The following is a 57671-nucleotide window of genomic DNA, read 5'->3' on the forward strand; positions in this document are numbered from 1 at the left end:
CCAGGGCTGGGACGACGGCGAAGTGACCTCCTTCCTGGACGAGTTGGAGCCCCGCTACAAGGCACCCTTCCCGCCCATCGACGAGGACACTCTCGCCGGTGGCCTGGCGAACACGATCGCCGGGCGGGTCTGCAACCATTTCGACTTCAAGGGTGGCGGCTACACCGTCGACGGTGCCTGCTCGTCGTCGCTGCTGTCGGTGGCCACCGCGGCCAACGCGCTGGCCAACGGAGAACTGGACGCGGCGATCGCCGGCGGTGTGGACCTGAGCATCGATCCGTTCGAGATCATCGGGTTCGCCAAGACCGGTGCGCTGGCCACCGCCGAGATGCGGGTGTACGACCGCAACTCGAACGGGTTCTGGCCCGGTGAGGGCTGCGGCATGCTGGTGCTGATGCGCGAGGAGGACGCCATCGCGCGCGGACTGCGCCGGCACGCCGTCATCGCCGGCTGGGGCTATTCGTCGGACGGCAAGGGTGGCATCACCCGACCCGAGGCGAGCGGTCACCGACTGGCCATCCGCCGGGCGTACGAGCGGGCCGGTTTCGGTATCGACACCGTCGCCTACCTGGAGGGCCACGGCACCGGTACCGCCGTCGGTGACGCCACCGAGCTGCGGGCCTTCACCGAGGCCCGCCAGGAGGCCGACCCGCAGGCCGCCCCGGCGGCGATCAGCACGGTGAAGGGCAACTTCGGTCACACCAAGGCCGCCGCCGGGATCGCCGGTCTGCTCAAGGCGATTCTCGCGGTACGCCAGCAGGTGATCCCGCCGGCTACCGGACACGTCGAGACCCACCCGGAGCTGGACGTGGAACGGCCCGCGCTGCGGGTGCCGACCACCGCCGAACTGTGGCCGTCGGACAAGCCGATCCGGGCCGCCGTCTCGTCGATGGGCTTCGGCGGGATCAACGCCCACATCGTGGTGGAAAGCGCGGAAAGCGCCCGGCGTACCCGGATCGGCGCGGCGACCGCCGCGCTGGTCCGCTCACGACAGGACGCCGAACTGCTGCTGTTCGACGGCCGCAGCGTCGAGGAACTGGGCGATCGGCTGACCGAGTTGGCACCCTGGGTGGCCCGGCTGTCCTATGCCGAGATCGGTGATCTGTCCGCGGCACTGGCCGGGCAGCTGGGCGACCGGCCGGTACGGGCGGCGGTCGTCGCCAGCTCGCCCGAGCAGGCGACCCGCGGCATGCAGCGGCTGATCGAGCTGATCGACGATGATGAGCGCACCGTCGTCGACGCCGGCAACGGCGTGTTCCTCGGGGCGAAGGCCGAGCCCGGTGACCGACCACGGATCGGCTTCCTGTTCCCCGGTCAAGGTGCCGGCCGGCGGGCCGACGGCGGCGCACTGCGTCGCCGGTTCGAGGAAGTCGAGGCGCTTTACCAGGCATATCAGCCGCCGGCCGGGGCAGACCTGGTCGCCACGTCGGTCGCCCAGCCGCGGATCGTCACGGCCTCGGTCGCCGGCCTGCGGGTACTGTCCATGCTGGGCATCGAGGCGAGCGCCGCGGCCGGACACAGTCTCGGCGAGTTGACCGCCCTGCACTGGGCGGGCGCGATGGACGAGCGCACACTGCTGGAGACGGCGGCGGCCCGTGGCCGGATCATGGCCGAGGCCAGTGCCGGAGACGGCACCATGGCGAGTATCTCCGCCGCGCCCGAGGTGGTGCAGCCACTGCTCGTGGACACACCGGTGGTCATCGCCGGCTACAACAGCCCGCAGCAGACCGTGGTGTCCGGTCCGATCGCCGCCGTCGAGCAGGTCGGTCAGCGGGCCGACCGGCAGGGGCTGTTCTGGACCCGGATCGCGGTGTCGCACGCCTTCCACTCGGAGGCCGTCGCCCCGGCGGCGGTGGCGTTCGGTGAGCACCTGGCGGGTCAGGCGTTCACGCCGATGACCCGTACCATCGTGTCCACCGTGACCGGGACGCCGGTAGCCACCGATACCGACGTGGCCGACCTGCTGCGTCGGCAGGTGCTGGAACCGGTACGGTTCACCCAGGCGGTGAGCCGGCTCGCCGAGACCAGCGACCTGCTGCTGGAGGTCGGGCCGGGCCGGATCCTGCGGGGCCTGGCCAGCGAGATCGCTTCGGCGGTGCCGACCATCTCGTTGGAGACCGACAGCCTGTCGCTGGCCGGGCTGCTGAACGCGGCCGGCGCCGCCTACGCGCTCGGGGTTCCGATCGACCACGGAGCTCTGTTTCAGGACCGGTTCACCCGGCCGCTGGAGCCCGGCCGGCCGCTGCGCTTTTTCGCCAGCCCGGCCGAGTCGGCCCCGACCGGCGATCACGCCGTCGCCCGGTCGGCCGGCACCCAGCCGACCGACGACGCCCCGGCAGCCGAACACGGCACCGCGCACAGTGCCATCGGCAGCGGGGGCGCCCACGGCGCCGGAAGCCTGGAGGTGTTGCGCCGGCTCGCCGCCGAGCGGGCGGAGCTACCACTGGAAGCGGTACGCCCGGACAGCCGGCCGCTGGACGAGTTGCATCTGAGCTCGATCACGGTCGGTCAGATCGTCAACCAGGCGGCACGGGAACTGGACGTGCCGGCACCGACCCTGACCTCCAGCTACGCCACCGCGACCGTTGCCGAGATCGCGCAGATCCTCGACGACGCCGCGGGCAGCGCCGACCAGACCGCCGACGAGGCGAACCAGGTCGTGCCCGGGGTGGCACCGTGGGTGCGGGCATTCGCGGTGGATCTGGTGCCGACCGAGGTCGGTCCGGCCGCCGCGAATGCCCGCACCGACGGCGACTGGCAGGTGTTCGGCGCCGGGCCCGCCCCGATCGCCGAGCCGCTCGCCGCAGCGCTACGCCAGGCGAGGATCGGTGACGGCGTGCTGCTCGCGTTGCCCCGCGAAGGCCAGGCGGAGCACATCCCGGTGATGTTGCGCGCGACCCGGGCAGCGCTGTCGGCGCGGTCGACGGTCCGGTTCGTCGCGGTCGGTGACCGGCGCTCCGCAGCCGGTCTGGCGAAGACCCTGCACCAGGAGCATCCGGACATCGCCACCACGGTCGTCGTCGTGCCGATGCCGGACGAACCGCAGGCAGCGGCGTTGCATGACGCGGTCACCCGGATCGTGGCGGACGTCGCCGCCACGACCGGCTTCGCCGAGGTGCACTACGACTCGGCGGGGACGCGGTACGAGCCGGTGTTGCGGCCGGTCTCACTGCCGCCGGGCGACGACGCCGGCCTCGGTCCAGCGGACGTCCTGCTGGTCACCGGCGGCGGCAAGGGCATCACGGCCGAGTGCGCGCTGGCGCTCGGCCGGGACACCGGCACCGCGGTCGGTCTGCTCGGCCGCTCCGATCCGGCTGCGGACGCCGAACTGTCGGCGAACCTGGACCGCCTTCGCGCGGCCGGGGTCCGGTTCCACTACGCCCGTGCCGACATCACCGCACAGGACCAGGTCAAAGCCGCCGTGAACGACATTGAGCGGGCGTTGGGGCAGGTCACCGCGGTGCTGCACGGAGCCGGGCGCAACGAACCGGCGCCACTGGCCGCGCTCGACGAGGCGACCTTCCGCCGTACCCTGGCACCCAAGATCGACGGCCTGGAGGCGGTGCTCGCCGCGACCGATCCGCACGCGTTGCGTCTGCTGGTCACCTTCGGCAGCATCATCGGCCGGGCCGGCCTGCGCGGCGAGGCGCACTACGCCACCGCCAACGACTGGATGACCGATCTGACTCGCCGGATCGGCGAGGACTACCCGCACATCCGCTGTCTGGCGCTGGAATGGTCGGTGTGGTCCGGCGCCGGCATGGGCGAGCGGCTGGGGGTGCTGGAGACACTGACCCGCGACGGCATCTCGCCGATCCCGGTCGAGGACGGCATCGCGATGCTCACGCAGGTGCTGGCCAGCCCGACCGCCCCGCAGGCGATGGTCGTGATGGGCCGTTCCGACGGCCTGCCGACGATCACCATGGAGCGACGGGAGCTACCGCTGTTGCGGTTCCTCGACCGGCAGCAGGTGCACTACCCCGGAGTCGAGCTGGTCGTCGACGCGGACCTGACCGCCGCCGACGACCTCTACCTACCGGACCACCTGCTCGACGGTGATCTGCTGCTGCCGGCCGTGCTGGGCATGGAGGCGATGGCACAGGCCGCGCGGGCGCTGACCGGACGTACCGAGACACCGATCCTGGAGAACGTCGAGCTGCTGCGCCCGATCGTGGTGCCTCCGCAGGGCAGCAACACCATCCGGATCGCCGTGCTCGCCGCCGCGGACGGGTCCGTCGACGCGGTGATCCGCAGCGACGACACCTCGTTCCAGGCCGACCACTTCCGGGCGCGGATACGCTACGAACTGCCGGCCCGCGCGCAGACGCGACCAGCCGCCGACCCCGCGCGGCTGCTGCCCATCGATCCGGCCCGCGACCTGTACGGTCCGGTGCTGTTCCAGGGGCTGCGGTTCCAACGGCTGCGGGGCTACCTGGATCTGGCCGCCACCAGTTGTGTGGCACAGGTGTCGAACCAGCCGCTCGCCCCCTGGTTCGCCCGGTACCGCCCGGGTGAACTGGTGCTCGGCGACCCGGGCACCAGGGACGCGGTGATGCACGCACTGCAGTGCTGCGTACCCGATGCCACCCTGCTTCCGGGGGCGATCGAACGATTGCAGTTGGCCGACGCGAAGGTCGCCGGCACCTTGAACACGGTCACCATTCACGCGGTGGAGCGTGCCAGAGAGGGCGACACCTACCACTACGACGTGGACGTCTGCGACGCCGACGGCAACCTCGTCGAGCGGTGGATCGGACTCCGGCTGCACGCGGTACGTAAGCTGGACGGCACCGGACCATGGCTGCCGGCACTCGTCGGGCCTTATGTGGAACGGCGGATCGGCGCGTTCCTGTCACCTGACCTGCGGGTCGTGGTACGGCCGGACGACCCGGGAGCGACCGGGGCGGACGCCCGGCGGGAGCAGACCGGCAAGGCGGTCGCCTGGGCACTGGGTGCCGAGACGCAGGTTCGCTACCGCCCGGACGGCAAACCGGAAGTGCCCGGCACGCACATTTCGGCGTCGCACGGTGCCGGGGTGACCCTGGCCGTCGTCGGCGCAACGCCGGTCGGCTGCGACGTCGAGGTGGCCGCCGCGCGTACCGACCAGGAGTGGACGGACCTGCTTGGCGCGGACGGCATGGCCCTGGCCACGCTCGTCGCGCGTGAGCAGGGCGAGGACCTGTCGGTTTCGGCGACGCGTGTCTGGGGTGCCATCGAGTGTCTGCGCAAGAACGGCCACGCCCGGGTGGACCTGGCCGCCGAACCCAATGCGTCGGCAGGTTGGGTCGCCCTGCGCTGCGGCCCGACCCGGATCGCCACCTTCGCCACGTCGCTGCTCGGAGTCGGTGACCCGGTGGTGTTCGCGATGTCTGCGGACGGGAGCAGGTGAGTCATGGAGTCCTACTACGAGTACCGACACCTGGTGGGCTTCGAGGAAACCAACCTGGTGGGCAACGTCTACTACGTCAACTATCTGCGGTGGCAGGGCCGGTGCCGGGAGATGTTCCTCCGCGACCGTGCTCCGGACGTGCTGGCCGACATCCGTGACGACCTCAAACTCTTCACGCTCAAGTGCGAGTGCGAGTTCTTCGCCGAGATCAGCGCGTTCGACGAGTTGTCGATCCGGATGCGGTTGGAGGACCTTACGCAGACCCAGATCGGATTCGCGTTCGACTACGTGCGCCTGCGGGACGGATTCGAGGAACTCGTCGCCCGTGGCCGGCAGCGGATCGCCTGCATGCGGGGACCGAACACGGACACCCGGCCGACGCGGGTGCCGGACGGACTGCGGATCGCGTTGTCGCAGTACGCCGTCACCGGCAACGGCCAGCAGCGACAGGTGCTCGAAGGCGTGAGGGAGGGCTGAGCGGTGACGACGGAACAGCAGACGGAAATCGCCGTCGACAAGAACCAGCACGCCGAGTTGCGGGCCGTGATGGGCATGTTCGCCACCGGCGTCACGCTGATCACCTCTGGGACGAGCCTGCCGCACGGGATGACCGCGAACGCCTTCACCTCGGTCTCGCTGGAGCCGGCGATGGCGCTGGTCTGTGTCAAGCGCACCGCGGTGATGCACGCGACCATCCTGGCTCAGGGGACCTTCGCGGTGTCGATCCTGGCGGCCGCGCAGGAAGGGTTGGCCCGCTACTTCGCGAGTTCCGCACGTCCCCGTGACGAGCGGGAGTTCGAGACGGTGGACTACTGGCCGGGGCGGCACACCGGCGCACCGATCGTTTCCGGCAGCCTGGCCTGGGTGGAATGCAAGCTGGCCGCGGTCTACGACGGCGGCGACCACTCGATCTTCCTCGGCTCGGTGTTGGGCGTCGGCCGCGGTGACAGCGGCGAAGCGCTGCTGTTCCACGGTGGTCGCTTCATGGAGGTGGCCGACCGACGCTGAGGTAGCCGACCGACGCTGAACGCGACCGCGTCCTTTCCGGGTGGTCCCGCCGTGGCGGGGCCACCCGGCCGCATGTCGTGGCCGGTCCGTGGCCGGTCAGTGGCCGGTCAGTGGCCGGCCCGTCGCCGGCCCGTCGCCAGGCGCCCGGACGACGGCGCGGCCGGTGCCCGGAGGGCACCGGCCGCGCCTATATGTGGGGCAGGAAGCCGATCAGCCGCGTCAGACGGCGTGGACGTGCATCGGCAGACCACCACGGATCCGCAACGTCAGCATCGGCTCCGGCACCACCCGGTGACCCGGCCGTACGGACAGCCGCAGTCGGCGGGCGACGGCCGCGATGACGAACACGGCTTCCATCAGGCCGAGGTTGTTGCCGACGCAGAAGCGTGGTCCGGCCCCGAACGGGATGTAGGCGTACCGTGGCCGGTCCGCTGCATTGCCCGGCTCGAAACGCGTCGGGTCGAACCGGTCCGGGTCGGGCCAGAACTCCGGATGCCGATGCAGCGTGTACGGGCACAGCACGAGGTCGGCCCCGGCCGGCACGTGGTAGCCACCGACGTCGTCGTCGCCCTGCGCTATCCGGGGCAGTAGCCATACCGGCGGATAGAGCCGCATCACCTCGTCGACGACCATCGCGGTGTACCGCAGCTGGTGCAGATCCTCGTAGACCGGTGTCCGGTCGCCAAGCACCTCGACAGCTTCGGCGTGGACCCGGTCCCACACCTCACGATGCTGATCGAGCAGATAGAACGCCCAGGTCAGCGTGCTCGCCGTGGTCTCGTGACCGGCCAGCAGCAGGGTCACCAGCTCATCGCGCATGCGTTGCCGGCCGACCCGCGGGTCCGACTCCTGGCTGGTCGACGTGATCAACCGGGACACGACGTCGTCGCGGCCCTCGAAGCCGCCCGGCTCCGCCCGACGCCGGGCGACCAGCCGGTCGACGACGTCCTGCAGCTCGTTGCGGGCACGGCGGAAGCGCAACTGGCGGGGCAGCGGCATCCAGGTCGGCACCGCGCCAAGCGACATCATCTCGAAGATGGCCTGGTCCTGGACCGCTTCGAAGGCGTCGCCGATCCCGCCGAACTCGCTCAGGTCGGTGTCCAGCAGCGTCCGGCCGAGTACACCGAGGGTCAACTCGGTCATTTCGTGCCGGATGTCGACGGGCTCGTCGCGACCGGCGATCGCCTGCAGACGGTCGGCCATACCGACCGCTTCCTCGGCGATCGCGCCGGCCTGACGGGCGATGCGCCGTGCCTGGAACACCGGCTGGATCGTCTTGCGCTGCTTCTGCCAGAGCTCACCCTCGCTGGTCAGCAGACCGTCGCCGAGGGTGCGGCGAGCGTGGACCAGGCCGATACCCTTGTGGTAGTTGCCAGGATTCTCGGTGAGCACGTGCTTGGCATGGTCCGGATGATTGAAGAAGTAGAGCGTCTTGGGGCCCAACGGCAGCCGCACGGCGTCGCCGTAGCGGGCAGACACCGACCGCATCACGTCCAGTCGGTTGCGGGCCATCCGGGACAACAACCCCGGCGCCGACCAGGACGAGGGTCCGGGCGGGTGAAGACGACTCGGCGGTTCGGCTAGCGAGGTCATCGGAGTCCTTCCGTGGGTATTCCGGTGGTCGAGCCGGGAAGGGACAAACCCCTGCGGGGTAGGGCGGGCGATGCCGATCCGCCGCCGAGCGGACGGGCGATCGCGGGAAGCGCACCGGGGCGAACCGGTCAGGGCTGCGCCGTCACGTCGGCACGGAACCGATCGGCGATCGCGCACCGCCATACCTCGTAATCGGGTAGCGCGGATCGCGACGGGGCGCTCGGAATCTCCTCGTCGGTGATTCGGGCGGCCTCGATGGCACCAGTGCGACAGAACACCCTGGTGGCGAGGTCGGTATGCGGGACCAGGAGCCCGGCCCGTACTCTGGCCTGCGCCGCGAAGGCGCTGGCCTGAGCGACGAAGGGTGCGTGCTGGCCGCAGCGGTGCCGGAAGATGTGCAGTTCCTCCTCGGTGACACCGCCGGCGTACGTAGCGGCCAGGCCGGCGCCGCTGTACAGATCCTGGTGGCGGTGGGCCGGGAAGGCGTCGATCAGGTCTGCGGCGAGTGTCGGGTCGGTGCCGGCGACGAACCAGATGGCCCGGCCGATGCCCTGGTCGACGACTCGGGCCGCGTAGGACGCCGGACCCTGTGGCGGCCACGGAAAGCTCGGCACCGCGCGCCGACCGTGTACGTACTCGGCGGTGCGGAAGTACGCCTGGTGGAACCCGTACCCGTCGAGGACCAGCCAGCGAAGCAGCGGATCGGTCGCCGCGGCACTGGCCCGCCGCCAGAGGAACCGGGGCAGTCGGGCAAGGGCCCACCCGATACCGACGTAGGCCATGTACACGTGATCGCTGCCGCTGCCGGCCAGAAACTCGGCACTCCGTCGGGGAGTTCCCGGGGTGATCGCGTCGACGAGCGCGAATCCCATGCCCGCGCCCTCATACGCGAAGCCCTGAAAGCGGGTCGGGATATCCGTGAGATCGGTATCGACGTCGGTCGTCCGGCGGGCACCGGCGGCCGATGACAATCCGGCCAGGAAGGACACGCCGATGGATTCCAGGATTTCCTGGGACTCTGGTCCCTTGTCGTGAAAGCCGCGTACCGCGACCTGGGTCTGCGAGACATCGGGGGTCAAGACTCGACGCCGGAGCGCGCGAATGGTACCGGCCACCTGATACTCCAATTTCTCCAAATAAGACAAACCTGCTACTTAATCGTCCCGTCTGTCGAGCTGGTCGACCACTCCTCAATTGCCCTGCGGATGTGGCAAAGCTGTGTCGACATAGGCACGAGCAAAGAAGCGAAGCTTTGTCCGGCAAGGCACGATCGGACCGGTCGAACTGGTTGAAGGGAGTCCGGGGATGTTGGTATTGATCACCGGGGGCACCGGATTGGTCGGCGCGCATACCGCCGCCGCGGTGGTCGCCGCCGGGCATCGGGTTCGGATAATGGCCCGTGACGCCACGGGCGTGGACCGGGCGCTGTCGCCGCTGGGTGTGCCCCCCGACCTGATCGAGGTGATGGCGGGCGACGTCACCGACGAGAAGGACGTCACGGCTGCGGTCCGGGGGAGCGACGCGGTGCTGCACGCGGCCTCCGTCTACTCGTTCGATGCTCGCCGACATGGAGAAACCCGGCGTATCAACGTGCGTGGCACCGAACTGGTGCTGGCAGCCGCCCGGTCGGCCGGCGTGGCCCGCACCATCTACGTGTCGACTTTCGGGGCCATGCTGCCGGCGCCAGGTGGCCTGGTCGTACCCTGGTCGCCGGTCGGCAACGCGAAGGAGACCTACCTCGCCAGCAAGGCAGCGGCGGAACGGATCGCACGGCGGCACCAGGAGGAGGGCGCCCCAGTCGTGATCAGTTATCCGCCGGCGTTGCTCGGTCCACACGATCCCAAGCTCGGCGACCAGACCAGCCGACTACGGTACATGTTGCGTGGCATGATGCCGATCTGGCCGACCGGTGGTTTTCCGGTCGGCGACGTGCGCGACACCGCAGCCCTGCACGCGGCGCTGCTCACCGTACCGAGCGACGGCCTGGACCGGTACATCGGCCCTGGACGCTACGTGAGCACCCGCGAATACGTCGACACGGTCCGGGCGGTGACCGGTCGGAGTCTGCCGACGCTGTTCCTGCCCGCCCGCACGATGCTGCCGTTCGCCCGGCTGGTCGATGTGGCGCAGCGGGTCTGGCCCTGGCACATCCCGGCCGAGTACGGCGCCTGCTACGTCTGCGCGTGCGACGCGCGGTCCGGAGACACCGCGCCCGCGCGAGGTCTGGTGCCACGTCCGTTCAGCCGGACACTCGCCGATACTGTGCGCTGGCTGCACGACACCGGCCGGCTGACCGCCGCGCAGGCCGGTGCCGCTGCCGCTGCCGAGCTATCTGACTCTGCCGAGACTCCGGCAGCCGCATAGCCGCCGGACCGGGCGGCTGTCCTGTGAGGCGACGCCGTCACGACAAGAGAGAAGCTCATCATGACCAGCATCCCCGCCGACCGCCTCAGCCGAGATTCGGCCGACGCCGCGCCGCTGGCCACCGCCTACCGGATGATCCGCCGAAACGTGGCCGATCTGCTCGGCGGCCGGCGGCTGGCGATGACGGCCGTGGTGCCCAGCTGCCCTGACTGGACAGTCAGAGATCTCGTCACTCACCTGGTCGATGTCGCCGCCCGGGTCAACGCACGGGTAACCTCGGTCGACGACTCCGCTGTGGCCGGGGCTGCAGCGAACAAGCCGGTCCTGGTGATCACACCCGTTGAGCGGACTGCGACCTCCGTGACCGCCGACGTACCGACATCCGACGCGGCGGTCCGCGGCTTGCTCGACAGGTGGGAGCGGTACGCCGAACCAATTGACCAATTTTTATCAATGCCGTTCAGTATCGACCGCGGCATTCTCATCATGGACACCTTTACCCACGAGCTGGATCTTCGCTGGGCGCTGGGCGTTCCGCCACCGATCGACCATCCCGCGCGTCCGATCGCGATGGGGATACTGGTCAAGGGCTTTTCAGCCGCAGTGCGGACACACCGGCTGCCGGCGGTGCGGATCGAGACCGAACACGGGCAGTGGCAGGCGGGCGAGGGCGTACCGGCCGCGGTGATGTCCGGGCCCTGGTACGACGTCTACCTGGCCTTGTCCGGACGCCGCAGCGCGGAGCAAATCCATGCACTGCAATGGAGCGCCGATCCCGCCGGCTGGCTTTCGGCCTTCACGTGGGGCCCGTTCACCGTGCCCGACGCTCCCGACGGCGCTCGTTGACAGTCAGGCACCGGAGCCGTTTCAAAATTGTGCCTTGTAGTGTCTAGCGCGGCATGCGGGGTCACGATTCTACTGGGGGCTGCGGTGATGTGCCGACAGCAGGTCGCCGCGCAGTGCGGCGAAAATCCGGCCCGCTGTCGTGCCCCGCTGCTCGGCGACAGCGGCGGGGACGACCGGCTACCCGCCCGCCTCGGCCGATCCGCCGTCTCCCACGTCGACCAGCCTGGCTGATCGGACGCCGCGTCACCGACGACGCTTCTTGCGACTCTCGCACCAACCATATGGACTCCGACAACCGCGGGGCCGGGCACTGAGTGCAGCCGTCGATCAGACCGGCGCTCGTGCCCGGCGTCCTTATCGCACTTACGTCTTGTTCAGAACGCGCGTCTCTACGGGAGAGCGTCGTCCATCACGGCCACGACTGCGGCCGCGGCGACCACGTCCTGCGGCCACCCGGCCGTCCAACTCCGGCAACGCGATGAGGATTGGCAAGTCAAAGACCCCGGTCGCATGCAGTTCGATGTCTACTGTGATGTCGGCGCCGGCAGTTACCCGCAGCGGCTCGTACGCGCCGACCGCCACCGGCCGACGAGTCGAGGGAAGAGCGGAAAGCTCCTCGATCGTCATCGCCATCGCTGCTGCCCGCGGATACCACTCGCCCTCTGGCAAATCGCGGAGCAGGTACTCGCCTGGTCCATCGAGAATGTCACAGGTTGCGGGTATCCCTTGCACGATTGGGCTTTCGAAGGCGCCGACGTAGATCTTTACTGGGACGTCGATCGTAGGCAGAGTGACCCGGCCCCTGATGGTCCCGGACCGGCGGGTGCCGTTGGCCTGGGGGCGGGACAGTTGCGGAATCCCGTGTTCGGCGAGCCAGCGGTAGCGGGCTGGTGAGATGCCGACACTGCGGGTGAACCGGCTGATGAAGGTGCCAAGGCTGTTGTAGCCGACCGCGTAGGCTATGTCGGTGACGCTCATGTCCGTCTCCAACAGCAGATGCTTGGCCTTGTATAGCCGAATTGCTGTCAGAAATCTACCTGGAGACGTGCCGGTTTTCGACCGGAACAATCGAGAGAAGTAGAATCGGCTAAGGAAGGCGGAGTCAGCCATCATCTCAAGTGAGAGGGGCTCGTGGTAGCGGTCCCACATGATCGAAATTGCCCGCTCTACAGCATTATGCATTGCGAATCAGCTCCATTCAATCCCGACACGATACGACGCCCTCGAACGGTTCACTCGCGCGCTAGGCTTCCCATGTTGTTCGGAGTACCGCCGCTCGACGAACGTTGCCTTGCCCAGGCGGGTACCACGGCGCCGTGGCACTGCCCGAGATGGGCAATTCGATCTACCAGAATGCTTGCGGAGGCAGACAGCCTGATCGGCGTCCTACCCTGGGAGCTGTGGTCCGACGGATCAGACCACTCGTTGCTGCCTACGTCCTGACCGGCCCGGATGACTCATGACGCTAGCATAAATCGAGTGGAATTAGTATGTCCATAGGTAGACTTTATTGCTCTCAGCCACGATGTAGATGACACTTCTAGGTGTGGATACCCGCGATGCCCTTTCTGTCCGACCGTCTGGCAGCTCACCTGGTCAGATGGGCCGACAGTAACTCTCCGAGACGGCGGGCGGCGGCCATTGCCGCCCAAGAGGACAATTCGATCAATGTGCGGTCGTCCGTCCCGACTTGGCGGCACCGCTCGATGACGGATGGATCAACCTGATACGACGCAAAGGCGACCAGCAAAGCGAGCCGGGCGACTGGCTGCTGTTCCGTCGCGACCCGCGTGATCAGGTCTTCGACCCATGATCTGCTGATTCCGCGCGGACCTCCACGCCACTGGACGAGCTGCTCCCCGACCAGCGCACGGACCTCCGCCGGGACAGAACGAACGCCGGCGGCGTCGATCGCGGCGGTTGCCCGGGCGTACGCCTGGGCGACGGTCTCGTTGCCAGCCGCCCACGCCAGGTCGGCTGGCAGTTCGGCTGATGGCAGCATGGCCAGTGCCGCTCCCGGCGGATGCGCCCGACGCGCGGGCGCTGCCGTGACCCGACCGAGCAGGCGCAGCACGGCCGGCAACGCGAACTCGGGCACCCGGGGTGGTAGCGGTACCTCTCGCAGAAACACGTTGACCATCCGGTTGAGATAGTGCAGCAACAGCGCTACCCCGGCCAGCTCCGGCAGCTGTGACTCCGGGAACGGCAGGCTTGCCCCGTCGTCGAGCCGCTCCACCGACAACACCCACTCGACGACGTCGTCCAACGCCGGATCGCTGGAACCGGGCTCCTCCGGTCGGCGTGAGCCGAGCAAGGTCAGGGTGCTGTTGTGGATCATCGCGCAGTAGGGGCAGGCGTTGACCGCTGATACCGCCGTCGCGACCGCCTCCTTGGCCAGTCGCGAGGCCGGTCCGGGCACGATCAGGGTCTCACGCAGGAGCGACCAGGACGCGGCGAGCATCTCCGGCGCCACCGCGTGCAACGCGATCGGCGGCGCCACCACCCCGAAATCGTCCTCCATCTGCTGGTACACCCGGGCAACGAGATCACCCGACTGCCCTGGCCGTACAGCGGAGACGTAGCGAATCTGCGACAGCCCCAACCTGCTCAGCGCCTGGCGCAGAGGATTTGCTCGCATCATATACCTCGTTCGTTCCATTGTTGGGTAACAGACTATCGGTAAATACTGCCACTAGCCAGAGGTTCCGGATGCCCTAGCGTCTTCTATTGCCGACGTCAAAATGCATCGCAAAGAGCAACCTGAGAGAGCACAAACTCCAGCACGATGTGCCATCATGGGGCGACGAAATCATCGTCCGGCCGCCGCCCGGACACGCCGTTCTGCGCGACAGCTACTCAACGCAGCCGTGCCAACACTCGACGGATTTGGTGCGTGCATGCGAGAGACGAAGCTGATGTACGAGCAGACTTGGCACCCGCTCACGGAGGAGAACGTTCGATGGAAACGACGACCAAGCAGCCGGGGATCCGAGTTCCGCTGATTGACGAGGAGCATGCCGAGGGCCGAACCGCTGAGCTCTACCAGCAGATCAAGGAAGCTACCGGACTGCCGTTCGTGCCCGACATGTTCCGGCTCACCTCGACCAACCCGCGGCTTCTCGAGGCTGTCGTCGCCGGCTACCGCGGGGTCTTCTACGGCGACACGCTACCTCGGCACCTCAAGGAGTTGATCTCCGCCTGGACGTCCAAGCTCAACGGATGCCCTTACTGCGTCGGCACACACAGTTGGTTCCTGGCGCAGTTCGGGGGCAGCGACGAACTACTCGAAGCGGTCTCGGACGCCTCGACCGCCGAGGAACTTCCAGTCGACGAGCGGACGATGCCGCTGATGAAGCTGGTCGAAAAGGTCAGCACCGGCGCATACAAGATCACTGACGCGGACTGGGCGCGCGCCATGGAAGCTGGCTGGAGTGATGCCGAGATCCTGGAGGCGATCTTCTGCGCGAGCCTCTTTGCCTTCATCAACCGGCTGGTCGACGCCACGGGACTGGGCAGTTCGACCGACCGCAGCCGCGTCGCCCGCCAGGGCGATGAGTGACCTTAGGCGGAAAGGACCTCGATCATGACACTCTCCCGTGCCATCCTGTTGACTGGGGCCTCCTCGGGCACCGGCATGTCCTCCGGCTCGGGCCGGGCCGCCGCGCTGCGACTGCACCGGGCGGGCTGGCCGGTCTATGCCACCGGACGCAACGTCGAGGCGCTGGCTGATCTCGCCGCGGAAGGTATCACCGTGATGTATCTCGATGTCACCGACGAAGAGTCGATGGCCGAGGTCGTCAAGCGAATCACCGATGAGCACGGCGCGGTCGGCACGCTTATCAACAACGCCGCGTACAGTCTCAACGGCACCATCGGCGAGACGCCGATGGACGAGGTCCGAGCACAGTTCGAAACGAACGTCTTCGGGCTGTGCCGGCTTACCCAGTTGGTCTTGCCCGGCATGCGGGAGCAGGGCGGTGGCCGGGTGGTGCTGATGTCGTCGATCTTCGGATTGTTCGCAACTCCGGGACGAGGCTACTACCAGGCCACCAAGCACGCGCTGGAGGCGATCGGCGACTCGCTCCGTTACGAAACAGCCCGCTTCAACATCAAGGTGGTACTGATCGAGCCGTCGCCGATTCTCGGCGGGTTCGTCCCAGACAGCGTCTCCGACCTGGGTATGCAGGCGCACGGCAACCCGGCCTTGTACAAGGACTTCTGGGACTACTTCGTCCAGTGGCACCAGGCGTACCGCCTCAGCGACAACCCACCGCTGCGCGGCAAGATGGCGGTACGGGCAGAAAACGTGGCCAAGGTGATCGAGAAAGCAGTGACTCACCCCAATCCACGGGTCCGTTACCGACTCGGGGTCCCCGCGCGGCTGCTGACCAGGATGCGGGCGGCGATCGGCGATCGGAACTGGGACCGTTTCGTGCGCGCGTTCTTCCCCATTCCTTGACGGGGGCGGGCATCGGCATCGGTGTGATCCGCCGATGCCGATGCCGGGCGCGTGGTTCAGCGGACGCCTTCGTCCGGTGCCCGGCAATCGTCCGCCCGGTGGGCTGTCAGTTGGCTATCCAGGTCGTGTGGAACCCGCTGGGTACGCGTACCGGCAGGTGCACGACGGCCACCGGCGGGCCGGTGAAATCGGCGGCGTCGAGCACGACCAGCCGGCTGCGGTCGTCCCGGGCGTCGTACACGTAGGTCAGCAGCCAACCGTCATCCTCGGCACCGAACGGACCGGACGGCACGAAGACGGCCTCGCCCGCCACACACGCCGGGCCGAAGTCGTGCACGGCGACGTCACGCCGGTCAAGGTCATGCCGGAGCAGGGCCGATCCGCCCAGCACGCCGGAGTCACCGCCCTGCATCGCCACCGTGTACGCGAACCGGTACGGCATCGTCTTACGCCGCTCGTCCATCCGGGGAAACTCCTGCGGGATGTCGTCGATCTGCTCGGCCGACACCGAACCGCCGATGAGGTCCGCCGTCCACCGCCACAGGGTGGGTGCCGACTCGCCGGGTGCCTGTCGGTCGCGGTCGAACACCCGCTCGTGCCGGATCACGTCGATGACGCAGTGATCGCCGGCCTCGTAGGCGTTGACGGGATGAAACACGTAGCAGGGGTCGACCTCGAACCAGCGGACGTCGGCGTCGCTGGCCGACCTCGGCAGCAGGCCGAGCCGGGCCGGTCGGCCGTCCGTCCAGGCGTACGGAAAGCGCGACCCGGCGCCAGCCAGGTGCGGGTCGAAGGCGACGGGCAGATCGAACAGGACGGTGTGCCGATCGGTCAGGGCGACCGAGTGCATCAGCGGCGTGCCGGCCACCTCGATCCGGGTGCTGCGCCGCACCCGTCCGTCGACGCCCACGACAAGGTGCTCGACATAGGGCAGCTCGTGGTAGTAGGCGACCGCGAACAGCTCCCCGGTGACCGGATCCGCCTCGGCGTGCGCGGTGAATCCGTGCGGCAGGGTCGCGTCGAAGTCGAGCCGGGCCACCGATTCCAGCTCGGCGTCGAGCTCGATGGGCAGCACACCCGCTTCACCGAGCGCCAGCGTTCGCCCGGCGTGCTGGATCACGTTGGCGTTCGCGTTGTCCGACAGCCCGTGCCGGGGACCCGGCAGCGGCAGCTCACCACGGTCCCGGGCAACCCGGTCGGTGCGGATCCACCGGTTGCGGTACCACAGCGCGGTGCCGTGCCCCAGGCGTACCCCGTGCACCGCACCGTCGCCGACGAGCGAGTGTTCCCGAGGGGAGGGCCGGATCGGGTCCGGGCCGATCCGCACCAGGCAGCCGTCGAGTTCGGCTGGCAGCTGACCAGTGACGACGAGTTCGGTCTCGGTCACCTCATCAGGAACCGGATGCCGGGTGTGTCGACGGGTGACGGTCGGCGCGGAGTGGGCAATGACGCTCATCAGGGCCTCCACTGGTCCTGCGACCGGTACGAACGCCGTTACATTTCGTAGTTACGTAACGGTGTTACGTTGTTGACCATACGCCCGGCATGAGAGCATGTCAACGTGAGTCCACGCCGCGTCGATCCGCAGCTGGCTGCCGCTCTCCTGGAAGCCGCCGCGCGGCTGCTGGCCGAGGGCGGCACCGCCGCACTGACCACCCGGCGCCTCGCCGCCGAGGTCGGTGCGTCGACCACGGTCGTCTACACGTACTACGGCGGAATGGACAACCTGGTCCGGGCCATGGTGCACGAGGGCTTCGCCCGCCTGCACCGGCGGATGGCCACGGTGCGTGCCACCAATGACGCCGTCGCCGACATCATGTCGCTCGGCTGGGCCTACCGGGCCAACGCACTCGACCATCCGCAGCTGTACCTGGTCATGTTCGGCAGTTCGGCGCTTGGCGGGTTCGCGCTCGGCGACGGTGACCGCCAGCACGGCCGCTACACCTTGGAGCCGCTGGTGGACGCCGTGACCCGGGCAACCGAGCAGCGTCGCTTCCGGCCGTCCGACCCGCTACTGGTCGGGCAGACCATGTGGATCGCGCTGCACGGGTTGGTCACGCTTGAACTCGGCGGCTATCTGGTCGACCCGTACGACGCCGAGCTGTGCTTCGAGTCACAACTTCGCTCGCTGACGGTGGGCGCCGGTGACGATCACGACACCACGTTGATCTCCCTCGCCCGAGCCCGACGTCGCCGTCCGCGGCGAACGACCACCTCGTGACCCGGAATTCGGCCAGCTACCCACAAAGCGGCGCTCTGAGCAACAGGGGAGAAGAAAGACGAATTGGCAACTGTAATGCTCATCGGGGGACCCGAAACCCGCTATAGAAGCGGCATCCACCCCGATCGGGCACTCCAGAATTGCCAACCCTCTAGACCGCCGAAGGACGCCGTGATGAACGATTTTGACTATCTCGTGGTCGGAGCCGGGTCGGCCGGCGCAGCCCTGGCCGCACGATTGAGTGAGGATCCCGAACGGAAAGTGCTGCTGCTGGAAGCCGGCCCCGACTACGCGACCGCGGAGGACACGCCACAGGAGATTCTCGACGGCAGCGCCATGTCGATGTCCGCGTTCGACTGGCACTACAAGGCGGAGATCACCGACCGCCGTCGCATCATCTTCCCGCGTGGAAAGCTCTCCGGTGGATCCTCGGCCGTCGGCGCCACCATCGCTCTACGCGGCACGCCGAACAACTTCGATGAATGGGCGTCGTTGGGCAATCCCGCGTGGGCGTGGGACCAGGTGCTGCCATTCTACAAGCGGCTGGAGGACGACCTGGACTTCGACAACGAGTTCCACGGTCGGGGCGGTCCGATTCCGATCCGTCGCTGGAAGCCCGACGAGTTGGCCCCGGTACAGCAGGTCTTCCACGAGGCAGCTCTCAAGGCAGGGTTCCCCGACGTCGAGGACCACAACCACCCGGAGGCGAGCGGAGTCGGGCCGATTCCCTCGAACCGCAACGACCTCCGTACCCGCTTCTCCACCGCCATGGGCTACCTCGGCGCGGCGCGGGGGCGGGCGAATCTCACCGTCTACTCGGGCGCGCAGGTCAATCGGGTGCTGTTCAACGGCGCCCAGGCACGCGGCGTCGAGGTGACCACTCCGACCGGTGGCGTCGAGGAGATCCACGCCCGTACCGTCGTGCTGGCGGCCGGCGCGGTCGGCAGCCCCGCGATCCTCATGCGATCCGGCATCGGCCCCGGCGCCGACCTCCGCCGGCTCGGCATCGACGTGCTGCTGGACCGGCCCGGAGTGGGCGGGACCTTGATCGACCATCCCCGGACCGGCGTTTTCATGGTGCCCAAGCCGGGGACGTTCAACCTTGAGGACGCATTCCTGCAGACGATCGTGCGGACCACCGCACCGGGCTCGACCGAGTTCAACGACCTGCAGTACTACATGATCAACCACTTCGACCTGACGCTCTTCCCCGAGCTGCAGATGCTGGCCGCGGCGAAGACGATCTTCGGGGTGATGGTCGTCCACCAGCGACCGCAGTCCCGGGGGCGTCTGGTGCTGGCCTCTGCGGATCCGGGGGCCGCGCCGGACATCGACCTGAACTTCCTCGCCACCGATCAGGACGTACAGATCTTGGTGGACGCGGTTCGTACCTGCTGGCAGTTGATGCAGACGCCGGGCATCATCGACCGTGGTGAACGCTTCGTCGTCCTGGGCGAGGACATGGCCGCCGATGACGAGATGCTCAGTCACTACGTTCGCCTCAGCCTGGACAGTGGCTACCATCCGGTGGGCACGGCCCGGATGGGCAGTGCCGACGACACCGACGCGGTGGTGGACGAACGGCTGCTGGTGCACGGGACGGAGAATCTGTACGTCGGCGACGCCTCGGTCATGCCGTCGATCGTCAACTGCAACACCAACCTCACCTCGATCATGATCGGTGAGCGGCTCGCCGACTGGCTCAGAGCCTCCTGAGGCTGACAGCGACCGATCAGGCCCCGCGGATGGATTCATCCGCGGGGCCTGTCTTTGCGAGATCCCGGATCGCGCGGTCTACGCGGCGGTTCAGGACAGCTTCTGCAGCCCGGCGCCGCTGAGCAGGTAGCCCGGCGCGACGGTGCTGGCATCCGTCCGGACGAGGTCCACCAGCGCCGTCCCAGCGAGTTCCGGGGTCAGCAGTGGGCCGATCTGGCTGACGAAGTCGTCCACGGACTTGCCGGCCCTGGCCGCGTACGCCCGTACCGCCGGCTCGCCCACGCCCGTCATCGGCGCGAACCTGGGCAGCACCGTGGTGAAGGTGATCCCCAGACCCGCCCGGTTCGCCTCGTCCTGGGCGTAGCCGGTGATGTAGCGCTGGGTCGCCTTGGCTCCGGCGTAACCGCCGCTCAGCGGCGATCCGCCCAGCACGGCACCACTGCTGAAGACGATTACCCGGCTGCCCGGGCGCAGTGGCTTGAGCAGCACCTCACGCAGCCAGTGGAAGGTGATCCGTACATCGGTTTCCCAGGTGGCCGAGAACGTCTCCCAGGTCTGCTCCTGCAGGGGCCGCATGTGTGGGCTGGCCCCGGCGGCCAGGATGATCGTCTCCGGCGTGTACCGGTCGATGATGGCCGCCGGAGCCGTTGCCTCGCCCGCGTCGACGACCTCAGGTTGGATGGTGCCGGCGCCGTTGGCCGGCTCCGGGAAGTCCGTCCTGGTACGTGCTACGGCGACCACCGGGGCACCGGCCTCGGCAAAGGCCACGGCGATGCCGCGGCCCAAGCCACGGCTCGCCCCGACGACGACCGTGGTCCTGCCAGACATGTCACTCATGGTTTCCTCCAACTGGGTTGGGCTGGCTAAGTCGTGGTGTGCTGCGGGCGGTCAGTACAGGCTACGGCTCCGGCTCCTGGCGCGGAGGCAGGCGCGTCAGGAGCCGGAGCCGTCTGTCCAGCGTGTTCGCTGGTTTGGGGGCCTGGTGCCGGCTACTTCTGGTACCTGGTGCCGTTCCACCAGTTGTTGCCCGGCACGGAGGCGTTCTCCACGTCGTACCGGTCCTTGTGGCGCCACCAGTCCCACGGGTGCTCGAGTTCGTCCTCGCGCCGCCCGAGGTGAGTGATGTCGAGGTAGTTGTAGAAGTTCTTGAAGATGTCGCCACCACGGTCGAAGATCGAGTAGGTGAAGTAGACGTCGTCGCCCTCGCGGTAGAAGGCGCTCACCCCCGGCGACTCACCCTGGTCCGTGCTCACCTCGTAGTCGTAGTTGAAATCGCTGCCGAACGACGAGTACCAGGGGATGTCCCATCCCATGCGGGCCTTGAACGCCTGGAAGTCGGCCAGGGGGGCACGGGAAACCAGGACGAACGTGGTGTCTCGTGCCCACATGTGCGCCAGCTCGCCGACGCTGTCCGTCTGCATCGAGCAGCCGATGCAGCCCTCCTTGTCGCCCGGGGAGTACATGAAATGGCGTACGATGAGCTGGCGACGCCCCTCGAAGAGGTCGAGCAGCGTCATGGTGCCGTTCGGTCCCTCGAAGAGATATTCTTTCTCCACCTTGACCATCGGCAGGTTGCGGCGCTCCTCCGCGATCATGTCGCGCGCCTTGGTGACTTCCTTTTCCTTCTCCAGGAGGGCCAGCCGAGCCGCCCGCCACTCATTCTTGGAGACAACTTTCGGAGGGTTCATCAAATCTCCTCAGGACTTCAGCCGGAACCATCCATTACCAGGGTGGCAGAAGCGCGTCGTATGCCACTTCTTCGATATTGTCCTTTTTGCGATTCCGGCGGAACTAGCTGCAGTTCTTGAGTTCCTTCAGACGGCGACGTTCGATCTTGCCGACTGGCGTGCGCGGGATCTGCTCGATGAATTCGATCTGTCGGACCTTCTTGTAGGGCGCCACACGCTCGGCGACGAAGGCCATGATTTCCTGTGGCGTGACCGGTTCCCGGGCGACCACGAAGCCCTTCGGGATTTCGCTCGCCTCCTCATCCGGTACGCCGATCACCGCGGCATCGGCGACCTTCGGATGTGTCATCAAGACCGCTTCGAGCTCGACAGGAGATACCTGCTGTCCCTTGTACTTGATGAGTTCCTTGATCCGATCGACGATGAACAACTCACCGTCCTCGTCGAGGTATCCCAGGTCACCGGTGTGAAGGAAGCCGTCCGGTCCGAGCACCTTTCCGGTCGCCTCTGCGGCGTTGAGATACCCCTTCATCACGTGCGGTCCCCGGATCAGGATCTCGCCGTTGCGGTTGGCACCCAGCTCGGCACCGGTCGTCACGTCGACGATCCGACACTCGATGTTGGGTGCCGCCCGACCCACCGACGCGGGAACCACGGGCTTCTCCAACTGCATGAACGACGTCATCGCCTCGGTCAGCCCGTACCCCTGTGCGATGTCGCAGCCGAGGCGCTCCCGGCACAGTCGGGCGATCTCCGGGTCGAGCGTGGCGCCGCCGGAGACGATCGACCGGATGGAGGAGAGGTCGTACCGGTCGACCAGCGGGCTTCTCGCGAGCAGCACAGCCAGCGTCGGCACGATGTAGAGGCGGGTGATCCGGTGAGCCTGGATCGCCTTCAGGTACTCCTCGGGGTCGAACCGGGGCATCGTGACAAGAGTCGCGCCCTGCAGCAGACTTGCGTGCATCACCATGATCATGCCGAACGCGTGGTGGAACGGCGGCACCGCGAGCACCCGCTCATCCGCACCAAGCGGCGCGACCAGGTTCGTCTGTAGCACGGTGGCGACGATGTTGCGGTGGGTCAGCATCACCCCCTTGGGAAAGCCCGTGCTGCCGCTGGAGTGCAGCAGGGCCGCGACGTCGCGAGCCGGATCGATGCCGGGATCGGGTGGGACGTCGTCGGTGAGCAACGCCGACAACGGAGTCGCACCGTCGGCCGTGCCGATGCTGATGACCTCCTCCACCTTGGTGCGGGCGGTCAGCGCCGTCGCCTTGGACACGTCCGCCGGCGCGGTCACCAACAGCTTCGCGCCCGCTTCAATGAGATGGGTGGCGAGGTCGTCCAGGGTGTCGATCGGGTTGAGCAGGACGACCGTACCGCCGACCATGGAGGCGGCGTGCACGACGATCGGGTACTCGGGGACGTTCGGCGTGAGCATGGCCAGCACGTCACCCTTGCCGAAGCCGCGGTTGTGCAGCCCGCCGGCCAACCGACGCACCATGACGGCCAGCTGCCGGTAGGTGTAACCATCGCCGCCCGAGACGTCGATGGCCGCCAGGCGATCGCCGTACTGCTCCGCTCGTTGCAGGACGAACGAGGGCAGCGGCAGCTCCGGAACGTCGACCCGGCTCTGCCACCCGGCGGAGATCACGACTTCACCTCGGCCCGGTTATAGGTGCTGAGCCCCGGCTGGTAGGCGCGCTTCTCGAACTGCTTCAGGGCGACGTTGATCCACTCGTTGCCGCTGAGTCGGGAGAGCTCCCACAGCTTCGCCTGGTCGTAGTCGATCGCGGTGGGCAGGTCCATGGTCGTGGTCCGCTCGTAGACCTGCTTCGCCAGCTCCAGCGTGACCGGGTTCTTCTTGACGATCTTCCGCACGATCCGGTCCGTCTCGGCGTCCAGCTGGTCCGCGGGCACCGCCTTGTTCACCAGACCGTACTCCTGCGCCTGCGCGCCGGTCATCGTGTCTCCGGTCAGGATGTAGTAGAGCGCCTGCTTGCGCGGGAGGTTGTGGGTCGCCGCCCAGGTCGCACCGCCGGCCGGGAAGATTCCGAAGTTGATCTCCGACAGGCCGAAGAGCGCGGTCTCGGAGGTCACCGCCAGGTCGCACAGGCCCGTCACCAGAAGTCCGCCGCCGAAGGCGAATCCGTTCACCTTCGCAATGGTGACTGCGGGGAACGCCTTCAGCCGCTTGAACCAGTTCAGCGCGATCAGGTTGGTCCGGTAGAAGAGCTGCGGGTCGTCGAACGGCTGCAGGAAGCACTCTTCGAGATCCATGCCGGCACTGAAGCTGTCGCCGATTCCGGTAATCACGACCGCTTTGACCCCACCATCCTCCTCGATGGTGTCGAGGACCTGGTTCATGTCCCGGTGCATCTGCGGATTCATGGCGTTCTTCTTCTCCGGCCGATTCAAATAGACCGTGGCCACCGGTCCATTCAACTCGAGGTTAACCGTCTTCAGCGCGATCATTTTTGCCTCTTTTCGCTAGTTAGGCGAGACGTGGCTCCCCGCACAAAGTGTCGGCTGTTCCGCCTGCGTGCGCGCAACATCGAGGGGCAGCCTTTTTTGGGGAAGGGAGCCGCAGATACGAGCATCGCAGGATTTGTGACCACATGCTTCTTGCGCGTTGCCTAACCTTGGGTAGACAACTTCACCGCAGGTCGTAGCCGGATATTGTGGCAGGAGCGGCGACCGACTCGGCTACTTCCGAATTGCTCGGCGGGTAGGTGTGGCCAGGCGAGTCGGGCGATTCAGGACGGATAAGGTCCGGAAGGAGACGTCTGGCTGCCTTCGATGGTGGAGAAGGGCGGCCTGATGTGCGTCGGACACGTCAGGTGCGTGCCCAGGTCGAGGCAACATGGGAGAAGCGCAGGCTCAATTTTCGAGGAACGCTGTGGGGGATTCGAAAAACCGTGCCTGTTTACGGAAGGAGGGGTCATATCGACGGATGCTGGTTCGACCAGGGAAGGGGCTATCCTCAATGCCACGTAGCTTAAGTTGATCTTGGGTTTGACCTGTGGGTTTGGTGTGGGCTCCTGGGCGGTGCGGCGTGGCGGGACGACCACGGCTGGGCTGACTGTTTTGATCACGGGTCATGTCGGTGGATGTGGTGGACCGTCCAGTGGTGCGGCCGGATCAGGTGACGCTCGGGGTGCTGATCTCGCAGGTGTCGCGGGAGGAGGTCGACGCCGCGATCGAGGTGTGCGGGGTGCGGGAGCAGCGGTCGGACGGGAAACTGCCGGCGCACGTGACCGTGTATCTGACGTTGGGGTTGGCGTTGTTCCCCGACGATGACTACACCGAGGTCGCGACCAGGGTCACCGGGTCGTTGGACCGGTTCGGGTGCTGGAGTGCGGGGTGGAGCGTGCCGACCTCGAGCGCGATCAGCCAGGCGCGGAAACGGTTGGGCCGCCGGGTGTTCGCCGAGCTGTTCGAGCGCACGTGCGGGCCGGTCGCGGGCGGGTCGGGCCCGACAGCGCCGGCGGGCGCGTTGGGGACCGCGCGGGGGTCGTTCCTGCGCCGGTGGCGGCTGCTGGCGATCGACGGGTTCACCGTCGATGTGCCCGACAGCACGGCCAACGCGGCCGAGTTCGGCTACGCCGGGTCAGGGGGGAACCGGTCCGTGTTTCCGAAGGCCCGGGTCGTGGCCCTCGCGGAGTGCGGCACCCACGCCTTCGTCGCCGCGGAGATCGGCGCCTACACGGTGGGTGAGAAGACCCTCGCGCAGCGGCTGTACCCCCGGCTGCGGTCCGACGAGTTGCTCACCGCTGACCGGGGGTTCTACTCCTGGCAGGCGTGGGACACCGCCGCCGCGACCGGCGCGGCGCTGCTGTGGCGGGCCCCGACCCAGATCGACCTGCCCGTGGTCAAGGTCCTGTCCGACGGCACCTATCTCACCGTCCTGATCAAACCGACCGTCCGTGGCGCCCGGCGGGAACGGCTCCTCGCGGCAGCCCGCGCCGGGGCTGATCTGACCGACATCGACACTGTTCCGGACGCGTTCGACGACCGGGGCCTGCCGGTCGTTCACCTCGCCCGGGTGGTCGAGTACGACATCCCCGACCGCGTCGGCGACGGCACCGGCGAGTTGATCGCCCTGATCACCACCATCGTCGACCCCGCCGACGCCCACGCCGACGAACTTGCCGGCGGCTACCACGAGCGGTGGGAGGAAGAAACCGCCAACGACCAGCTCAAAACCCACCTCCGTGGTCCCGCACGGGTGCTGCGGTCCCGCCTGCCGGACCTGGCCCACCAGGAGATCTGGGCCTACCTGATCGTCCACCACGCGATCAGCGCGCTGACCGCGAAAGCGTCCGCCGCCGCCGACCTCGATCCGGACAGGATCTCCTTCACCAGAGCCCTGCGCCTGATCCGCCGCACCGCCACCGGCACGGCGGACATTCCCCCCTCAGGACTGGGCTGACCAGCTACCGACCCACCTCGCCCAGATCGCCACCCTCCTGATCCCCACCCGACGCGAACGCACCTGCCCCCGCGCCGTCAAACGCGCCCGCCACAACCAGTACCGGATCAAGAAACCCCACGAACCGGCCAGCATCCGCCACCAGCGTCCACCGACCATCCACATCCACCGGGTCCAGCCACCATCAAGATCAACCTAGTGCCGCGTCAGGCAACGTTGGCCCTGTTGACTACCTCGCGTAGGCGTTCGTCGGCGGCGTGCTTGTTCCGCCAGATGATGTAGCGGCGGATCATGCTGCCCTGCTCGGCGTGGCTGGTGTGGTCGGTGCCATCGAGGGTGAAGTAGCGCAGAGCGGTGAACTGGGCCTCGATGCGGTTGACCCGACTTGGCTCACGGTTGGCTGATTTCGGGGTCTGCGGGGCTGTGACCTGGGGTGTTGCGTCGGGAGGCACGCACTAAACGCGCCGGGTTCTAGGGTGTCGGCGTGGCGTACGTGCGGACGGTGAAGACCGCGTCGGGAGCGCGGGCGGTGCAGATCGTGCACTCGCAGCGTCGGGGATCGCGGGACATCGAGCACATCGGATCCGCGCACACCGACGCGGACCTGGAACTGCTCAAGGCGGTGGCCCGGCAGCGGCTCGCCGCCGGGCAGGGCGAGCTGGACCTGCGTCTGCCGGACCAACCGGCCAACGGCGGCGCCCCGCTGCCGATCACGTCGTCGCGGGCCGGGCACCTACTGGACGCCCTGGGCCGCGGCTACGAGACGCTGGGATTCGCTCGGGCCGCCGGCCGTGATGAGGTGTTCAAGGCGTTGGTGCTGGCCAGGATCATCGAGCCGACCAGCAAGCTCGATTCGGTGCGGGTCCTCGACGAGGCCGGCGCGTGGGCGCCGTCGTACGCGACGATCAAACGGCGGCTGCGGGTCTACGCCGGCGGTGACAGTGCCTCCGACGCCGCAGTGCCGGCCGGTGCCGAGACCGCAGCGGGTGCGGCGGGTGGCCCGTGGCGGGCACGGTTGGCACGCGCCTGCGCCGAGCATGTGCGCCTGGGTCCGGCGACCCTGCTGCTCTACGACGTCACCACGCTGTACTTCGAGGCCGACGAAGGTGACGGGTTCCGTGAGCCCAGTTTCTCCAAGGAACGGCGTCTGGAGCCGCAGATCACCGTCGGTCTGCTCACCGACGGGGCCGGGTTCCCGTTGATGGTGCACGCGTTCGAGGGAAACCGGGCCGAGACCACCACCATGCTGCCGGTCCTGCGAGCGTTCCTGGAGGCGCACCGGCTGTCCGACGTCACCGTGGTCGCCGACGCCGGGATGGTGTCCGAGGCGAACAAACGCGCCATCGAGGCCGCCGGTCTGTCGTTCATCCTCGGCGCCCGTGTCCCCGACGTGCCCTACACCGTCCAGCAGTGGCGCGACGCCCACCCCGAGGCGGAGATCCCCGACGGGCACGTGTTCGTCCAGCCCTGGCCCGCCGGCCGTGGCGACAACCGCCGTGACCACACGTTCTTCTACCAGTACCGCGCCGACCGGGCCCGCCGCACGTTGAAGGGGATCGACACCCAGATCACCAAGGCCGTCAACGCCGTCGCCGGCCGGACCCCGGTCAAACGCAACCGGTACGTACGCCTGACCGGCGCGACCAAGACCGTCAACCGCGCCCTCGAAGCGAAAAACCGCGCCCTGGCCGGGATCAAGGGCTACGTCACCAACCTGCCGAACCCCGACCCCGACCAGGTCATCAGCGCCTACAGCCGACTCCTGCAGGTCGAGAAGTCCTTCCGCATGTCCAAGACCGACCTCGCCGCGCGACCGGTGTTCCACCACACCCGCGAATCGATCGAGGCCCACCTGACCATCGTGTTCGCCGCCCTGGCCGTGTCCCGCTGGATCGAGAACACCACCGGCTGGAGCATCAGACGCTTCGTCACCACCGCCCGACGCTACCGCACCATCCAGATCCAGGCCGGCGACCACACCATCACCGCAGCCGACCCCATCCCCGACGACCTCCACACCGCCCTCAACGCCATCCACCGCACGCACTAAATGAGCCAAGTCGGGTCAAACGCGCCCGCCACAACCAGTACCGGATCAAGAAACCCCACGAACCGGCCAGCATCCGCCACCAGCGTCCACCGACCATCCACATCCACCGGGTCCAGCCACCATCAAGATCAACCTAGTGCCGCGTCAGGCAACGTTGGCCCTGTTGACTACCTCGCGTAGGCGTTCGTCGGCGGCGTGCTTGTTCCGCCAGATGATGTAGCGGCGGATCATGCTGCCCTGCTCGGCGTGGCTGGTGTGGTCGGTGCCATCGAGGGTGAAGTAGCGCAGAGCGGTGAACTGGGCCTCGATGCGGTTGAGCCAGGAACTGTTGGTCGGCGTGTAGGCGAACTCGACGTTGTTCGCGGCGGCCCAGTCGCCGACGCGGGTGTCCTTCTTCGTGCTCAGGTGCGGGGAGTAGTTGTCCAGGACGATCGCGATCCGGGTCCCGGGTGGGTGCAGGCCGCGCAGGTAGCGGCAGAACTCCAGGAACCGTGTCCGGTGCTTCGTCGGCTTGATGTGGCCGTAGAGCTTGTCCGCGCCCAGGTCGTAGGCGGCGAACAGGTGGCGGACGCCGTGGGGGCGGGTGTATGTCGCCCGCCGGCGGGGCCTGGGCCCACGCTCGGGGTCCTTGTGCCGTCCACCGCGTTCGGCCCACTGCCGTCCGGGGTGGGGCTGCAGATTCAACGGGCCGAACTCGTCCAGGCAGAAGATGACGTCGGGCTCACCGGCCTCGGGGACGACCTCGCCGTCGGCGATCGCGTAGAGGTGCTCGACGCGGGCCTTCTTGGCGGCGTAGTCGGGGTCGCGGAAGGTCTTCCAGGTCTTCACCCGTTGAAACGAGACGCCCTCCTCGCGGAGCAGGACCCGTAGGCCCTCGTGGCTGATGTCGTCGACCACCCCCTCAGCGACCAGGAAGTCGGCCAGCTTGGCCAGACTCCAGGTCGAGAACGGCAGACCGTGCTCGGCCGGCGTGGACTTGGCGATCTTCTTGATCTCACGCCGTTCCGGCAGGGTGAACGTCCTCGGCCGGCCACCCTTGTACTTCGGGTAGAGCGAGTCGAAGCCGTCAGCGTTGAAGTTGTGGATCACGTCGCGGACCCGGTCTCCGCTGGTGAACGTCACCTCCGCGATCGTGCCCACGGACATGCCCTGCGCGGACAGCAACACCATCTGAGCCCGTCGCCAGGTCACCACCGAGCCCGTACCTCTACGGATGATCCGCAACAGGCGCCGGCCCTCGTCGTCGTCGATCTCACGGACGCGTACTCGTTCTCCCACCCGGACAGCCTGGCGGCACCCCACCGCCCGGACCAGCACCCGCACGGCGCGTCACGAGGCAAACGTTCCCTGATACGGCACTAGGCTACGTGGCATTGGCACGAGGCCCGTGTCTGCTACCGTCAGGACACCGCCCTCGCGGCATGAAACCCCGGCGTCCGATCCTCGGGTGGAACTTCAGACCTCGAAGTGATCGTCCGTCTGCTGCCTTCCCCACCTGCCTGGATAGGCCATAGGTGGGACCATGTCGGTCATCGATATCGAGCGCCAGCAGTGCCAGGGCTGGCTCGAGCGGGCCGCCGTTCACGACCTGCTGGGTGACGCACCGCCCGCGGTGCGGTCGGCGGGGAGCGTCAGGCCCAGCAGGAGGCCCTGCTCGTAGCGCTCCGCGATGGTGCGGCGCTGGAGCTTGCCGCTGCTCGTGCGGGGCAGCTGGCCGGCGCGCAGGTAGTGCACGTCGGCCGCCTCGATGGTCACGCCCATGGTGCGGACCAGGTGCTCGATGATGGTGGCCCGGCTGCCGTCGACGTCGTCGCGGGCGGAGCGGTCCACCGCCGTCAGCACGACGATGCGGCCGTCGCTCTGGATGACCGCGGTGCGGCCGGCGTGGACGAACGGTATGCGTTCCACGGCCTGCTCGAAGTCGGCGGCGAAGAAGCTCTGGCCGTTGACCTTGATGCGGTCGCTGATCCGGCCGGTGACGAAGATTTCGCCGTCGTCGAGGAAGCCGATGTCGCCGGTGCGGTAGAAGCCGTCGTCGCCGGTGAGGGGCTCGGACTTGTCGAGGTAGGCGGCGGTGAGGCTGCCGCCGGCGAGCTCGATCTCGCCGAGCTCCCGCTCGCCGCAGACGCGGCCGTCGGCGTCGCGGAGGCGGACCGTGAACTCCGGCATGGGGGCGCCGAGGGAGATCGCCGGGATACCCGACGGCGACGGCACGATGCGCGGCTCGCGGCCGGGGGCGCAACTGGAGACGAGCAGGACCGCCTCGGCCATGCCGTAGCAGGGCATGGCGATGTCGCGGCGCAGGCCGGCGGGGGCCATGAGGTCGAGGAACTCGTGCAGGTTGGGGATGTTGATCGGCTCGCTGCCCAGGTAGATCGCCCGCAGCCGGGACAGGTCCAGGGCCGCGATCCGCTCGGGGGCGGCATACTGCAGCATCCGCAGCGAGTAGTCGACGGCGAAGTTCGGGATGACCGTGCCGTGCACACCCTCCTCGGCCATGTGCTCCCACCAGCCGATCGCGTCGGACAGGAACGAGACCGGCTCGGCCAGCAGGAGGTCGCCGCCGACGGTCAGGCACGACAGCAGGCCGCCGACCAGCCCCATGTCGTGGTAGAGCGGCAACCAGCTGCTGACCCGCTCGTGCGCCTCGCGGCCGTCCGTGCGGCTGATCATGGCAAGGTTGGCGCGGAGCTGGTCGTGGCGGATCGGGATGCCCTTTGGAAACGCCGTCGAGCCGGACGAGAACTGCACGAACGCGAGGTCGTCGCCGGCCGGCGTGCGCAGCCGGGCGCCCGGGGTCCGGATGCCGGCCGCCGGCACGGCCAGGGGCGGCACCGGCAGCGCGACCGGCCGCAGGCTCGGCACGTGCAGGATGCGGGCGGCGGCGAAGTCGCGCGCCACCCGGGCCAGGAAGTCCTCGTAGGCGTCCCGCGGCGTGGACATGATCATCGGCTTGACCGAGAGCGGTACCGCCCCGATCTCCATCAGCGCCAGGAACGACATGATCACGGCGGCCGAGGTGTCGAAAGGGAACAGCACCCGCGTGCCCGGCCCGATGCCGTCGTCGCGGAAGGCCTCCGCGAACGCGGCGACGTGCTCGGGGAATTCGCGGTAGGCGATGAGCTCCGGCAGGTCGTCGAAGGCACCGTAGAGGTAGAGGCCGCTGTCGGGCGCGCCGCGCTTGGCGGTGATCTGCTCCAGCATCGCTCAGTCTCCTTGCCTGCGCATCCAGCCGATGATCCGTGGCAGTACCTCGGCCTCCGCCGGGCCGCCGCGCAGCACGTCGAAGTGGCCGGCATCCCAGCTCAGGCCCGTGTCCCGGCCCAGGACCAGATAGTCGACCGGGCCGCCCAGGTGGTCGGCCAGCTTGCGGGCGCGGGCGGGCGAGGCGTGGAAGCGGTCGGCGGCGCCGACCCCGACCAGGGCGGGCACCGTGACCTGGCCCAGGGCGCTCCAGTAGTCGGTGCGGCCGTCGGCGCTGCGGAACGCGCCGCCGGGCGCCCACTGCGCGAACTGCCGCATCAGGCCCGCCGGCTCGTCCCAGCGTCCCTGCCGCAGCGCCCGGGCCGGGAACCGCCCGGCGACCCGGGCCAGCAGCGCGGCGCCGCCGACCTGCAGCCGCTTGGAGGGGCCGCCGTCGGTGTAGTCGTTGACGGCCGCGGAGAGCGTGACGACGCCGGACAGCCGCTCCTGCACCGCGGGGTCGACCCCCAGCGCGGCCAGCGCCGCGTAGCCGGCCATGCTGTGCGCCAGCACGAACAGCGGCCCGGCGTGCCGCTCCCCGACCGCGCGGACGAGGTCCGGGATGTCGTGGCGGACGTAGGTGTCGAAGTTCCAGTCGTACGCCCGCCGCCGCGGCCACCGGCTCGACCCGTGGCCGCGCAGTGAGGCCGAGTGCGTCACGAAGCCGGCAGCCGCGAGCACAGCGGCCGGGCCCCCACCGGAGCGGCTGAGGAACAGCCCGCCGTCCGAGAAAAGCCCGGGCAGCAGCAGTACCGCTGCCGCGTCTTCGGTCTGCGCCGGCGGCCGGGCACACCGGACGTGCAGCTCGTGCCCGTCCGAGGTCGGCACCCAGTATTCGTCGGTCGGCGGGCTCGGGGTGGTGCTCACGGCATGACCAGCCTCTCGTCGCGGTGGGGGCCCGACGCGGCGAGAAAGTCCTGGAGGGTGACCAGGCAGCGGCGCCGCGCGTCCAGGAACGCCACGGTGATCCGCGCGTCCACCGCGGGCCGGTGCGCCCCCGGCAGGTGGACCCGCTGCCGGAAGCACGCCCGGTATGTCAGGTTCTCCGGGTCGAACTCGTCCTCGGACGGCGACTCGAGCACCGTGCGGACCTCGATCGGCCCGCGAGGGATCTCGGCCAGGTAGTCGGCCTCGCAGCGGGCCACCACGGCGACGAACCGTTCCCGCTGCACGAGACCGGTCCGGTCGAGCCAGTCCCAGCGGCCCGCCTCGAGATATTCCAGCGCCACCGCGTTGTTGACATGCCCGAGGATGTCCAGGTCGTTGGGGCGCGCCTGCAGCCGCAGCCGGGACTCGCCGAAATACACGCCGGTCGTCAGCTTCCGACCAGGCTCAGCCAGGTGTCCTCGACCTCGTCGGCGGAGTGCACCTCGATGCCCGTGATCTTCTTGAGCGCGCCGAAGATGAGCTGGGCCTTCTTGTCCAGGGCCTCCGGCCGGAAGGCGCCCTCGTCGGTCTCAAGCGCGTCCCACCAGTTCACGTGGGTGCCGCGGTCCTGCAGCTTGTCCCGGGCGCTGCCCTCGATCTCGCCGTCCGCGCGCAGGAACAGGTGGGCGACGGCGAAGGCGTCCTTGGCCGGATACTCGCCGCTGTCGACGAGGGCCTTGGCGAAGGCGATGAAGTAGTTGCGGTGCTGGATCTCGTCGGCCGCCACTTGCTTGAACAGCCGGCGCAGGCCCGGGTCCTGCACGACGTGCTGGCACTGGCCGTAGTTCACGGCCGCGGTGATCTCGGAGATCGCCAGCAGCACGAGTGTCCGCAGCATGTCGTCGTCGGGGAAGACCTGCCGGAACTCGATGAACGTCTCGTCGGTGATGGCCGGCATCCCGCTGAGGTCGGCCAGCCGGATGAAGACGGTCTCGTGGTGGGCCTCCTCCTCGTTCCAGTACCGGCTCCACGTGCCGCAGGCCTGCATGACCGCCGCGACGGCCGGGTTCTTCTCCTGCCAGCGCCGGCACTCGGCGTCGGCCTGGCGCTCCAGGCGGTCGGCGCCCGGCTTGGTGGTGAGCTCGGCGCGGCCGGCGTTCCAGACCATGGAGCGGTCGACCTCGGTCAGGTTGTCCAGGTCGATCCCCGCGAGCATCTCCACGACGCTCCACCGGCGCGCCTCGTGCAGCCGCTGCTGCTCCCAGGTGACGTCGACGAGCGACATGTTGCGCGTGGTGACGGCGTCGTAGAGGTCGGTGATGATGGCTGGCGCGTCGGTCGGCGCCGCCGAGCGGCGGATCCCCGGCTCGGTGTCGGTCGTGGTCATGCGGCCGCCTCTGCCTGCTTGTGGTACTCCTCGAGGAAGAGCTTGAGCATCGTCTGCGAGGACGTCTCCAGAGGCAGGGCGGGCAGCCGCACGCGGACGCCGAACTCCTGCCGGATCGCGTTGGAGGTGCGGGCCAGCGCCTCCATGAGATCGATGCTGTTGGTCATCTTGGGGGAACTGGCGAGCACGGTCGCCAGCGTGGCGTCGACGGCGAACAACTGCTCGTCGGGAAGCCCGGAATACTCTGCGAATTTCTGTCGAAGATAGACCTCGACCCGGTCGTTCTCCATGGCTCCCATCGTATAAGGACGAATCCTCCGGCGGCAGGTTCAGGTTGTTGCCAAGTCGCTGATGGTGAATGTCAAATCAGCGTCGCCGGCGCGGCCGAAACGGCCGGATGATATCGAGTACGGTCGGCACGGACCGATACGGCGGCACCACATGCGGGAGGCGCGGCAAATGGTCAGCAGGAACATGCCAACACCGGTCGCGGAGCCCGGCGCCCGGCCCGACCAGCCGGCCGGGGTGCGGCCCGGCACGGTGCTCGCCGTGGTGTCCGCCGGCGTCATCCTCTCCGGCGTCGACCTGTTCATCGTCAACGTGGCGCTGCCGCCGATCGGCCAGGACCTGCGCGTGCACGACCTGGCCGACCTGTCGTGGCTGCTCAACGCCTACACGGTGGTCTTCGCGGCGCTGCTGGTCCCGGCCGGGCGGCTGAGCGATCGCACGAACGTCAAGGCGGGCTTCCTGCTGGGCGTGGCGGTGTTCACGGTGGCCTCGGCGTGCTGCGCGGTGGCGACCTCGCTGCCGATGCTGGCGGCGTTCCGATCGGTCCAGGCCGTCGGCGCGGCGCTGCTCACGCCGACGTCGCTGGCCCTGCTGCTGGCCGCCTACCCGCCCGAGCGGCGGGCGGCCGGGGTGCGGCTGTGGACTGCGCTGGGCGGCATGGCGGCCGTCTTCGGCCCGGTGCTCGGCGGCCTGCTGGTCCAGGTGAGCTGGCGCTGGGTGTTCATCGTCAACGTGCCGATCGGCATCGCCGCGATCGCAGCCGGCCTGCGCCTGCTGCCCCGCCCGCAGGGCGGCGGCGGGCGCCCCGACGGCCTTGGCACGGTCATGCTCATCGCCTCGGTCGGCGCGGTGACGCTGGCGCTCGTGCAGAGCGCCGCCTGGGGCTGGGGCTCGGCGCGGGTGATCGGGCTGCTGGCCGGCGCCGCAGTCGTGCTGGCGCTGCTGCTGCGCCGCTCGGCCCGCCATCCCTGGCCGGTCGTGGAGACCCGGCTGCTGCGGGTGCCGGGCACGGCCGCCGCCCTGGTCTCGATGCTGCTGTTCTCCACCGCGTTCGGGGCGATGATCCTGTCGCTGGTGCTGCTGGCCGAGAACACCTGGGGTTGGTCGGCGCTGCACGGCGGGCTGGCTGCGACCCCGAACGCGGTGCTGATCCTGCCGTCGGCGGTGCTGGCCGGCGTGCTGATCAGCCGGCTGGCCCACGGCGGCGCCGTGGCCGTCGCCCTGGGGTGCGTGCTGTTCAGCGGGGGCGTGGCGTGGTGGTATCTCGGCGTGCCGGAGCACCCGGCCTACACGCCGCACCTGCTCGGGGGCCTGCTGCTGACCGGCGTCGGCGGCGGCCTGGCCATGCCCACGCTCTTCGGCCTGGCCACGGCGGGCCTGCCGGCGCACCGCTTCGCTACCGGATCGGGGCTGGTCAGCATGGTCCGTCAGATCGGCCTGGCGCTGGGCGTGGCGGTGCTGGTGGCCGTGCTGGGCTCGCCCACCGGCCGGGTGGCGGTCGACGACCTGCGGCGGGGCTGGCTGACCGTCGCCGTGCTCACGCTGGTCGCGGCGGTTCCGGTGCTGACGCAACTGCATTCCCGCCGCCCGGAAAACGACGGACAGGAAATGCCGGCAAAATGATGACGAGCATTCGCCGGACGGCGCCTGGCCGTCCGGCGAATGCGATTTCGAAGGACTCCTGGTTAGACCGGGATATGGTCGGCGACGACCTGGGCCCAGCGCCGGTAGCCGGCCGCCGAGAGATGGAACCGGTCGGTGGCGAAGAAATGCCGCGGCGGGATTTCGGTCATCGTGACCCAGGTGGTGCAGGGCCGGGTCCGGCAGATGTCGCGGGAGACCCGGTCGAGCGCCTCCGCGCGCGCGGTCAGCAGCCGGCCGAGGGCCGGCGGAACCGACGGGAACAGCGCGAACGGGGGGATGCCGGCGACGACCACGTGGCCCGAGCGCTCCATGAGGTCGTCGACGATGGCCGCCAGGTCCGCGGCCCACTCGTCGGGGTGCCGGCCGCCCATCACGTCGTTGCCGCCGGCCAGCAGGACGGCCGCGTCGAGCTCCTCGCCGATCTGGGACAGCAGCCGGTAGCGAATCCGGCGCGCGGTGGCGCCGAACTGGCCGACCACCTGCCACTGCACGGGCCGCTGGGTGCGCGAGGCCAGCTCGCGGGCGAGCCAGCCGGTGAAGCTCTCGTCGTGGTTGTCGACCCCGCACCCGGCCGCCGTGGAGTCGCCGAGGACGGCGACGCGCAGGGGCTGGCGCGACGTCGACCGTCCGACCGTGCCGGTGGTCGGCCCGGCCGCGGGTGGGGCCATCTTGGTGGTGGCCTTGAGCCACAGGCCCTGCATCGTGCCGATCGGGCGGTCCAGTGCCTTCATCATCGGTTCGTCACCCCGTTGCGGACCCGGCCGGCGGCGACCCGCGCCGCCGCCTTGCGGAGCACGCCGGGCACGAGTCGGCGGTGCAGGACGGACAGCGGCGGCCAGACCAGGTGCGCCAGCCAGCGGTCATACCGCAGGAACGTCCCCAGCGCCACGCTGTCCCCGGTCGTTTGAACGACCAGGTTGGCGGCCAGGAACCAGGAGCCGGCCTCGAGGCGGATCCACTCGCCGCTCTGCTCGCCGATCTGCCACCCGGCCACGGTGTCGGCCGACACGCTGCGGCTGAGCCGCATGCCCATCAGGCCCCGCCACAGGAACAGCTCGGCAGCGTTGGGCGTGTCGCCGAACATCACCCGGGCCCACCGCTCGACCGTCGCGGCGGTGGTGTCGGTCGGCAGCACGAAGTGGTCGGCGTAGTCGATCCGGCCCAGCGAGCTCAGGGCCCGCACGGACTCGGGCAGGCGCTCGACCCCGAGGGTGCTCACGGCGGCGCCGACGCTCACGGGGCACAGATCCGTTCGTAAGATCTCATTGGTCCTGCTCCGCTCGTAATATACGGTGCCGTACATTGTCACTGTAGCGGAGGTGTATGGTGTTGTACATAACAAGACGAGGTGAGATGCAGTGGCTGCCACCCGGACCCCCCGCGAGCGGTGGATCGAGGAGGGCCTGCTGGTCCTGGCCGAGGGCGGGCCGGACGCCGTGCGGATCGAGGTGCTCGCCAAGCGGCTCGGCGTCACCAAGGGCGGCTTCTACGGCTTCTTCTACGACCGCGGGGCGCTGCTGCTGGCCATGCTCGACGCGTGGGAGCGCGAGAGCACGGACGAGGTGATCGCGCGCGTCCAGCGGGAGGGCGGCGACCCGCGCAGCCAGATCCAGCGGGCCGGTGTGCTCACGTTCTCCAGCAGCCGGCTGCTGCCGATCGACCTGGCGATCCGCACCTGGGCGCGGCACGACGCGGTGGTCGCTGAGCGGCTGCGCGCGGTGGACAACCGGCGGATGGCCCTGCTGCGCCAGATGATCGGCGCCTACTACACGGACCCCGAGGAGATCGAGGCCCGCGCCCTGCTTGCCTTCTGCATGGCCATCGGCGTGCACTTCCTGGCCGCCGACCACGAGCACCGCACCCGGGCCGAGGTCGCGCAGCGCGCGGTCGACCTGTTGTTCGATCGGGCGCCCCGCGCCGCGGCGGCCGAGGCGGCGCACCGGGAGCACTGACGCGGCCGGTTACGGCGACCGCGAAGAATGACAGCAAATTCGTCATGCGCCAATATAGCGACGGCTATTTCGAATTTATCCCCGTGGCGAGAATAGGCCCGCTGCCGGGTCCGTACAAGGTGGATGCAGGAAGATGCCATGGGCCGCGGACCCGGCCCATTGCCCACGTGAGCCGCGTCACCGGCCGCCCCCGCTGGCCCGCCGGATCGGTGAAAGTCCCTGGTAGAGCGGTGCCATCGGGCCAAACCGGCGAGCCGACCGCGCAATAAGCGGCAAATGCTGGTTTTGTACTTTCGACGTCTGCCAAGCAGCCCGCCGGACCGGCGATGAGCTGCGGCTTCACCCCCGCCCGGCCCCCTCTCTGGCGGCTTCGCACGACGCTCGCCGGGCGAGCTGTTTTACCAGGGTGTAAAAACGGTGAAATATCGACGTCATCGATTGTTTGACATCTCCGGACGCATCGATGGCGAATGAAAATACGGTTACGTATAGTCCGTCAGCGACGCGTACTCGCTCAAACACAGGGGGAGAGCACCGTCGGTTCGCATGCGCGCACCGCGACCACTGCCGAGCAGTGCCCCACGGCCTCGCGCCGGCACTGACGGCCCCGCCCTCGGCACAACGCCGGGCCGGCATCGTGCACCGGCCCGGCGGCCACCAGCCCGCAGTACAGCCCGCCAGGTTGCCGGCGCCCGCGCCGGGAACCGCCTGGACGAGCGCACCGCGATCCCGGATCAACCAAGGGGACATGGTCATGAGCGTCGAGATCGAAGACCCGCAGCAGGCGAAGCTGGTCCGCTACCTCAAGAAGGTCGCCGGCGACCTCAACGAGGCCCGGGCCAGGCTGCGCGAGTTCGAGGACCGTGCCGGCGAACCGCTGGCCATCGTGGGCATGAGCTGCCGGTACCCCGGCGGCGTCACGTCCCCCGAGGAGCTGTGGCAGCTCGTCGCCGAGGGCCGCCAGGCCACCAGCGACTTCCCGCGCGACCGCGGCTGGGCCGTCGACGAGCTCTACCACCCCGACCCGAACCACGTCGGCACCTCGTACACCCGCAGCGGCGGCTTCCTCGACAAGGTCGGCGAGTTCGACGCCGAGTTCTTCGGCATCAGCCCCCGCGAGGCCTTCGTGATGGACCCGCAGCAGCGGCTGCTGCTGGAGGGCGCCTGGGAGGCCTTCGAGGACGCCGGGATCGACCCGACCTCCCTGCGCGGCTCCGACACCGGCGTGTTCTGCGGCGTGATGTACCAGGACTACGGCTTCGTCGCCGGCGTCAGCGACCTGCGCCCCGAGATCGAGGGCTACCTCACCATCGCCTCCGCCGGCAGCGTCGCCTCGGGCCGGATCAGCTACACGCTGGGCCTGGAGGGCCCCGCCGTGTCGGTCGACACCGCGTGCTCGTCCTCGCTGGTCGCGATCGCCCAGGCTGCCCAGGCGCTGCGCAGCCGCGAGTGCTCGCTGGCCCTGGCCGGCGGCGTCACCGTCCTGGCCCGGCCCGCCGTCTTCGTCGAGTTCAGCCGCCAGCGCGGCCTCTCGCCCGACGGCCGGTGCAAGGCCTACGCCGCGGCGGCCGACGGCGTCGGCTGGGCCGAGGGCGTCGGCCTGCTCGTGCTCGAGCGGCTGTCCGACGCCCGGCGCAACGGCCACGACGTCCTCGCCGTGATCCGCTCCGCCGCGGTCAACCAGGACGGCGCGAGCAACGGCCTCACCGCCCCCAGCGGCCCGTCCCAGGAGCGGGTGATCCGGCGGGCCCTCGCCGAGGCCGGGCTCCGGCCCTCGGACGTCGACGTCGTCGAGGGCCACGGCACCGGCACCCCGCTCGGCGACCCGATCGAGGCCCAGGCCATCCTCGCCACCTACGGCCACGGCCGCGAGCACGGCCCGGTCCGGCTCGGCTCGGTGAAGTCGAACATCGGCCACACCCAGGCGGCCGCCGGCGTCGCCGGCGTGATCAAGATGGTCATGGCGATGCGGCACGGCATGCTGCCGCGCACCCTGCACGTCGACGCCCCGTCGCCGCACATCGACTGGACCGGCGGCGACGTGCGGCTGCTGACCGAGGCCGAGCCGTGGGCGGCCGGCGAGCGGCCGCGCCGCGCGGGCGTCTCGTCCTTCGGCGTCAGCGGCACCAACGCCCACGTCATCGTCGAGGAGGCCCCGGCCCCGTCCGGCGAGCCGGCCCCGCCCGCGCCGACCGCCCCCGCCCCGGCCGCCATGCCGGTGCTGCTCTCGGCCCGCGGCGAGGCCGCGCTGCGCGCCCAGGCCGACCGGCTGCGCGCCGAGCTGATCGCCCGGCCCGGCCTGTCGCTGCTCGACGTCGGGCTCTCCCAGGCCGTCGCGCGGGCCCACCTGGAGCGCCGCGCCGCCGTCGTCGCCACCGACCGCGGCCAGCTGCTCACCGGTCTCAAGGCGATCGCCGAGGGCGAGCCGGCCGACGAGGTGGTCGAGGGGCAGGCCAGCAACGGCCAGGCCGTCTTCGTCTTCCCGGGCCAGGGCGCGCAGTGGGAGGGCATGGCGGTCGAGCTGCTCGACGCCTCGCCCGTCTTCGCCACCGAGATCGCCGCCTGCGGCCGGGCCCTGTCCGCGTTCGTCGACTGGCGGCTCGAGGACGTCCTGCGCGGCGTGCCCGGCGCGCCCGCCCTGGACCGCGTCGACGTGGTCCAGCCCGCCCTGTTCGCGGTGATGGTGTCCCTGGCCCGGCTGTGGCGGTCCTACGGCGTCGAGCCGGTCGCCGTGGTCGGGCACTCCCAGGGCGAGATCGCCGCCGCCTACGTGGCCGGCGGGCTCACCCTCGACGACGCCGCCCGCGTCGTGGCCCTGCGCAGCCAGGCCGTGCGGGACCGGCTGGCCGGGCACGGCGCCATGCTCTCCGTCGCGCTCCCGGCCGCCGAGGCCGAGCGGCGCATCGCCGCCTACGCCGGGCAGCTGTCCGTCGCCGCCGTCAACGGCCCCGCGACCGTCGTCGTCTCCGGCGGCGCCGACGCCGTCGAGGACCTGCTGGCCGCCTGCGAGCGCGAGGGCGTGTGGGCCCGGCGGGTCCCGGTGGACTACGCCTCGCACTCCCACCACGTCGAGGCCATCGAGTCCGAGCTGCTGCAGCAGCTGGCGCCGATCGCGCCGCGGGTCGGCACCGTCGCCTTCTTCTCCACCGCCGCGGGCGAGTTCGTCGACACCGCGAAGCTCGACGCCGAGTACTGGTACCGCAACCTGCGCGGCCGGGTCGGCTTCGAGCCGGCGATCCGGGCCCTGGTCGAGCACGGCGCCGGCTGCTTCGTCGAGGCCTCGCCACACCCGGTGCTGACCATGGCCGTGCAGGAGACGATCGAGGCGGTCGGCGCCGCGGACCGCGTCCAGGTCGTCGGCTCGCTGCGCCGTGGCGAGGGCGGCCCGGCCCGGTTCCTGCGCTCCGTGACCGAGGCCCACGCCCGCGGCGTCGCCATCGACTGGCCGGCCCTCTACGCCGGCACCGGCGCCCGGCGGGTGAAGCTGCCCACCTACCCGTTCCAGCACCAGCGCTACTGGCTGATGCCCGGCTCCGGCGCCGGCGACCTCGGCGCCGCCGGCCTCGGCCGCCTCGAGCACCCGCTGCTGGCCGCCACCGTCGAGGTCGGCGAGCGCGACGAGCGGCTGTTCACCGGCCGCGTCTCCCTGGACTCCGCGCCCTGGCTGCGCGAGCACGCCGTCCTCGGCACCGTCCTGCTGCCCGGCACCGCCCTGGTCGAGCTCGCCCTGGCCGCCGGCCGGGCGGCCGGCGGACCCGCCGTCGACGAGCTCGTCCTGCAGGCGCCGCTGGTCCTGACCGAGGGCGCCGCGCTGCGGGTCCAGGTCGTCGTCGGCGAGGCCGACCCGGACGGCCGCCGCGACGTCGCCGTCTACTCTCGTCCCGACACCGCCGGCGGCGACGAGGACCCGGCCGCGGCGACCTGCCACGCCCGCGGCAAGCTCACCACCGAGGCCGCCGCCGGCGAGCCGCTGCCGGCCGCCTGGCCCCCGCCCGGTGCCGCTGCCGTCCCGCTCGACGGGCTCTACGACCGGCTCGCCGACGCCGGGTATGAGTACGGCCCGATGTTCCAGGGCCTGCACGCGGTGTGGCGCAGCGGCCCGACCGTCTACGCCGAGGTCACGCTGCCCGAAGGTACCGCCGCCGACCGGTTCGCGGTCCACCCGGCGCTGCTCGACGCGGCCCTGCACCCGATCCTGCTCGACAAGGCCCCCGGCTCGCCGGTCGACCTGCCCTTCGCCTGGTCGGCGGTCCGGCTCGGCCCGGCCGCCGGCGCCACCCGGGTCCGGGTGCGCATCGCCCCGGTCGACGATTCCACGCTGCGCATCGACGTCACCGACCAGACCGGCGCCGCCGTCGCCGCCGTCGACCGCCTCACGCTGCGGCCCGTCGACCCGGCCCAGCTCAACGGCGGGCACCGGCCCCGGCCCGACGCGCTGTTCGCCGTCGACTGGGTCGAGGTGCCCGAGATCCGCGGGGACGCCCCGGCCCGCACCGCCGTCCTGGGCGACCTCGCCGCCACGGCCGGCGAGCACCACGCCGGCCTCGCCGAGCTCGACGAGGCCGTCGCCGGCGGCGCGGACCGGCCCGACCTCGTGGTCGCGGCCGTCCCCGGCCCGGACGCCGGCAACCCGGCCGAGGCCGGCCGCCAGGTCGCCGCCCGCACGCTGGAGCTGCTCCAGCGCTGGCTCGCCAGCCCGTGGACGGCCGACGCCCGGCTGCTCGTCGTGACCCGCGGCGGCGTCGCCGTCGGCGAGGAGCCGGCCGACCTGGCCCAGGCGCCCGTCTGGGGCCTCGTCCGCAGCGCCCAGTCCGAGCACCCCGGCCGCTTCGTGCTCGTCGACGCCGCCACCGGCGAGCCGGCCCCCGACTGGGCGGCGCTGGCCGCGCTCGACGAGCCCCAGCTGGCCCTGCGCCACGGCCTGCCGCTGGCCCCGCGCCTGCGCCGGGCCCCGGCCGGACCCGAGGGCGCCGCCTGGCGGCTCGGCATCGAGCGCAAGGGCTCGCTCGACGACCTCACCATCCTGCCGTCCGGCGCCGACCGGGCGCTCGGCGTCACCGAGGTGCGCATCGGCGTGCGGGCCGCCGGCCTGAACTTCCGCGACGTGCTCATCGCGCTCGGCCGTTACCCGGGCGAGGCGCCGCTGGGCAGCGAGGCCGCGGGCGTCGTGCTCGAGGTCGGCGCCGGCGTCACCGACCTGGCCCCCGGCGACCGGGTCTTCGGCCTCGTCACCGACGCGCTCGGCCCGGTCGCGATCGCCGACCGCCGCACCGTCGTGCCGATGCCGGCCGGCTGGTCCTTCGCGCAGGGCGCCGCGATCCCGGTGGTCTACCTCACCGCCTACTACGGCCTCGTCGACCTGGCCGGGCTGCAGGCCGGCGAGCGGCTGCTGGTGCACGCCGCCGCCGGCGGGGTCGGCATGGCCGCCGTGCAGCTGGCGCACCACTTCGGCGCCGACGTCTACGCGACCGCCAGCCCCGCCAAGTGGCCCGCGGTGCAGGCCCTCGGCGTCGGCCGGGACCGCCTCGCCTCCTCTCGCGACCTGGGCTTCCGCGAGCAGTTCCAGGCGGCGACCGGCGGGCAGGGCGTCGACGTCGTGCTCAACGCGCTCGCCTTCGAGTTCGCCGACGCGACCCTGGACCTGCTGCCCCGCGGCGGCCGGTTCATCGAGATGGGCAAGGCCGACATCCGCGACCCGCAGGCCGTCGCCCGCGACCACGCCGGCGTGCGCTACCGCTCCTACGACATGATCGAGGCCGGCCCCGAGCGTATCCAGCAGATGCTCCTGGACATCGCCGCGCTGTTCGAGCAGGGCGTGCTGGAGCACTCGCCGATCCGGGCCTGGGACGTCCGCCAGGGCGCCGAGGCGCTGCGCCACCTGCGCGAGGGCCGCAACGTCGGCAAGGTCGTGCTCACCGTGCCGGCCCCGCTCGACCCGGCCGGGACGGTCCTCATCACCGGCGGCACCGGCGGCCTCGGCGCGGTCGTCGCCCGGCACCTGGTCACCGCCCACGGCGCGGGCAACCTGGTCCTGCTCAGCCGCCGCGGCCCGGCCGCCGCCGGCGCCGCCGACCTCGTCGCCGACCTGGCCGCGCTCGGCGCCCGCGCCCGGGCCGTGGCCTGCGACGTCGCCGACCGCGACCAGCTCGCGGCGATCCTGGCGGACCTCGACGCGCCGCTCACCGCGGTGGTCCACGCGGCCGGGGTCCTCGATGACGGCGTGATCGAGGCACTCACCCCCGAGCGGCTCGACGCCGTCCTGCGACCGAAGATCGACGCGGCGGTACACCTCGATGCCCTCACCGCCGACGAGCCGCTGGCCGCGTTCGTGCTGTTCTCGTCGATGGCGGCCCTGATCGGCAGCTCCGGCCAGGCGAACTACGCCGCCGCCAACGCCTTCCTCGACGCCCTCGCCGCCCGCCGCCGCGCCGCGGGACGGCCGGCCCAGTCCCTCGCCTGGGGCCTGTGGGCCGACGCCACCGGGATGACCGGCGAGCTCGGCGAGGCGGAGCTGGCCCGGCTGGCCCGCCAGGGCATCGGCGCGCTGCCCACCGAGCTCGGCGTCGAGCTCTTCGACGAGGCCGGGCGCTCCGGCGGGGCGCTCATGGCCCCGGTCGTGCTCGACCCGGCCGCGCTGCGGGCCCAGGCCCAGGCCGGCCTGCTGCCGCCGCTGCTGCGCGGGCTGGTCCGCTCGCGGGCCCAGCGGGCTGAGGCCGCGACCGTCTCGCTGGCCGAGCGGCTCGCCGCCGTCGACCCCGCCGACCGTGAGGCCGTCACCCTGGACCTGGTCCGGGCGCAGGTCGCCGCGGTGCTCGGCCACGCGGGCGCCGACGCGATCGAGGCCGACCGGGCGTTCAAGGAGCTGGGCTTCGACTCCCTCGCCGCGGTCGAGCTGCGCAACCGGCTCAACCGCGCCACCGGGCTGCGGCTGCCGACCACGCTCGTCTTCGACCACCCCAACGCTGGGGCGGTCGCGCGGTATCTCGTCCCGCTCGCCCTGCCCGGCGCCGCCCCCGACGAGCGGCCGCAGACCGACGACGACCGGCTCCGCGCGGTCCTGCAGTCCATTCCCATCGGCCATCTCCGCCGGGCCGGCCTGCTCGACCCGCTGCTGGAGCTGGCCGCCGACGGTGACGGCACCGGGCCGGCCCCGGACGAGGAGCCCGGGGCGTCGATCGACGACCTGGACGTCGAGGCCCTGATCCGGATGACCCACGAGGACACGGTATGAGCAGCCCCAGTGACCAGAGCGCCGTCGTCGACGCCCTCCGCAAGTCGCTCAAGGAGACCGAGCGCCTCCGGCAGCAGAACCGGCGCCTGCTCGCCCAGGCCGCCGAGCCCCTCGCGATCGTGGGGATGAGCTGCCGGTATCCGGGGGCCGCGTCGCCGGATGCGCTGTGGGACCTGGTGGCGGCCGGCCGCGACGCCATCGGTGGGCTGCCGTCCGACCGCGGGTGGGACCTGGAGCGGCTCTACGACCCGGACCCCGATCGCATCGGTACCGTCTACACCCGCAACGGCGGCTTCCTGCCCGACATCGCCGGCTTCGACGCCGGGTTCTTCAGCATCAGCCCCCGTGAGGCCCTCGCCATGGACCCGCAGCAGCGGCTGCTGCTGGAGGGCGCCTGGGAGGCCATCGAGGACGCCGGCATCGACCCGACATCGCTGCACGGCACCAGCACCGGCGTCTTCTGCGGCGCCGGTGCGGTCACCGGCTACGGCGGCTTCCAGGCCGCCGAGCTGGAGGGCTTCCGCATGACGGGCACGCTCACCAGCGTCCTGTCCGGCCGGGTCGCCTACACCCTCGGCCTGGAGGGCCCGGCCGTCACCGTCGACACCGCCTGCTCGTCCTCGCTGGTCGCCCTGCACCTGGCCGCCCAGGCCCTGCGCGGCGGCGAGTGCTCCCTCGCCCTCGTCGGCGGCGTGACCGTCCTGGCCAGCCCGTTCCTGCTGCTGGAGTTCAGCCGGCAGCGCGGCCTCGCCGAGGACGGCCGCTGCAAGGCCTACGCGGCCGCCGCCGACGGCACCGGCTTCGCCGACGGCGTCGGCGTCATCGTCGTCGAGCGGCTCTCCGACGCGCAACGCAACGGCCACCGGGTCCTGGCGGTCGTGCGCGGCAGCGCGGTCAACCAGGACGGCGCCAGCAACGGCCTCACCGCCCCGAACGGCCCGTCGCAGGAGCGGGTCATCCGCTCCGCGCTCAGCGCCGCGGGCCTCTCGCCCGCCGACGTCGACGCGGTCGAGGGCCACGGCACCGGGACCCGCCTCGGCGACCCGATCGAGGCCCAGGCGCTGCTGGCGACCTACGGGCAGGACCGGACCAACGGGCCGCTGCGGCTCGGCTCGATCAAGTCGAACATCGGCCACACCTCGGCCGCGGCGGGTGTCGCCGGGGTCATCAAGATGGTCCAGGCGCTGCGCCACGAGACGCTGCCGAAGACCCTGCACGTCGACGCGCCTTCCCCGCACGTGGACTGGGAGTCGGGCCAGATCCGGCTGCTGACCGAGGCCGAGCCCTGGGTCGCCAACGGCCACCCGCGCCGCGCCGGGATCTCGTCCTTCGGCGTCAGCGGCACCAACGCCCACGTCATCCTCGAAGAGGCCCCCGCCGCCGAGGAGCCGCCGCCCCCGGCCCGCCCGGCCGGCGTCCCCGCGCCGATCGTCATCTCCGCCCGCGACGAGGCCGCGCTGCAGGCCCAGGCCGACCGGCTGCGCGCCCGCGTCCTCGCCGACCCCGACCTGTCCGTGCCGGACCTGGCGTTCTCCCTCGCCACGACGCGTGCCCACCTGCCGCACCGGGCCGCCGTCGTCGCCGCCGACCGCGACACCCTGCTCAACGGCCTGACCGCGCTGCCGCTCACCGGCCGCCCCGTCGCCGGCAAGACCGCCGTGCTCTTCACCGGCCAGGGCGCCCAGCGGCCCGGCATGGGTCTCGACCTCGCCGCGGCCTACCCGGTCTTCGCCGACGCGTTGGCCGCGTTCTGCGCGGAGCTGGGCCTGTCGGCGTCGGCGCTCCTGAACTCACCCCGGCTGGACGGCACCGCGGTGACCCAGCCCGCACTGTTCGCGGTCGAGGTCGCGCTCTACCGGCTCGCGGAGTCACTCGGGATCCGCCCCGACTACCTGATCGGTCACTCGGTCGGCGAGCTGGCGGCCGCCCATGTGGCCGGTGTGCTGTCGCTGTCCGATGCGGCGAAGCTGGTGACCGCCCGCGGGAAGCTGATGGGTGCGTTGCCGGCCGGTGGCGGGATGGCCGCGGTGCAGGCGTCCGAGGAGGACGTGCTGGCGTCGCTGGTCGAGTTTGCGGATCGGCTGACGATCGCGGCGGTCAACGGCCCGTATGCGGTCGTCGTGTCGGGTGAGCTGGCGGCGATCGATGCGTGGCTGCCGCTGATGGAGGGCCGCAAGACGACCCGGCTCCGGGTGAGCCATGCGTTCCACTCGCAGCTGATGGAGCCGATGCTCGCGGAGTTCCGGACGGTGGCGCAGGGTCTGACGTTCCACCCGCCGACCATGGCGGTGGTGTCGAACGTGACCGGCGCGGTGGTGTCCGATGAGTTGTGCGATCCCGAATACTGGGTTCGGCATGTGCGGCAGGCGGTGCGGTTCGCCGACGGTGTCCGCACGTTACAGCGGCAGGGTGTGACCCGGTTCCTGGAGCTGGGCCCGGACGGTGTGCTCACCGCGATGGCCCGGCAGACCCTCGACGGCGTCGACGGGCCGGTGTTCGTGCCGGCGCTGCGGGCGAAGCAGGGTGAGGCGGAAACGTTCGCCGGGTTCCTCGCCAAGGTCCACCTGGCCGGGGTCGAGGTCGACTGGGCGGCGGTGTTCCCGGGGGCCCGGCGGGTCGGGCTGCCGACCTATGCCTTCCAGCGGCAGCGGTACTGGACGGCGGCGGACACCGGCACCGGCGACCCTGCCGCGGCCGGCGTCGACCGGCTCGAGCACACGATCCTCGTCGCCGCCGTGCCCGTCGGCGACCGCGACGAGTGGCTGTTCACCGGCCGGCTGTCCACCGAGAGCCACCCGTGGACCGCCGAGCACGTCCTGCTCGGCACCATCGTCGTGCCCGGCACGGCCCAGGTCGAGCTCGCGCTCGCCGCCGGCCGGCAGCTCGGCTGCCCCGTCGTCGACGAGCTCGTCCTCGCCGCGCCGCTCATCCTCACCGCCGGCGTGCCCGTCCAGATCCAGGTCCGGGTCGGCGAGCCGGACGACGACGGCCGCCGCGACGTCGCCGTCTACAGCCGCGCCGAGACCGCCCCGGCCGAGATCACCTGCCACTCCCGCGGCACCCTGACCGCCGCGACCGACCCGGCCGCCGCCGGGTCCGACGAGTGGCCCGACGAGTGGCCGCCCGCCGGGGCCGAGCCCGAGCCCGTCGAGTCGTTCTACGCCCGCCTGGCCGACATCGGCTACGACTACGGCCCCACGTTCCACGGGCTGCGCAGCACGTGGCGGCTCGGCGACGAGATCTACGCCGAGGTCGCGATCCCGTTCGAGAGCACCGACCCGGCCGCGGGCTACGGCCTGCACCCGGCCCTCTTCGACGCCGCCCTGCAGGCCGGGGCGGCCCTGCTCGCCGAGGACGGCCGGCAGCAGATGCCGTTCAGCTGGACCGGGGTGCGGCTGGACCGCGCCGGCGCCACCGAGCTGCGCGTCCGCGTGGCCGTGACCGGCGAGTCCGTCCTGCGCCTCGACGTCACCGACGACACCGGCGCGCCCGTCGTGTCCGCCCGGTCGATCGCCACCCGGCCCGTCGAGCCGGCCCAGCTCGCGGACGGGCGCGCGCAGCGGACCGACCCGCTGTACACCCTCGCCTGGGTCCCGGTCACGCCCGAGCCGGCCGGCGCGGCCACGGCCGCCCGCATCGGCGCCGGCGGCGAGCACGCCGACCTCGCCGAGCTGGAGCGGGCGATCGCCGCGGGCGCCGCCGTGCCGCCGGTGGTGGTGCTGACCGTGCCCGGACCGGACGGGGCGGACCTGCCCGGGGCCGCGCACGCGGTCGCCGCCTGGACCCAGGCCACCGTCCAGCGGTTCCTCGCCAGCGCGGCCCTCGCGGACAGCCGCCTGGTCCTCGTCACCCGCGGCGCCGTCGCGGTCGGCGGCGAGGCCCCCGACGTCGCCCTGGCCACCCTGTGGGGCCTGGTCCGCAGCGCGCAGAGCGAGCACCCGGACCGCTTCGTGCTCGTCGACCTCGACCCCACCGGCGGCGACGCCGACCCGGCCGCCGTCGCCGGCCCCGGCGAGCCGCAGGTCGCGGTCCGCAACGGCCGCCTCCTGGCCCCCCGCCTGCAGCCCGCCACCGCCGACGCGCCGCCGCCCGCCCTCGACCCGGCCGGGACCGTCCTCATCACCGGCGGCACCGGCGGCCTCGGCGCGGTGCTCGCCCGGCACCTGGCCGCCCACTACGGCGCCCGCGACCTGCTGCTGCTGAGCCGCCGCGGCCCGGCCGCCGACGGCGTCGCCGCGCTCGTCGCCGACCTGGCCGCGCTCGGCGCCCGGGCCCGGGCCGTGGCCTGCGACGCCGCCGACCGCGAGCAGCTCGCCGCGGTCCTGGCCGGCCTGGACGCGCCGCTGACCGCCGTCGTCCACGCGGCCGGCGTCCTCGACGACGGCGTCCTCGCCTCGCTCACCCCCGAACGCCTCGCGGCGGTGCTGCGGCCGAAGATCGACGCGGCGGTCCACCTCGATGCCCTCACGGCCGGCCAGCCGCTGGCCGCGTTCGTGCTGTTCTCGTCCGTCGCCGCGCTCATGGGCAGCGCCGGGCAGAGCAACTACGCCGCCGCGAACGCCTTCCTCGACGCCCTCGCCGCGCGCCGCCGGGCCGACGGGCAGCCGGCGCAGTCGCTGGCCTGGGGCCTGTGGGCCGACGCCGGCGGCATGGCCGGCACCCTCGACGACGCCGAGCTGGCCCGCCTCGGGCGCCTCGGCGTCGGCGCCCTGTCCACCGCGGCGGGCCTCGCCCTGTTCGACCGCTCGGCCCGGACCGCCGCCGCCGTGACCGCACCGGTCCGCCTGGACGTCGCCGCGCTGCGGGCCCGGTCCCGGGCCGGCACCCTGCCGCCGCTGCTGCGCGGCCTGGTCCCCGCCGCCCCCGGCCGGTCGGGCCCGGCCGGCGGGTCGCTGGCCCAGCGGCTGGCCGCCGTCGACGCCGCGGACCGGGAGCGGTTCGTCCTCGATGTCGTGCGCGGCCAGGTCGCGGCCGTGCTCGGGCACGCCGGCGCCGACGCGGTGGCCGGCGACCGGGCGTTCAAGGACCTCGGCTTCGACTCGCTGTCGGCGGTCGAGTTCCGCAACCGCCTGGCCCAGGCCAGCGGGCTGCGGCTGCCCTCGACGCTGGTGTTCGACCACCCGAGCCCGGCCGCGGTGGCGCGGCTGCTGCTGGCGGAGCTCGGCGCCGTCGCCCCGGCCGCTCCGGCCGCCCGCCGCCGAGGCCGCGCCCGCACCGACGAGCCCCTCGCGATCGTGGGGATGAGCTGCCGGTACCCCGGCGGCGTCACCTCACCCGAGCAGCTCTGGCGGCTCGTGCACGAGGGTCGCGAGGCCACCTCCGGCCTGCCGGCCAACCGCGGCTGGGACCTGGAGCGGCTCTACAACCCCGACCCCGAGGTGCCCGGCACCGTCTACACCACCGGCGGCGGCTTCCTGCACGAGGCCGGCGAGTTCGACGCCGGCTTCTTCGGCATCAGCCCCCGCGAGGCCCTGGCGATGGATCCGCAGCAGCGGCTGTTGCTGGAGGGGGCGTGGGAGGCGTTCGAGAGCGCCGGGATCGACCCGGACACGCTGCGCGGCACCGACACCGGCGTCTTCTGCGGCGTCGTCGCCACCGACTACGGCGACACCCCGTCCGCGGAGGTCGAGGGTTTCCGCCTCACCGGTACCACCGCCAGCGTCGTCTCCGGCCGCCTCGCCTACACCTTCGGCCTGCAGGGCCCGGCGGTCTCGGTGGACACCGCCTGCTCCTCGTCGCTGGTCGCGCTGCACTTGGCGTCGCAGTCGCTGCGCGGCGGCGAGTGCTCCCTCGCCGTCGTCGGCGGCGTCACCGTCATGGCGAGCCCGTTCCTGCTGACCGAGTTCAGCCGCCAGCGCGGCCTCGCCCCCGACGGCCGCTGCAAGTCCTACGCGGCCGCCGCCGACGGCACGGGCTTCGCCGACGGCCTCGGCGTCCTCGTCCTCGAGCGGCTCTCCGACGCCCGCCGCAACGGCCACGAGGTCCTCGCCGTCATCCGCGGCAGCGCCATCAACCAGGACGGCGCCAGCAACGGCCTGACCGCCCCCAACGGGCCCGCCCAGGAGCGCGTCATCCGCGACGCCCTCGCCGCCTCCGGCCTCGGCCCGTCCGACGTCGACGCGGTCGAGGGCCACGGCACCGGTACCCGGTTGGGCGACCCGATCGAGGCCCAGGCCCTCCTCGCCACCTACGGCCGGGAGCGGTCGGACGGCCCGCTGCGCCTGGGCTCGATCAAGTCGAACATCGGCCACACCTCGGCGGCGGCGGGTGTCGCCGGGGTCATCAAGATGGTCCAGGCGCTGCGCCACGAGACGCTGCCCCGAACCCTGCACGTGGACGCGCCCTCGCCGCACATCGACTGGGACGCCGGCCAGATCCGGCTGCTCACCGAGGCCGAGCCGTGGGTCGCCAACGGCCACCCCCGCCGCGCCGGCATCTCCTCCTTCGGCGTCAGCGGCACCAACGCCCACGTCATCGTCGAAGAGGCCCCGCCGGCCCCGGCCCCGGAGCCCGCCCCGCCGCTCACCCCCGGCCCGGTCCCGGTCCTGCTGTCGGCGAAGAGCGACGCGGCGCTCCGGGCCCAGGCCGACCGCCTGCGGGAGCACCTCCTCGCATACCCCGACCTCGCCCTGCCCGACCTCGCCGCCTCCCTGGCGACCTCCCGCGCCCGGTTCGAGTACCGCGCCGCGGTCGTCGCCACCGACCGCGACGCTCTCCTGCACGGCCTGACCGACCTTGCGCTGACCGGCCGCCCGCTGACCGGCGGGACGGCGGTGCTGTTCACGGGCCAGGGTGCCCAGCGGCCCGGCATGGGTTTCGACCTCGCCGCGGCGTTCCCGGTGTTCGCGGACGCGTTGGACGCGGTCGGTACGGAGCTGGGCCTGTCGGCGTCGGCACTCCTGAACTCACCCGAGCTGGACGACACCGCGGTGACCCAGCCGGCATTGTTCGCGGTCGAGGTCGCGCTGTTCCGGCTCGCGGAGTCCCTCGGGATCCGCGCGGACTTTCTGATCGGCCATTCGGTCGGTGAGCTGGCGGCCGCGCATGTGGCCGGTGTGCTGTCCCTGCCGGACGCGGCGAAGCTGGTGACCGCCCGCGGGAAGCTGATGGGTGCGTTGCCGGCCGGTGGCGGGATGGCCGCCGTGCAGGCGACGGAGGACGAGGTTCTGACGTCGTTGGCCGGGTTCGAAGATCGGCTGACGATCGCGGCGGTCAACGGCCCGCATGCGGTCGTCGTGTCGGGGGAGTCGGCCGCGATCGATGCGTGGCTGCCGCTGATGGAGGGCCGCAAGACCACCCGGCTGCGGGTCAGCCACGCGTTCCACTCCCACCTGATGGAGCCGATGCTCGCCGAGTTCCGCACGGTCGCGCAGAGCCTGACCTTCAACCCGCCCACCATCGCGGTCGTGTCCAACGTGACCGGCGCCGTGGTCTCCGATGAGTTGTGCGACCCCGAATACTGGGTCCGGCATGTGCGGCAGGCGGTCCGGTTCGCCGACGGCATCCGCACCCTGCACGGTCTCGGTGTGACCAGGTTCCTGGAACTCGGGCCGGACGGTGTGCTCACCGCGATGGCGCGGCAGACCCTCGACGACGTCGACGGATTGGTGTTCGTGCCGGCGCTGCGGGCGAAGCAGGGTGAGGCGGAAACGTTCGCCGGGTTCCTCGCCCAGGCGCATCTGGCCGGGGTCGAGGTCGACTGGGCGGCGGTGTTCCCGGGTGCCCGGCGGGTCGAGCTGCCGACGTATGCGTTCCAGCGGCAGTGGTACTGGCTCGACCCGGCCAACGCCGGCGACCCCGAGACGATCGGCCTCGGCCGCGTCGACCATCCGCTCCTCGCGGGCGCGGTCCGGGTCGGCGACGGCGACTCGTGGCTGTTCACCGGCCGCCTGTCCACCGACGCCCAGCCGTGGGTCCGCGACCACGCCGTCCTCGGCCGCATCGTCGTGCCCGGCACCACCATGGTCGAGCTCGCCGCCGTCGCCGGCCGGCACACCGGCGCCCCGCTCGTCGACGAGCTGGTCATCGCGAGCCCGCTCGTCCTCGCCGCCGGCGCCGCCGTGCAGCTGCAGGTCACCGTCGGCGAGCCCGACGCGGACGGCCGCCGCGACGTCGCCGTCTACAGCCGCCCCGACACCGGCGCCGACACCACCTGCCACGCCCGCGGCACCCTCACCGCCGACAGCGGCGCCGAACCGCAGCCGTGGCCGGCCGAGTGGCCGCCGGAGGGGGCCGAGCCCGTCGCCGTCGACGCGCTCTACGCCGGGTTCGCCGACGTCGGCTTCGACTACGGCCCCGCCTTCCAGGGGCTGCGCGCCGCCTGGCAGGACGGCGACGTCGTCTACGGCGAGCTGGCCCTGCCCGACGAGCACGCCGCCGCCGCCCGCGGCTTCGACCTGCACCCCGCCCTGTTCGACGCCGGCCTGCACGGCGCCCTCGCCGCCATCCGGACCCAGGGCGACGGCTTCTCCGCGCAGATGCCGTTCTCCTGGTCCGGGGTGCGGGTCGCCCGCTCCGGCGCCGCCGCGGCCCGGGTCCGCATCGACGTCGCCGACCGGCTCAACGTCCGCTTCGACCTCGTCGATGAGCACGACCGGCCGATCGCCGGCGTCACCCGGCTCACCTTCCGCACCGTCGAGGCGGCGCAGCTGCGCGGCGCCGAGGCCGGCGGGCCGCCCCCGCTCTACCGCATCACCTGGCAGGAGCCCGCCGCCCCGGCCGGCCCCGCGCCGCATGTCACCGTCCTCGACACCCTTGACGACGTCGACGCCCTGACGCCTGGGGTGGTGTTCGCGGTCGTCGACACCACCGCCGGCGCCGTCACCGAGCGGGCCCTGATGCTGGTGCAGCGGTGGGCCGCGGCCGACCCGGCCGACGGAGCCCGGCTGGTGCTCGTCACCCGTGGCGCCGTCACCGTCGGGGCCGAGCGGCCGGATCTCGCCGCCGCCCCCGTCTGGGGCCTGGTCCGCAGCGCCCAGTCCGAGTATCCGGGCCGGTTCGGGCTGCTCGACCTCGACCCGGTCGGCGCCGACCCCGACTGGGCGACCCTGGCCGGGTTCGACGAACCGCAGCTCGCCGTCCGGGCCGGGCGCGTCCTCGCGCCCCGCCTCACCGCGGCCACCGGCGACAGCGGCCCGGCGCCGGCCCTCGACCCGGACGGCACGGTCCTGATCACCGGCGGCACCGGCGGCCTCGGCGCGGTCTTCGCCCGGCACCTGGCGGCCGAGCACCACGTCCGCCACCTCGTGCTGCTCAGCCGCCGCGGCCCGGCCGCCCCCGGCGCCGCCGAGCTCGTCGCCGAGCTGGCCGCCATCGGCGCGCGGGCGCGGGTCGTGGCCGCCGACGCCGCCGACCGCGACCAGCTCGCCGCGGTCCTGGCCGGCCTCGACGCGCCACTGAGCGCGGTGATCCACGCGGCCGGCGTCCTCGACGACGGCGTCCTCGCGTCGCTGACCCCCGAGCGCCTCGCCGCGGTCATGCGGCCGAAGGTCGACGCGGCCGTCAACCTCGACGCCCTCACCGCCGGCCTCCCGCTGGCCGCGTTCGTGCTGTTTTCGTCCGTCGCGGCGCTGATCGGCAGCCCCGGCCAGGCGAACTACGCCGCCGCCAACGCCTTCCTCGACGCGCTCGCCGCTCGGCGCCGCGCCGACGGGCTCCCCGCGCAGTCCCTCGCCTGGGGCCTGTGGGGCGACGTCACCGGCATCGTCGGCCCCCTCGACGACGCCGAGCTGGCCCGGCTGGCCCGCCTCGGCGGCGAGGCCCTCACCACCGAGGCCGGCCTGGCCCTCTTCGACCGGGCCGGGCGCAGCGGCGAGGCACTCCTCGCCCCGGTCCGCTTCGACGTCGCCGCGCTGCGCGAGCAGGCGAAGTCCGGCGCACTGCCCGCGCTGCTGCGCGGCCTGGTCCCGGCCTCGGCGGCCCGGCCCTCCGCGGCCGGCGGGTCCCTGGCCCAGCGGCTGGCCGGGCTCGACGCCGCGGACCGGGAGCGGATGGTCCTCGACCTCGTGCGCGCCCAGGTCGCGGCCGTGCTCGGGCACGCCGGGGCCGGTGCGGTGCCCGAGGACCGGGCGTTCAAGGACCTCGGCTTCGACTCGCTCTCGGCGGTCGAGCTGCGCAACCGGCTGGCCCAGGTGAGCGGCGTACGGCTGCCGTCGACCCTGGTCTTCGACCACCCGAGCCCCGTCGCCGTCGCGCGGCTGCTGCTCGCCGAGGCCGGCGCCGCCGAACCGGCCGCGCCGCCCGCGACCCGGCGCCGCACCCGGGGCCGGGCCGACGAGCCCCTCGCGATCGTCGGCATGAGCTGCCGCTACCCCGGCGGCGCCGGCACCCCGGAGCAGCTGTGGCGGATGCTCGCCGAGGGCCGCGACGGGATCACCGGGCTGCCCGCCGACCGCGGCTGGGACCTGGAGCGCCTCTACAACCCCGACCCGGAGCAGCTCGGCACCGTCTCCACCCGCGGCGGCGGCTTCCTGGCCGAGGCCGGCGACTTCGACGCCGGGTTCTTCGGGATCAGCCCGCGCGAGGCCCTGGCGATGGACCCGCAGCAGCGGCTGTTGCTGGAGGGGGCGTGGGAGGCGTTCGAGAGCGCCGGGATCGACCCGGACACGCTGCGGGGCACCGACACCGGCGTCTTCTGCGGCGTCGCCACCTCCGACTACGCGGCCGCCCCGGCCGGCGGCACCCCCGAGGTCGAGGGCTTCCGGCTGACCGGCGCGACCAGCAGTGTCGCCTCCGGCCGCCTGGCCTACACCTTCGGCCTCGAAGGCCCGGCCGTCTCCGTCGACACCGCCTGCTCCTCCTCGCTGGTCGCGCTGCACCTCGCGTCGCAGTCGCTGCGCGGCGGCGAGTGCTCCCTCGCCCTCGTCGGCGGCGTCACCGTCATGGCCGGCCCGTTCCTGCTCATGGAGTTCAGCCGGCAGCGCGGCCTCGCCCCCGACGGGCGCTGCAAGTCCTACGCCGCCGCCGCCGACGGGACCGGCTTCGCCGACGGGCTCGGGATGTTGGTCCTGGAGCGACTCTCCGACGCCCGCCGCAACGGCCACGAGGTCCTTGCCGTCATCCGCGGCAGCGCGGTCAACCAGGACGGCGCCAGCAACGGCCTGACCGCCCCCAACGGCCCGGCCCAGGAGCGCGTCATCCGCCAGGCCCTCGCCAACGCCGGGCTCCGGCCGTCCGACGTCGACGCGGTCGAGGGCCACGGCACCGGCACCCGCCTCGGCGACCCGATCGAGGCCCAGGCACTCCTGGCGACCTACGGCCGCGACCGCGCGGACGGCCCGCTGCGGCTCGGGTCGATCAAGTCGAACATCGGCCACACATCGGCCGCCGCCGGCGTCGCCGGGGTCATCAAGATGGTCCAGGCCCTGCGGCACGAGACCCTGCCCCGGACCCTCAACGTCGACGCGCCCTCGCCCCACATCGACTGGGGCACCGGCCAGATCCGGTTGCTGACCGAGGCCGAGCCGTGGACCCCCAACGGCCGCCCCCGCCGGGCCGCGGTGTCGTCGTTCGGCATCAGTGGCACCAACGCCCACGTCATCATCGAGGAGGCGCCGCCGGCCGCGGCCGCGGTCCCCGCCCCCGAGTCGACCGCGCCCGTGCCCTTCGTCGTGTCGGCCTGCGACGACATCGCCCTGCAGGCCCAGGCCGACCGGCTGCGGGTCCACCTCCTCGCCCGCCCCGACGTGTCCCTGACCGACCTCGCCGCGTCCCTGGCGACGTCCCGGGCCCGGTTCGGGCACCGCGCCGCGGTCGTCGCCGCCGACCGCGACGCCCTCCTCGACGGCCTCGCCGAGATCTCGGTCGGCCGCGGCCTCACCGGGCGACCGGTCACCGGCCGGACCGCGGTGCTGTTCACCGGCCAGGGCGCCCAGCGGACCGGGATGGGCCTCGACCTGGCCGCGACCTTCCCGGCCTTCGCGGCCGCGCTCGACGCCGTCTGCGCCGAGCTCTGCCTGGCGGCCCGGGACCTCATGACGTCCCCGGCGCTCGATGACACCGCGGTGACCCAGCCGGCGCTGTTCGCGGTCGAGGTCGCGCTGTACCGCCTCGCCGAAACCCTCGGCATCCGCCCCGACTACCTGATCGGGCACTCCGTCGGCGAGATCGCCGCCGCGCACGTCGCCGGCGTGCTGTCCCTGCCCGACGCCGCGAAGCTGGTCGCGGCCCGCGGCCGGCTCATGAGCGCCCTGCCGGCCGGCGGCGGGATGGCCGCCGTCCAGGCGGACGAGGACGAGGTTCGCACCGCGCTGACCGGCTTCGAGCACCAGCTCACCATCGCCGCCGTCAACGCCCCGAACGCCGTCGTCGTCTCCGGCGAGCTGGCGGCCCTCGACGAGTGGCTCCCGTTCTGGGAGGGTCGCAAGACGACCCGGCTGCGGGTCAGCCATGCGTTCCACTCGCACCTCATGGAGCCGATGCTCGCGGAGTTCCGTGCCGTCGCGCAGAGCCTGACCTTCAACCCGCCCACCATCGCGGTCGTGTCGAACGTGACCGGCGGCGTAGTGTCCGACGAGCTGCGCGACCCCGAATACTGGGTCCGGCACGTGCGCCACGCCGTCCGGTTCGCCGACGGCGTGCGCACCCTGCACGGCCTCGGCGTGACCCGGTTCCTGGAGCTGGGCCCGGACGGCGTGCTCACCGCGATGGCCCGCCAGACCCTCGACAACGTCGACGGGCTCGTGTTCGCCGCGGCGCTGCGGGCCCGCCTCGACGAGGACGAGGCCTTCGCCGGGTTCCTCGCGCAGGCCTACCTGGCCGGCGTCCCGACCGACTGGGCCGGCTACTTCGGCCCGGCCCGCCGCGTCGAGCTGCCCACCTACGCGTTCCAGCGGCAGCGGTACTGGATCATCCCCGGCACCGGCAGCGACCCGGCGGCGGTCGGCCAGCTCGGCCTCGACCACCCGCTGCTCGGCGCGGCCCTCCCGGTCGCCGACCGCGACGAGTGGATCTTCACCGGCCGGCTCTCCACCCCGACCCAGCCCTGGGTCCGCGACCACGTGGTCCTGGGCCTCGTCATCGTGCCCGGCGCCGCGCTGGTCGAGCTGGCCCTGGCCGCCGGCCGGCAGCTCGGCTGCGCCGTCGTCGAGGAGCTCGTCCTCGAGGCGCCGCTGGTGATCGGCGGCGACGAGGCCGTGCAGGTGCAGGTCTCCGTCGGCGAACCCGACGACGCCGGCCGCCGCGAGGTGGCCGTCTACACCCGGAGCGACGCCGCCTCCTGCCACGCCCGCGGCGTCCTCGCCGTCGACGAGGGCTCGGCCGCGCCCGCGTTCCCGGCCGAGTGGCCGCCGCCCGCCG

The 57671-nt window shown here is 71.5% G+C and carries 34 protein-coding genes and 1 pseudogene (2 of these 35 only partly in view); 16 read left to right on the top strand and 19 right to left on the bottom strand.

The features are described from left to right. The 3 genes from ACN27F_RS26195 to ACN27F_RS26205 form a co-directional block, all read left to right on the top strand. Positions 1-5389: the 3' portion of an SDR family NAD(P)-dependent oxidoreductase gene (locus tag ACN27F_RS26195; protein WP_421437877.1), read on the top strand. 455 nt of this gene lie to the left of the window's left edge; only the last 5389 of its 5844 coding nucleotides appear in the window; its start codon lies beyond the left edge, outside the window; the stop codon is at positions 5387-5389. Positions 5390-5392: 3 nt separating this feature from the next. Beyond that, positions 5393-5866: an acyl-CoA thioesterase gene (locus tag ACN27F_RS26200; RefSeq protein WP_421437879.1), complete on the top strand. Its 474-nt coding sequence runs from the start codon at positions 5393-5395 to the stop codon at positions 5864-5866. A 69-nt stretch (positions 5867-5935) separates the two neighbouring features. Then, on the top strand, positions 5936-6397 hold the full coding sequence (locus tag ACN27F_RS26205) for a flavin reductase family protein (RefSeq protein WP_421440453.1): 462 nt from the start codon (positions 5936-5938) through the stop codon (positions 6395-6397). Between the two features lie 219 nt (positions 6398-6616). Here the strand turns inward: ACN27F_RS26205 and ACN27F_RS26210 are convergent, their stop codons facing one another. Together ACN27F_RS26210 and ACN27F_RS26215 are read right to left on the bottom strand one after the other, a co-directional pair. After that, complete coding sequence (locus ACN27F_RS26210) at positions 6617-7990, bottom strand: cytochrome P450 (protein WP_421437881.1); 1374 nt, start codon at positions 7988-7990, stop codon at positions 6617-6619. A 128-nt stretch (positions 7991-8118) separates the two neighbouring features. Next, the gene (locus ACN27F_RS26215; RefSeq protein WP_421437883.1) at positions 8119-9105 is read right to left on the bottom strand and encodes a DUF1702 family protein; all 987 of its coding nucleotides are present in this window, start codon (positions 9103-9105) and stop codon (positions 8119-8121) included. A gap of 190 nt (positions 9106-9295) precedes the next feature. Here ACN27F_RS26215 and ACN27F_RS26220 point away from each other — a divergent pair, with 190 nt between their 5' ends. The 3 genes from ACN27F_RS26220 to ACN27F_RS26230 all read left to right on the top strand — a co-directional run bounded on the left by ACN27F_RS26220 (position 9296) and on the right by ACN27F_RS26230 (position 11431). Beyond that, positions 9296-10354, top strand: coding sequence for an NAD-dependent epimerase/dehydratase family protein (locus ACN27F_RS26220; protein ID WP_421437885.1), 1059 nt, complete (start codon positions 9296-9298; stop codon positions 10352-10354). A 60-nt stretch (positions 10355-10414) separates the two neighbouring features. Beyond that, a complete protein-coding gene (locus tag ACN27F_RS26225; protein ID WP_421437887.1) occupies positions 10415-11200 on the top strand; it encodes a maleylpyruvate isomerase family mycothiol-dependent enzyme in 786 nt (261 codons plus the stop codon). A gap of 87 nt (positions 11201-11287) precedes the next feature. After that, positions 11288-11431, top strand: a complete 144-nt coding sequence (locus tag ACN27F_RS26230) for a hypothetical protein (protein WP_421437888.1) — start codon at positions 11288-11290, stop codon at positions 11429-11431. A 132-nt stretch (positions 11432-11563) separates the two neighbouring features. Here the strand turns inward: ACN27F_RS26230 and ACN27F_RS26235 are convergent, their stop codons facing one another. The 3 genes and pseudogenes from ACN27F_RS26235 to ACN27F_RS26245 all read right to left on the bottom strand — a co-directional run bounded on the left by ACN27F_RS26235 (position 11564) and on the right by ACN27F_RS26245 (position 13838). Beyond that, positions 11564-12268, bottom strand: a complete 705-nt coding sequence (locus tag ACN27F_RS26235) for a helix-turn-helix transcriptional regulator (protein ID WP_421440455.1) — start codon at positions 12266-12268, stop codon at positions 11564-11566. Between the two features lie 9 nt (positions 12269-12277). Further along, positions 12278-12382 (bottom strand): annotated as a pseudogene (locus ACN27F_RS26240) (AraC family transcriptional regulator); the annotation flags it as partial. A 406-nt stretch (positions 12383-12788) separates the two neighbouring features. Beyond that, a complete protein-coding gene (locus ACN27F_RS26245; protein WP_421437890.1) occupies positions 12789-13838 on the bottom strand; it encodes a carboxymuconolactone decarboxylase family protein in 1050 nt (349 codons plus the stop codon). A 321-nt stretch (positions 13839-14159) separates the two neighbouring features. On the opposite strand from ACN27F_RS26245, the gene ACN27F_RS26250 reads away from it, so the two are divergent. Together ACN27F_RS26250 and ACN27F_RS26255 are read left to right on the top strand one after the other, a co-directional pair. Beyond that, on the top strand, positions 14160-14759 hold the full coding sequence (locus tag ACN27F_RS26250) for a carboxymuconolactone decarboxylase family protein (RefSeq protein ID WP_421437891.1): 600 nt from the start codon (positions 14160-14162) through the stop codon (positions 14757-14759). A 24-nt stretch (positions 14760-14783) separates the two neighbouring features. Further along, positions 14784-15659 carry an SDR family NAD(P)-dependent oxidoreductase gene (locus ACN27F_RS26255; protein WP_421437892.1) on the top strand — a complete coding sequence of 292 codons (876 nt, stop codon included), beginning with the start codon at positions 14784-14786 and terminating at the stop codon, positions 15657-15659. 106 nt (positions 15660-15765) lie between these two features. Here the strand turns inward: ACN27F_RS26255 and ACN27F_RS26260 are convergent, their stop codons facing one another. Beyond that, entirely contained in the window at positions 15766-17115 is a 1350-nt protein-coding gene (locus tag ACN27F_RS26260) for a carotenoid oxygenase family protein (RefSeq protein ID WP_421437894.1), read from the bottom strand. Positions 17116-17220: 105 nt separating this feature from the next. Between ACN27F_RS26260 and ACN27F_RS26265 the strand changes: the two genes are divergently transcribed. Beyond that, positions 17221-17880 (top strand): TetR-like C-terminal domain-containing protein, encoded by a 660-nt coding sequence (locus ACN27F_RS26265; RefSeq protein WP_421437896.1) that lies wholly within the window; start codon positions 17221-17223, stop codon positions 17878-17880. Between the two features lie 75 nt (positions 17881-17955). Beyond that, positions 17956-19596 (top strand): GMC family oxidoreductase, encoded by a 1641-nt coding sequence (locus ACN27F_RS26270; protein WP_421437897.1) that lies wholly within the window; start codon positions 17956-17958, stop codon positions 19594-19596. Positions 19597-19686: 90 nt separating this feature from the next. Here ACN27F_RS26270 and ACN27F_RS26275 read toward each other — a convergent pair whose 3' ends face one another. From ACN27F_RS26275 to ACN27F_RS26290, 4 genes are all read right to left on the bottom strand, one after another. Continuing rightward, positions 19687-20433, bottom strand: coding sequence for an SDR family NAD(P)-dependent oxidoreductase (locus ACN27F_RS26275; RefSeq protein ID WP_421437898.1), 747 nt, complete (start codon positions 20431-20433; stop codon positions 19687-19689). A 152-nt stretch (positions 20434-20585) separates the two neighbouring features. Beyond that, on the bottom strand, positions 20586-21284 hold the full coding sequence (locus ACN27F_RS26280) for a DUF899 domain-containing protein (protein WP_421437899.1): 699 nt from the start codon (positions 21282-21284) through the stop codon (positions 20586-20588). Between the two features lie 103 nt (positions 21285-21387). Then, complete coding sequence (locus ACN27F_RS26285) at positions 21388-22935, bottom strand: AMP-binding protein (protein ID WP_421437901.1); 1548 nt, start codon at positions 22933-22935, stop codon at positions 21388-21390. Beyond that, a complete protein-coding gene (locus tag ACN27F_RS26290; RefSeq protein WP_421437903.1) occupies positions 22932-23756 on the bottom strand; it encodes a p-hydroxycinnamoyl CoA hydratase/lyase in 825 nt (274 codons plus the stop codon). Before ACN27F_RS26290 ends, ACN27F_RS26285 begins: the two co-directional genes overlap by 4 nt. A 640-nt stretch (positions 23757-24396) precedes the next feature. Here ACN27F_RS26290 and ACN27F_RS26295 point away from each other — a divergent pair. Continuing rightward, positions 24397-25713 carry an IS4 family transposase gene (locus tag ACN27F_RS26295; RefSeq protein WP_421437303.1) on the top strand — a complete coding sequence of 439 codons (1317 nt, stop codon included), beginning with the start codon at positions 24397-24399 and terminating at the stop codon, positions 25711-25713. 206 nt (positions 25714-25919) lie between these two features. Here the strand turns inward: ACN27F_RS26295 and ACN27F_RS26300 are convergent, their stop codons facing one another. Next, the gene (locus ACN27F_RS26300; RefSeq protein ID WP_421437301.1) at positions 25920-26165 is read right to left on the bottom strand and encodes a hypothetical protein; all 246 of its coding nucleotides are present in this window, start codon (positions 26163-26165) and stop codon (positions 25920-25922) included. Between the two features lie 32 nt (positions 26166-26197). On the opposite strand from ACN27F_RS26300, the gene ACN27F_RS26305 reads away from it, so the two are divergent. Then, positions 26198-27763 carry an IS1634 family transposase gene (locus ACN27F_RS26305; protein ID WP_421437299.1) on the top strand — a complete coding sequence of 522 codons (1566 nt, stop codon included), beginning with the start codon at positions 26198-26200 and terminating at the stop codon, positions 27761-27763. 144 nt (positions 27764-27907) lie between these two features. Here ACN27F_RS26305 and ACN27F_RS26310 read toward each other — a convergent pair whose 3' ends face one another. The 6 genes from ACN27F_RS26310 to ACN27F_RS26335 all read right to left on the bottom strand — a co-directional run bounded on the left by ACN27F_RS26310 (position 27908) and on the right by ACN27F_RS26335 (position 33550). Then, positions 27908-29041 carry an IS630 family transposase gene (locus ACN27F_RS26310; RefSeq protein ID WP_421431045.1) on the bottom strand — a complete coding sequence of 378 codons (1134 nt, stop codon included), beginning with the start codon at positions 29039-29041 and terminating at the stop codon, positions 27908-27910. A gap of 303 nt (positions 29042-29344) precedes the next feature. Continuing rightward, positions 29345-30967, bottom strand: a complete 1623-nt coding sequence (locus tag ACN27F_RS26315; protein ID WP_421437905.1) for an AMP-binding protein — start codon at positions 30965-30967, stop codon at positions 29345-29347. 3 nt (positions 30968-30970) lie between these two features. Beyond that, positions 30971-31873 carry an alpha/beta fold hydrolase gene (locus tag ACN27F_RS26320; RefSeq protein ID WP_421437907.1) on the bottom strand — a complete coding sequence of 301 codons (903 nt, stop codon included), beginning with the start codon at positions 31871-31873 and terminating at the stop codon, positions 30971-30973. Beyond that, on the bottom strand, positions 31870-32313 hold the full coding sequence (locus tag ACN27F_RS26325; RefSeq protein ID WP_421437909.1) for an acyl-CoA thioesterase: 444 nt from the start codon (positions 32311-32313) through the stop codon (positions 31870-31872). Before ACN27F_RS26325 ends, ACN27F_RS26320 begins: the two co-directional genes overlap by 4 nt. 8 nt (positions 32314-32321) lie before the next feature. Beyond that, positions 32322-33260 carry a hypothetical protein gene (locus ACN27F_RS26330; protein ID WP_421437911.1) on the bottom strand — a complete coding sequence of 313 codons (939 nt, stop codon included), beginning with the start codon at positions 33258-33260 and terminating at the stop codon, positions 32322-32324. Further along, entirely contained in the window at positions 33257-33550 is a 294-nt protein-coding gene (locus ACN27F_RS26335; protein WP_421437912.1) for a hypothetical protein, read from the bottom strand. The genes ACN27F_RS26330 and ACN27F_RS26335 overlap by 4 nt, the downstream gene beginning before the upstream one ends. 184 nt (positions 33551-33734) lie before the next feature. Between ACN27F_RS26335 and ACN27F_RS26340 the strand changes: the two genes are divergently transcribed. Beyond that, on the top strand, positions 33735-35171 hold the full coding sequence (locus tag ACN27F_RS26340) for an MFS transporter (protein ID WP_421437913.1): 1437 nt from the start codon (positions 33735-33737) through the stop codon (positions 35169-35171). A 62-nt stretch (positions 35172-35233) separates the two neighbouring features. On the opposite strand, the gene ACN27F_RS26345 is transcribed toward ACN27F_RS26340, so the two are convergent. Together ACN27F_RS26345 and ACN27F_RS26350 are read right to left on the bottom strand one after the other, a co-directional pair. Next, positions 35234-35926, bottom strand: coding sequence for an SGNH/GDSL hydrolase family protein (locus tag ACN27F_RS26345; RefSeq protein ID WP_421437915.1), 693 nt, complete (start codon positions 35924-35926; stop codon positions 35234-35236). Continuing rightward, positions 35923-36429, bottom strand: a complete 507-nt coding sequence (locus tag ACN27F_RS26350; protein ID WP_421437916.1) for a hypothetical protein — start codon at positions 36427-36429, stop codon at positions 35923-35925. The genes ACN27F_RS26345 and ACN27F_RS26350 overlap by 4 nt, the downstream gene beginning before the upstream one ends. A gap of 121 nt (positions 36430-36550) precedes the next feature. Here ACN27F_RS26350 and ACN27F_RS26355 point away from each other — a divergent pair, with 121 nt between their 5' ends. The 3 genes from ACN27F_RS26355 to ACN27F_RS26365 all read left to right on the top strand — a co-directional run. Beyond that, complete coding sequence (locus tag ACN27F_RS26355; protein ID WP_421437918.1) at positions 36551-37144, top strand: TetR/AcrR family transcriptional regulator; 594 nt, start codon at positions 36551-36553, stop codon at positions 37142-37144. A gap of 790 nt (positions 37145-37934) precedes the next feature. Then, on the top strand, positions 37935-44375 hold the full coding sequence (locus ACN27F_RS26360) for a type I polyketide synthase (RefSeq protein WP_421440457.1): 6441 nt from the start codon (positions 37935-37937) through the stop codon (positions 44373-44375). After that, positions 44372-57671, top strand: partial view of an SDR family NAD(P)-dependent oxidoreductase gene (locus tag ACN27F_RS26365; RefSeq protein WP_421437919.1) — the 5' portion only. 3128 nt of this gene lie beyond the right edge of the window; the window shows 13300 of its 16428 coding nt (coding positions 1-13300); its start codon is at positions 44372-44374; its stop codon lies off the right edge, out of view. Before ACN27F_RS26360 ends, ACN27F_RS26365 begins: the two co-directional genes overlap by 4 nt.

It is taken from the genome of Solwaraspora sp. WMMB335, assembly GCF_049179075.1.
GTDB lineage: Bacteria > Actinomycetota > Actinomycetes > Mycobacteriales > Micromonosporaceae > Micromonospora_E.

What these genes read in the sequence shown, in the direction of transcription:
- ACN27F_RS26200 (WP_421437879.1), top strand. Translation starts at nt 5,393, where the DNA reads ATGGAGTCCTACTACGAGTACCGACACCTGGTGGGCTTCGAGGAAACC.
- ACN27F_RS26205 (WP_421440453.1), top strand. Translation starts at nt 5,936, where the DNA reads ATGGGCATGTTCGCCACCGGCGTCACGCTGATCACCTCTGGGACGAGC.
- ACN27F_RS26210 (WP_421437881.1), bottom strand. Translation starts at nt 7,990, where the DNA reads ATGACCTCGCTAGCCGAACCGCCGAGTCGTCTTCACCCGCCCGGACCC.
- ACN27F_RS26220 (WP_421437885.1), top strand. Translation starts at nt 9,296, where the DNA reads ATGTTGGTATTGATCACCGGGGGCACCGGATTGGTCGGCGCGCATACC.
- ACN27F_RS26225 (WP_421437887.1), top strand. Translation starts at nt 10,415, where the DNA reads ATGACCAGCATCCCCGCCGACCGCCTCAGCCGAGATTCGGCCGACGCC.
- ACN27F_RS26230 (WP_421437888.1), top strand. Translation starts at nt 11,288, where the DNA reads ATGTGCCGACAGCAGGTCGCCGCGCAGTGCGGCGAAAATCCGGCCCGC.
- ACN27F_RS26245 (WP_421437890.1), bottom strand. Translation starts at nt 13,838, where the DNA reads ATGCGAGCAAATCCTCTGCGCCAGGCGCTGAGCAGGTTGGGGCTGTCG.
- ACN27F_RS26250 (WP_421437891.1), top strand. Translation starts at nt 14,160, where the DNA reads ATGGAAACGACGACCAAGCAGCCGGGGATCCGAGTTCCGCTGATTGAC.
- ACN27F_RS26255 (WP_421437892.1), top strand. Translation starts at nt 14,784, where the DNA reads ATGACACTCTCCCGTGCCATCCTGTTGACTGGGGCCTCCTCGGGCACC.
- ACN27F_RS26260 (WP_421437894.1), bottom strand. Translation starts at nt 17,115, where the DNA reads ATGAGCGTCATTGCCCACTCCGCGCCGACCGTCACCCGTCGACACACC.
- ACN27F_RS26270 (WP_421437897.1), top strand. Translation starts at nt 17,956, where the DNA reads ATGCTCATCGGGGGACCCGAAACCCGCTATAGAAGCGGCATCCACCCC.
- ACN27F_RS26275 (WP_421437898.1), bottom strand. Translation starts at nt 20,433, where the DNA reads ATGAGTGACATGTCTGGCAGGACCACGGTCGTCGTCGGGGCGAGCCGT.
- ACN27F_RS26280 (WP_421437899.1), bottom strand. Translation starts at nt 21,284, where the DNA reads ATGAACCCTCCGAAAGTTGTCTCCAAGAATGAGTGGCGGGCGGCTCGG.
- ACN27F_RS26290 (WP_421437903.1), bottom strand. Translation starts at nt 23,756, where the DNA reads ATGATCGCGCTGAAGACGGTTAACCTCGAGTTGAATGGACCGGTGGCC.
- ACN27F_RS26315 (WP_421437905.1), bottom strand. Translation starts at nt 30,967, where the DNA reads ATGCTGGAGCAGATCACCGCCAAGCGCGGCGCGCCCGACAGCGGCCTC.
- ACN27F_RS26330 (WP_421437911.1), bottom strand. Translation starts at nt 33,260, where the DNA reads ATGACCACGACCGACACCGAGCCGGGGATCCGCCGCTCGGCGGCGCCG.
- ACN27F_RS26335 (WP_421437912.1), bottom strand. Translation starts at nt 33,550, where the DNA reads ATGGAGAACGACCGGGTCGAGGTCTATCTTCGACAGAAATTCGCAGAG.
- ACN27F_RS26340 (WP_421437913.1), top strand. Translation starts at nt 33,735, where the DNA reads ATGCCAACACCGGTCGCGGAGCCCGGCGCCCGGCCCGACCAGCCGGCC.
- ACN27F_RS26345 (WP_421437915.1), bottom strand. Translation starts at nt 35,926, where the DNA reads ATGATGAAGGCACTGGACCGCCCGATCGGCACGATGCAGGGCCTGTGG.